Origin of the sequence: Filobacillus milosensis, assembly GCF_004402015.1 — a bacterium.
GTDB lineage: Bacteria > Bacillota > Bacilli > Bacillales > Alkalibacillaceae > Filobacillus > Filobacillus milosensis.
In genome coordinates this window covers 230,685-288,355 of record NZ_SOPW01000001.1, presented here as the reverse complement: position 1 = coordinate 288,355, position 57,671 = coordinate 230,685, and the positions used below count along the sequence as shown (strand labels likewise).

At 35.3% G+C, this 57,671-nt stretch carries 57 protein-coding genes and 1 other annotated feature (2 of these 58 cut by a window edge); of the genes, 33 read left to right on the top strand and 24 right to left on the bottom strand.

Going from position 1 to position 57,671, the window contains the following annotated elements; translation table 11 throughout:
• From E3U55_RS01450 to E3U55_RS01440, 3 genes are all read right to left on the bottom strand, one after another.
• Positions 1-950, bottom strand: partial view of a GMC family oxidoreductase gene (locus E3U55_RS01450; protein WP_134338545.1) — the 5' portion only. Its footprint begins 793 nt before the window's first position; 950 of the gene's 1,743 nt are visible here — the first part of the coding sequence; it begins with the start codon at positions 948-950; the stop codon falls past the left edge of the window.
• A gap of 11 nt (positions 951-961) precedes the next feature.
• Positions 962-1,723, bottom strand: coding sequence for a gluconate 2-dehydrogenase subunit 3 family protein (locus E3U55_RS01445; protein WP_134338544.1), 762 nt, complete (start codon positions 1,721-1,723; stop codon positions 962-964).
• Between the two features lie 115 nt (positions 1,724-1,838).
• Positions 1,839-2,147: a PepSY domain-containing protein gene (locus E3U55_RS01440; RefSeq protein WP_134338543.1), complete on the bottom strand. Its 309-nt coding sequence runs from the start codon at positions 2,145-2,147 to the stop codon at positions 1,839-1,841.
• A 151-nt stretch (positions 2,148-2,298) separates the two neighbouring features.
• Between E3U55_RS01440 and E3U55_RS01435 the strand changes: the two genes are divergently transcribed.
• Positions 2,299-3,366 (top strand): M42 family metallopeptidase, encoded by a 1,068-nt coding sequence (locus E3U55_RS01435; protein ID WP_134338542.1) that lies wholly within the window; start codon positions 2,299-2,301, stop codon positions 3,364-3,366.
• A 211-nt stretch (positions 3,367-3,577) separates the two neighbouring features.
• Here the strand turns inward: E3U55_RS01435 and E3U55_RS01430 are convergent, their stop codons facing one another.
• Positions 3,578-4,018: a YtoQ family protein gene (locus E3U55_RS01430; protein WP_134338541.1), complete on the bottom strand. Its 441-nt coding sequence runs from the start codon at positions 4,016-4,018 to the stop codon at positions 3,578-3,580.
• 89 nt (positions 4,019-4,107) lie between these two features.
• Here E3U55_RS01430 and E3U55_RS01425 point away from each other — a divergent pair, with 89 nt between their 5' ends.
• The 6 genes from E3U55_RS01425 (at position 4,108) to murC (ending at position 9,840) form a co-directional block, all read left to right on the top strand.
• Entirely contained in the window at positions 4,108-4,623 is a 516-nt protein-coding gene (locus tag E3U55_RS01425) for a hypothetical protein (RefSeq protein ID WP_134338540.1), read from the top strand.
• Positions 4,624-4,650: 27 nt separating this feature from the next.
• Positions 4,651-5,682 carry a PTS transporter subunit IIC gene (locus E3U55_RS01420; RefSeq protein WP_134338590.1) on the top strand — a complete coding sequence of 344 codons (1,032 nt, stop codon included), beginning with the start codon at positions 4,651-4,653 and terminating at the stop codon, positions 5,680-5,682.
• Between the two features lie 101 nt (positions 5,683-5,783).
• Complete coding sequence (locus tag E3U55_RS01415) at positions 5,784-6,593, top strand: DUF1444 domain-containing protein (protein ID WP_134338539.1); 810 nt, start codon at positions 5,784-5,786, stop codon at positions 6,591-6,593.
• A 6-nt stretch (positions 6,594-6,599) separates the two neighbouring features.
• Positions 6,600-7,199 carry a YtpR family tRNA-binding protein gene (gene ytpR, locus E3U55_RS01410; RefSeq protein WP_134338538.1) on the top strand — a complete coding sequence of 200 codons (600 nt, stop codon included), beginning with the start codon at positions 6,600-6,602 and terminating at the stop codon, positions 7,197-7,199.
• Between the two features lie 89 nt (positions 7,200-7,288).
• The gene (locus tag E3U55_RS01405; protein ID WP_134338537.1) at positions 7,289-8,404 is read left to right on the top strand and encodes a nicotinate phosphoribosyltransferase; all 1,116 of its coding nucleotides are present in this window, start codon (positions 7,289-7,291) and stop codon (positions 8,402-8,404) included.
• A 140-nt stretch (positions 8,405-8,544) separates the two neighbouring features.
• The gene (gene murC / locus E3U55_RS01400) at positions 8,545-9,840 is read left to right on the top strand and encodes a UDP-N-acetylmuramate--L-alanine ligase (protein ID WP_134338536.1); all 1,296 of its coding nucleotides are present in this window, start codon (positions 8,545-8,547) and stop codon (positions 9,838-9,840) included.
• 142 nt (positions 9,841-9,982) lie between these two features.
• Here murC and E3U55_RS01395 read toward each other — a convergent pair whose 3' ends face one another.
• Positions 9,983-11,095, bottom strand: coding sequence for an aminopeptidase (locus E3U55_RS01395; RefSeq protein ID WP_134338535.1), 1,113 nt, complete (start codon positions 11,093-11,095; stop codon positions 9,983-9,985).
• A 147-nt stretch (positions 11,096-11,242) separates the two neighbouring features.
• On the opposite strand from E3U55_RS01395, the gene E3U55_RS01390 reads away from it, so the two are divergent.
• The 3 genes from E3U55_RS01390 to ytxJ all read left to right on the top strand — a co-directional run bounded on the left by E3U55_RS01390 (position 11,243) and on the right by ytxJ (position 12,896).
• On the top strand, positions 11,243-11,647 hold the full coding sequence (locus tag E3U55_RS01390; RefSeq protein WP_134338534.1) for a DUF948 domain-containing protein: 405 nt from the start codon (positions 11,243-11,245) through the stop codon (positions 11,645-11,647).
• A 30-nt stretch (positions 11,648-11,677) separates the two neighbouring features.
• Positions 11,678-12,112, top strand: a complete 435-nt coding sequence (locus tag E3U55_RS01385) for a YtxH domain-containing protein (protein ID WP_134338533.1) — start codon at positions 11,678-11,680, stop codon at positions 12,110-12,112.
• Between the two features lie 466 nt (positions 12,113-12,578).
• Positions 12,579-12,896: a bacillithiol system redox-active protein YtxJ gene (ytxJ, locus tag E3U55_RS01380; protein WP_134338532.1), complete on the top strand. Its 318-nt coding sequence runs from the start codon at positions 12,579-12,581 to the stop codon at positions 12,894-12,896.
• A gap of 47 nt (positions 12,897-12,943) precedes the next feature.
• Here the strand turns inward: ytxJ and E3U55_RS01375 are convergent, their stop codons facing one another.
• Positions 12,944-15,094, bottom strand: a complete 2,151-nt coding sequence (locus E3U55_RS01375) for a cell division protein FtsA (RefSeq protein ID WP_134338531.1) — start codon at positions 15,092-15,094, stop codon at positions 12,944-12,946.
• A gap of 131 nt (positions 15,095-15,225) precedes the next feature.
• Between E3U55_RS01375 and E3U55_RS01370 the strand changes: the two genes are divergently transcribed.
• The 4 genes from E3U55_RS01370 to motS all read left to right on the top strand — a co-directional run bounded on the left by E3U55_RS01370 (position 15,226) and on the right by motS (position 19,023).
• Positions 15,226-16,296, top strand: a complete 1,071-nt coding sequence (locus E3U55_RS01370; RefSeq protein ID WP_134338530.1) for a bifunctional 3-deoxy-7-phosphoheptulonate synthase/chorismate mutase — start codon at positions 15,226-15,228, stop codon at positions 16,294-16,296.
• A 91-nt stretch (positions 16,297-16,387) separates the two neighbouring features.
• A complete protein-coding gene (gene ccpA, locus E3U55_RS01365) occupies positions 16,388-17,386 on the top strand; it encodes a catabolite control protein A (protein ID WP_134338529.1) in 999 nt (332 codons plus the stop codon).
• A 52-nt stretch (positions 17,387-17,438) separates the two neighbouring features.
• Positions 17,439-18,263, top strand: a complete 825-nt coding sequence (gene motP / locus E3U55_RS01360; protein ID WP_134338528.1) for a flagellar motor protein MotP — start codon at positions 17,439-17,441, stop codon at positions 18,261-18,263.
• Complete coding sequence (motS, locus tag E3U55_RS01355) at positions 18,253-19,023, top strand: flagellar motor protein MotS (protein ID WP_134338527.1); 771 nt, start codon at positions 18,253-18,255, stop codon at positions 19,021-19,023. Before motP ends, motS begins: the two co-directional genes overlap by 11 nt.
• Before the next feature lie 101 nt (positions 19,024-19,124).
• Here motS and E3U55_RS01350 read toward each other — a convergent pair whose 3' ends face one another.
• From E3U55_RS01350 to E3U55_RS01335, 4 genes are all read right to left on the bottom strand, one after another.
• Positions 19,125-20,291: an acetoin utilization protein AcuC gene (locus E3U55_RS01350; protein ID WP_134338526.1), complete on the bottom strand. Its 1,167-nt coding sequence runs from the start codon at positions 20,289-20,291 to the stop codon at positions 19,125-19,127.
• The gene (locus tag E3U55_RS01345) at positions 20,288-20,935 is read right to left on the bottom strand and encodes an acetoin utilization AcuB family protein (protein ID WP_134338525.1); all 648 of its coding nucleotides are present in this window, start codon (positions 20,933-20,935) and stop codon (positions 20,288-20,290) included. The genes E3U55_RS01350 and E3U55_RS01345 overlap by 4 nt, the downstream gene beginning before the upstream one ends.
• A 15-nt stretch (positions 20,936-20,950) precedes the next feature.
• A complete protein-coding gene (locus tag E3U55_RS01340) occupies positions 20,951-21,589 on the bottom strand; it encodes a GNAT family N-acetyltransferase (protein ID WP_323740389.1) in 639 nt (212 codons plus the stop codon).
• Between the two features lie 181 nt (positions 21,590-21,770).
• Positions 21,771-24,854 carry a transglycosylase domain-containing protein gene (locus E3U55_RS01335; RefSeq protein ID WP_134338524.1) on the bottom strand — a complete coding sequence of 1,028 codons (3,084 nt, stop codon included), beginning with the start codon at positions 24,852-24,854 and terminating at the stop codon, positions 21,771-21,773.
• A gap of 128 nt (positions 24,855-24,982) precedes the next feature.
• Positions 24,983-25,183 (top strand) — a binding site (T-box leader).
• Between the two features lie 41 nt (positions 25,184-25,224).
• Here E3U55_RS01335 and tyrS point away from each other — a divergent pair.
• Positions 25,225-26,493, top strand: a complete 1,269-nt coding sequence (gene tyrS, locus E3U55_RS01330) for a tyrosine--tRNA ligase (protein ID WP_134338523.1) — start codon at positions 25,225-25,227, stop codon at positions 26,491-26,493.
• Between the two features lie 50 nt (positions 26,494-26,543).
• On the opposite strand, the gene E3U55_RS01325 is transcribed toward tyrS, so the two are convergent.
• The 4 genes from E3U55_RS01325 to E3U55_RS01315 all read right to left on the bottom strand — a co-directional run bounded on the left by E3U55_RS01325 (position 26,544) and on the right by E3U55_RS01315 (position 31,252).
• Positions 26,544-29,276 carry a UPF0182 family membrane protein gene (locus tag E3U55_RS01325; RefSeq protein ID WP_134338522.1) on the bottom strand — a complete coding sequence of 911 codons (2,733 nt, stop codon included), beginning with the start codon at positions 29,274-29,276 and terminating at the stop codon, positions 26,544-26,546.
• A 419-nt stretch (positions 29,277-29,695) separates the two neighbouring features.
• Positions 29,696-29,836 carry a hypothetical protein gene (locus E3U55_RS17230; protein ID WP_153801883.1) on the bottom strand — a complete coding sequence of 47 codons (141 nt, stop codon included), beginning with the start codon at positions 29,834-29,836 and terminating at the stop codon, positions 29,696-29,698.
• A gap of 36 nt (positions 29,837-29,872) precedes the next feature.
• On the bottom strand, positions 29,873-30,739 hold the full coding sequence (locus tag E3U55_RS01320) for a permease (protein ID WP_134338521.1): 867 nt from the start codon (positions 30,737-30,739) through the stop codon (positions 29,873-29,875).
• A gap of 57 nt (positions 30,740-30,796) precedes the next feature.
• Positions 30,797-31,252, bottom strand: a complete 456-nt coding sequence (locus E3U55_RS01315; RefSeq protein WP_134338520.1) for a MarR family winged helix-turn-helix transcriptional regulator — start codon at positions 31,250-31,252, stop codon at positions 30,797-30,799.
• A gap of 168 nt (positions 31,253-31,420) precedes the next feature.
• Here E3U55_RS01315 and E3U55_RS17785 point away from each other — a divergent pair, with 168 nt between their 5' ends.
• Complete coding sequence (locus tag E3U55_RS17785) at positions 31,421-31,546, top strand: hypothetical protein (protein ID WP_267195375.1); 126 nt, start codon at positions 31,421-31,423, stop codon at positions 31,544-31,546.
• A 54-nt stretch (positions 31,547-31,600) separates the two neighbouring features.
• On the opposite strand, the gene E3U55_RS01310 is transcribed toward E3U55_RS17785, so the two are convergent.
• The 4 genes from E3U55_RS01310 to E3U55_RS01290 form a co-directional block, all read right to left on the bottom strand.
• A complete protein-coding gene (locus tag E3U55_RS01310) occupies positions 31,601-33,202 on the bottom strand; it encodes an amidohydrolase (RefSeq protein WP_134338519.1) in 1,602 nt (533 codons plus the stop codon).
• Between the two features lie 120 nt (positions 33,203-33,322).
• The gene (rpsD, locus tag E3U55_RS01305; protein WP_134338518.1) at positions 33,323-33,925 is read right to left on the bottom strand and encodes a 30S ribosomal protein S4; all 603 of its coding nucleotides are present in this window, start codon (positions 33,923-33,925) and stop codon (positions 33,323-33,325) included.
• A gap of 229 nt (positions 33,926-34,154) precedes the next feature.
• Positions 34,155-34,757 (bottom strand): hypothetical protein, encoded by a 603-nt coding sequence (locus E3U55_RS01295; protein WP_134338517.1) that lies wholly within the window; start codon positions 34,755-34,757, stop codon positions 34,155-34,157.
• A 110-nt stretch (positions 34,758-34,867) separates the two neighbouring features.
• Positions 34,868-35,347, bottom strand: coding sequence for a GAF domain-containing protein (locus tag E3U55_RS01290; protein ID WP_134338516.1), 480 nt, complete (start codon positions 35,345-35,347; stop codon positions 34,868-34,870).
• 108 nt (positions 35,348-35,455) lie between these two features.
• Between E3U55_RS01290 and refZ the strand changes: the two genes are divergently transcribed.
• The 11 genes from refZ (at position 35,456) to E3U55_RS01235 (ending at position 45,878) form a co-directional block, all read left to right on the top strand.
• Positions 35,456-36,049 (top strand): forespore capture DNA-binding protein RefZ, encoded by a 594-nt coding sequence (gene refZ / locus E3U55_RS01285; protein ID WP_134338515.1) that lies wholly within the window; start codon positions 35,456-35,458, stop codon positions 36,047-36,049.
• Positions 36,050-36,176: 127 nt separating this feature from the next.
• A complete protein-coding gene (locus E3U55_RS01280; RefSeq protein ID WP_134338514.1) occupies positions 36,177-37,877 on the top strand; it encodes a septation ring formation regulator EzrA in 1,701 nt (566 codons plus the stop codon).
• Between the two features lie 25 nt (positions 37,878-37,902).
• Positions 37,903-38,229, top strand: a complete 327-nt coding sequence (locus E3U55_RS01275; RefSeq protein WP_134338513.1) for a hypothetical protein — start codon at positions 37,903-37,905, stop codon at positions 38,227-38,229.
• Between the two features lie 89 nt (positions 38,230-38,318).
• On the top strand, positions 38,319-39,452 hold the full coding sequence (locus E3U55_RS01270) for a cysteine desulfurase family protein (RefSeq protein WP_134338512.1): 1,134 nt from the start codon (positions 38,319-38,321) through the stop codon (positions 39,450-39,452).
• Between the two features lie 5 nt (positions 39,453-39,457).
• Positions 39,458-40,660, top strand: coding sequence for a tRNA uracil 4-sulfurtransferase ThiI (gene thiI / locus E3U55_RS01265; protein WP_134338511.1), 1,203 nt, complete (start codon positions 39,458-39,460; stop codon positions 40,658-40,660).
• A gap of 78 nt (positions 40,661-40,738) precedes the next feature.
• On the top strand, positions 40,739-40,936 hold the full coding sequence (locus E3U55_RS01260) for an alpha/beta-type small acid-soluble spore protein (RefSeq protein ID WP_134338510.1): 198 nt from the start codon (positions 40,739-40,741) through the stop codon (positions 40,934-40,936).
• Positions 40,937-41,120: 184 nt separating this feature from the next.
• Complete coding sequence (locus tag E3U55_RS01255) at positions 41,121-42,707, top strand: amidohydrolase (protein WP_134338509.1); 1,587 nt, start codon at positions 41,121-41,123, stop codon at positions 42,705-42,707.
• Between the two features lie 94 nt (positions 42,708-42,801).
• Positions 42,802-43,455 (top strand): hypothetical protein, encoded by a 654-nt coding sequence (locus E3U55_RS01250; protein ID WP_134338508.1) that lies wholly within the window; start codon positions 42,802-42,804, stop codon positions 43,453-43,455.
• On the top strand, positions 43,452-43,928 hold the full coding sequence (ytfJ, locus tag E3U55_RS01245) for a GerW family sporulation protein (RefSeq protein ID WP_134338507.1): 477 nt from the start codon (positions 43,452-43,454) through the stop codon (positions 43,926-43,928). Before E3U55_RS01250 ends, ytfJ begins: the two co-directional genes overlap by 4 nt.
• A 101-nt stretch (positions 43,929-44,029) precedes the next feature.
• A complete protein-coding gene (locus E3U55_RS01240; RefSeq protein ID WP_134338506.1) occupies positions 44,030-45,013 on the top strand; it encodes a class I SAM-dependent methyltransferase in 984 nt (327 codons plus the stop codon).
• A 55-nt stretch (positions 45,014-45,068) separates the two neighbouring features.
• Positions 45,069-45,878 (top strand): EcsC family protein, encoded by an 810-nt coding sequence (locus tag E3U55_RS01235; protein WP_134338505.1) that lies wholly within the window; start codon positions 45,069-45,071, stop codon positions 45,876-45,878.
• A 35-nt stretch (positions 45,879-45,913) separates the two neighbouring features.
• Here E3U55_RS01235 and E3U55_RS01230 read toward each other — a convergent pair whose 3' ends face one another.
• Positions 45,914-46,363 carry a universal stress protein gene (locus E3U55_RS01230; protein ID WP_134338504.1) on the bottom strand — a complete coding sequence of 150 codons (450 nt, stop codon included), beginning with the start codon at positions 46,361-46,363 and terminating at the stop codon, positions 45,914-45,916.
• A 132-nt stretch (positions 46,364-46,495) separates the two neighbouring features.
• On the opposite strand from E3U55_RS01230, the gene E3U55_RS01225 reads away from it, so the two are divergent.
• Together E3U55_RS01225 and ald are read left to right on the top strand one after the other, a co-directional pair.
• The gene (locus tag E3U55_RS01225) at positions 46,496-47,254 is read left to right on the top strand and encodes an SDR family oxidoreductase (RefSeq protein WP_134338503.1); all 759 of its coding nucleotides are present in this window, start codon (positions 46,496-46,498) and stop codon (positions 47,252-47,254) included.
• A gap of 124 nt (positions 47,255-47,378) precedes the next feature.
• A complete protein-coding gene (gene ald, locus E3U55_RS01220) occupies positions 47,379-48,491 on the top strand; it encodes an alanine dehydrogenase (protein WP_134338502.1) in 1,113 nt (370 codons plus the stop codon).
• A gap of 387 nt (positions 48,492-48,878) precedes the next feature.
• On the opposite strand, the gene E3U55_RS01215 is transcribed toward ald, so the two are convergent.
• Positions 48,879-49,970, bottom strand: coding sequence for a M24 family metallopeptidase (locus tag E3U55_RS01215; RefSeq protein ID WP_134338501.1), 1,092 nt, complete (start codon positions 49,968-49,970; stop codon positions 48,879-48,881).
• Positions 49,971-50,088: 118 nt separating this feature from the next.
• Between E3U55_RS01215 and E3U55_RS01210 the strand changes: the two genes are divergently transcribed.
• Positions 50,089-50,769, top strand: coding sequence for a metal-dependent hydrolase (locus E3U55_RS01210; RefSeq protein ID WP_134338500.1), 681 nt, complete (start codon positions 50,089-50,091; stop codon positions 50,767-50,769).
• Between the two features lie 313 nt (positions 50,770-51,082).
• Positions 51,083-52,387: a DRTGG domain-containing protein gene (locus E3U55_RS01205; protein ID WP_134338499.1), complete on the top strand. Its 1,305-nt coding sequence runs from the start codon at positions 51,083-51,085 to the stop codon at positions 52,385-52,387.
• Here the strand turns inward: E3U55_RS01205 and E3U55_RS01200 are convergent.
• Positions 52,377-52,667: a YtpI family protein gene (locus E3U55_RS01200; protein ID WP_134338498.1), complete on the bottom strand. Its 291-nt coding sequence runs from the start codon at positions 52,665-52,667 to the stop codon at positions 52,377-52,379. The two genes, E3U55_RS01205 and E3U55_RS01200, sit on opposite strands and share 11 nt — an antisense overlap.
• A gap of 96 nt (positions 52,668-52,763) precedes the next feature.
• Here E3U55_RS01200 and E3U55_RS01195 point away from each other — a divergent pair, with 96 nt between their 5' ends.
• Entirely contained in the window at positions 52,764-53,708 is a 945-nt protein-coding gene (locus tag E3U55_RS01195) for a DHH family phosphoesterase (protein WP_134338497.1), read from the top strand.
• A gap of 40 nt (positions 53,709-53,748) precedes the next feature.
• On the opposite strand, the gene E3U55_RS01190 is transcribed toward E3U55_RS01195, so the two are convergent.
• The 3 genes from E3U55_RS01190 to E3U55_RS01180 form a co-directional block, all read right to left on the bottom strand.
• Positions 53,749-53,931, bottom strand: a complete 183-nt coding sequence (locus tag E3U55_RS01190) for a hypothetical protein (RefSeq protein ID WP_134338496.1) — start codon at positions 53,929-53,931, stop codon at positions 53,749-53,751.
• Positions 53,932-54,031: 100 nt separating this feature from the next.
• A complete protein-coding gene (gene ytrI / locus E3U55_RS01185; RefSeq protein ID WP_134338495.1) occupies positions 54,032-54,538 on the bottom strand; it encodes a sporulation membrane protein YtrI in 507 nt (168 codons plus the stop codon).
• 2 nt (positions 54,539-54,540) lie between these two features.
• A complete protein-coding gene (locus E3U55_RS01180) occupies positions 54,541-54,870 on the bottom strand; it encodes a YtrH family sporulation protein (RefSeq protein WP_134338494.1) in 330 nt (109 codons plus the stop codon).
• Between the two features lie 133 nt (positions 54,871-55,003).
• Here E3U55_RS01180 and dnaE point away from each other — a divergent pair, with 133 nt between their 5' ends.
• On the top strand, positions 55,004-57,671 hold the 5' portion of the coding sequence (dnaE, locus tag E3U55_RS01175) for a DNA polymerase III subunit alpha (protein WP_194840782.1). The gene runs 674 nt beyond the window's last position; only the first 2,668 of its 3,342 coding nucleotides appear in the window; its start codon is at positions 55,004-55,006; its stop codon lies off the right edge, out of view.

Sequence of the window (57,671 nt, the reverse complement as noted above, 5' to 3'; positions counted from 1 at the left end):
TTATATGGTCGACCAATGTTAGATTGTAAAAGCAGGCGAGTATTATTGAGAACATAGCTTGTTAATACAACAACATCAGCAGGCTGAATAAATTCTTCTCCTGAAACGACATCGACATACCTGACTCCAGTTGCTTTGCCGCCTTCGCTTATTATTTCAACCACATTCGCTTGCGTTCTTAATTCAAATTTACCTGTTTTCTTAGCAGTAGGAATAACCGTCACATTAGGTGAAGACTTGGCTCCGTACTCACAACCGAATCTTTCACAGAACCCACAATACTGACATTGGTTAATTGTTTCTCCATCAGGGTTCTTAAATTGCTCCGAAAGATTGGCACTTGGCATCTGAATAGGATGATATCCCAAATTTTTTGAAGCATTTTTAAATAAATCTAGAATTGGTGTGCTTTTCATTGGCGGTGTTGGGTAATCATTACTTCTCGGAGCACCTTTTGGATTGTCTTCACCACTAATCCCAGCTGTTTGTTCAAACTTATAAAAATAAGGTTCCAGTTCCTTGTAACTTATGCCCCAATCTTGATAAGTGTAGTCACCTTTTAATTTATCAGGACCATATTTTTTATCTGTCATTGATTTAATTTCAAGGTCATATGGGAGAAAGCGCCATGTTTGACCATTCCAGTGGACTCCTGCGCCACCTACTCCAGAACCGGGTAAGAACGAACCTAATTGCCTCATAGGCAATGCTGATTCATTCAAGTTATTTCTAAAAGAAATTGTCTCTTTTGAAGTATCTTGCATTAGTCCATAGCGAATATCATATCGATACTCATCATGAATCATTTGAAAATCTCTAGTCGAGCGGTCTTCTCCACGTTCTAACCCCACTACGTTATATCCAGCTTTAGTGAGTTCTGCTGCAATGATCCCGCCAGTCCAACCTACACCGACTGTCACGACATCGACTTTATTTAGTTGTTTAGCCATGATGTTCCTCCTTAGTGTAAGTGCTTATATAATGATTGTGGTTCTATTTGAACAAATTCTTCACTTTCAATTTCATTCAAGTAACTCATTTGGCTGCCAGGAAATTCTTTCATGCGCCAGCCATCCATATTTAAATTGCCCCCGTATAATGGGTCGGCGAATGCCCCGGCGAGTGTAGATTCTTTTAATAAACTGAAAAATGTGGAAGGCATAGCGCCGCGCATTTTCACTTTGTCATTCGCAAACTTTTGTAAGATTTCATCTTGCTGTTCAGCATCTAAATTGACAAAGGAATCATCAAACGAACCTTGACTTTCACGCTCTATAGCTTTCATACCTTCTCTAAATATTTCTTTGCGTTTTAGTCGACTTTGGAAACCTTGATAAGCTGTCCCTTCTTTAAATGGACCATGCATATACATTTTTTCATTATTTCCATAATCACCTGCTAATTCATGATCTATAAAATAAGCAACCCCTAGACCAATAGCACCTGGTCCATTTTCATCTTCAGGAAATATCCGCTCAGCTGCAGCACTAATTAATTCAAACTCCTCTTGATTTTGAAAAAATTTAAGTGCTTGATTGTAGTCAGGTTTACTATCTTGATTGTTTGGGTTATCCTGAGTTTGATTTTGATTGGGATCATCTATTTGCCAGCCTATGACTGAGCCAAGAATTCCACCACCCACTAATCCTCCTGCAAAATAACCCGAATTCTTTAGGAATTTTCTTCTGGATTCGTCGGTAAGATGCTTTTCTTCATCTGTCATATATGAAGCCTCCCTAATGTTTAAAATGTAATGATATTGTTCGCTACTATTGGTTAAATTATGTAATAAAAAAGAAACTTACCAAGAATAATCTTGATAAGTTTCGAATAATTCATTATAAATGATTAATTTCTACGATTTCTCCATTCGCAGCATCGACATAGAATTCATATTGAATCGTTTGTCCATCAATGTTTCTGGAGACACCGCCTCGGTAAACCTTAATTAGTTCATCATCTTTTTTCAATTCTTTCAATTCCATCAGAATCCAAGAACCGCTAATTGGCCCATTTTCTTTAAAAGACTCTTTAACTTTCTTTAAAGCTACTTCAGGGAAAAGCCAACGATCTTTAACTTTTTTCCCGATAATGGTTCCAACAGTTAATCCAATTGCTGTTGGAGCAATTAATTTATACCATTTCATCAATTATCACTCCATCCTACCAAGCTGTATCATTATTACTATTATACAAATAAAAAAACTAGAATAAAAATAATTATAAATATAGATTGGAATAATTCACTCTTTTTCGATAAAATAATAGAAGAACATATAAAAATCGGAGTGATACATAATGAATCAAGAGACTTTAGACATGTTTAAAACTTTGACAGAATTACCCGGTGCTCCCGGCAACGAACATCAAGTCAGACAATATATGAAGCAAGAGTTAGAGAAGTACTCAGATGAAATTGTACAAGACCGTTTAGGTGGCGTGTTCGGTGTAAGAAAAGGAAATGGACCTAAAGTTATGGTAGCTGGCCATATGGATGAGGTCGGATTCATGGTTACACAAGTGACAAAAAACGGCATGCTTCGTTTTCAGCCATTAGGTGGATGGTGGAACCAAGTTCTATTAGCTCAACGTGTTCAAGTTATTACAGAAAATGGACCGGTTGATGGTGTCATTGGTTCAATCCCACCACATAACTTAACTCCTGAACAACGTAAGAAACCGATGGATATTAAAAATATGTTAATTGATATTGGGGCAGATGATAAAGAAGATGTAGAGAGCATTGGTGTTAAACCAGGCCAGCCTATTCTACCGGTTTGTCCATTCACACCAATGGCAAATGAAAAGAAAATTATGGCTAAAGCTTGGGATAATCGATACGGCTGTGGTTTATCGATTGAATTATTAAAAGAGCTTCAAGGTGAGACATTAAATCATGAGCTTTATTCAGGCGCAACGGTCCAAGAGGAAGTAGGACTTCGCGGAGCTCAAGCTGCAGCGAATATGATTCAGCCTGATCTATTCTTTGCATTAGATGCTTCACCTGCGAATGATATGACAGGACAGGATAAAGAATTCGGTCATTTAGGCAAAGGTGCACTTGTTCGAATTTTTGACCGTTCAATGGTGACTCATAGAGGTATGAGAGATTTTGTTTTAGATACAGCTGAATCTAATGACATTAACTATCAGTATTTCATTTCTCAAGGTGGTACAGATGCTGGACGTGTTCATATGTCCAATGAAGGGGTACCATCAGCTGTAATTGGTGTATGTTCTCGTTACATCCACACAAGCTCTTCAATTGTACATGTTGATGACTACGCAGCGGCAAAAGAGCTATTAGTGAAATTAATTAAGCAAGTTGATCAATCAACAGTAGATTCAATTAGAAAGAATGTTTAATTGAAAAGTTTTAATTGTGATCAAATAAATATTAGTAAGCTATTTTTAGTGTAGCAATTGAAAAATGGCGAGACTCCTGCGGAAAAACGGACGTGTTGAGACCCTGCAGAGCGAAAGCTCGAAGCGGCTCAACCGTTCGTCCGCGGAAAGCGAGTCATTTTTCCATTACAAATTAAAAAGAGAGAAGGCCCTTGCCCTCTCTCTTAAGCTATTATTTATAATAATACTTTAATACTTCAAGTGCTTGATCAATGTTTTCAACAGTAACAGATGCTTTATTAGATAATTCCTTTAATGGGTGAATGAGTGAATCAGGTCTAATTAAAATTAAAGGCTTATTCAATCCGATTGCAATACCCGCATCCATAGCAGTATTCCACTGCTTATAAGATTCACCAAATAATGCAATCACTGCATCTGATTTACTCATCATGATATCAGTTCTGAAGTTGTTGATGCTGGCACCAGTATCATCACGATAAACTTGATTAGGTTGTTTATCTAAAATGTTTTCGCCGATATCATCTGATAAAGCGTGTTCTTCTTGTGGTCCATAGAATTGAATGTCCAGATTTTGCTCTTTAGATTTTTGTTTTAACTGTTCACGCCAATCATCATGAATTTGTCCAGCTAAATAGATAGATAGACTCATAGAAAAAATTACCTCCAAAACTATTTTTTATTATCTTCTAATGAAAAAAGTGGTTTGTCAAATATTAAAAATTGTAGGGGAGAGAGAAAGTGAATACAAAAAAAGTATTTTTAGCGTTGGTGTCCTTTATTGTCTTTGGTTTATTATCTGGTTGTTTACAATCGGAGTCATCAATCATGAATCAAGCCGATAATCGTTTAAAAGAAGTATTTCTTTCAAACAAAACTGTAGAAACAAATTTCGAATTAAATCAGTTTAAGATTTATAAGCCAGAAACATTTGAATTAGGCGAAGAGAGAAAAAATAATGTAATCTTTTATAAAGATGAACAACCATTTATTTTATTCATAAATGAATTTGAGGAGCCAAACAGTAAATGGTTTTATAATGATCTAAAAAAGGATAAAAATAACAGTGATTATTTAAGTACGTTTGAAAACGAAAAAGAATTTGCTTATTTTAGTGTGAAAGACCGTGAGGAAGATCACATTGAAGTACAGCTTGGTATTGGTGGAATTAAAATGTCTACACTTACAACAACTGATGATGTAGAAGAAGATGTAGAAGACATGATTATGATGATTAAATCTATTGATGAAAATTAAGAAGTATAGGTTTAGGAGGAACTAGTGTTGAAGGCATTCCTTAAGCGAAAAGGTGTTGAAGTTAGTTTTCAAGCCTATGCCATTACCGCCTTAAGTTATATGGCTTTGGGTTTATTCGCATCATTAATTATTGGTGTTATCATTCAAACAATTGGACAAGAAGTTCCTTATGCACCCCAGTTCTTAGTTGAAGCGGGCAGTTATGCGATGCAGGGCTATGTGTACGGAGGAGCAATTGGTATAGCAGTTGCTTATGGGTTAAATGCTCCGCCATTAGTTATGTTCAGTGCATTATTTGCGGGTTCATATGCTGCTGATCCAGATTTTGTAGGCGCAGGGCCAGCTGGAAGTTTTGTTGCAGCTTTAGTAGCTATTGAAATAGGGAAATTAGTAAGTAAGGAAACGAAAATAGACATTATAGTTACGCCTTTTGTCACGATTATGGTTGGCTTTTTTGTGGCTAACCTAATTGGTGTTCCAATTGCTGAATTTCTAGATGCTTTTGGGAGTATTATCGAATGGGCAATCGAGTTAAGACCTTTTATTATGGGCATTGTTGTTGCAGTATTAATGGGTTTAGCTTTAACAGCACCTATCTCTAGTGTTGCGATTGCTTTAATGCTAGGCTTAGAAGGCTTAGCTGCGGGTGCAGCAACAGTTGGATGCTCTGCTCAGATGATTGGTTTTGCTGTAAGTAGTTTTCGTGAAAATAAGGTAAGCGGCTTAATTTCTCAAGGTATTGGCACTTCTATGTTACAAGTTGCTAATATCATGAAAAATCCCGCAATCTTAATTCCACCCACTGTTGCAGGAGCAGTACTAGCACCCTTTGCAACGGTCTGGTTACAATTAGAAAACAATGCGGCAGGAGCAGGGATGGGAACTAGTGGATTAGTTGGGCCAATCATGACTCTAAGAACAATGGGTTTTACAACTGACATATTCATGATTATATTATTTTTACATATACTTGCACCAGCATTGATTAGTTTAATCTTATCTGAGATTTTAAGAAAGAAGGGTATTATTAAATTCGGTGATATGAAATTGGATGCTTAATGAACGAAGCATGTCTGTTCCCAAACAGTCATGCTTTTTTCTTTTTTGATAAAATGGTAAAATAATGGCTAGTGTGGCTTCGGTAAAAGGAGGCGAAAAATATGAAAATGACAAGTATACAAATGAAAAGAAAATTAGAAGAACGATTTAAACACGATGAATGGCAGACGCACTTTGATCGTGATCAAGATACACTTCGCATAGAGTGGAAGGATAGTAAAGAAGGGGTGACAATCTCACTGCCCGGTATTATTTCTAAATGGGAAAACCGTAAAGAAGAGGCGTTAGATGAGATTGAAAACCACATTCGTGAAGCTCTAACGATTATGAATGAAGAACAAACATTAGAAGGTAAAGAAGCAAATATCTTTCCTGTTATTCGTTCAGGATCTTTTCCTAAAGAATCTAAAAGTGGTCATCGTTTAATTTTTAGTGATCATACGGCTGAAACAAGAGTTTATTTTGCAATAGATTTAGGAAAATCATATCGATTGATTGATGAACAGATGCTGAAACAAGAAAATTGGGAAGAAGAACGTGTTAAAGAAGTAGCGATGTTTAATATTAGACGCTTATCTACTGATATGAAGCAGGAAGAAGTAGCCGAAAATGTGTTTTATTTCTTATCATCAAAGGACGGCTATGACGCTAGTCGTATTTTAAATGAAGCATTATTAGAAGAGATGGCAAGTAAAGTAGAAGGTGAATTGGCTGTTGGTGTTCCGCACCAGGATGTGTTAATTTTCGTTGATGTAAAAAATAAAACAGGTTATGATATCTTAGCGCAAATGATGATGCAATTCTTCGCAGAAGGGCAGATTCCAATTACGTCCTTACCATTTCTATATGAAAATAAAAAGTTAGAGCCGATATTTATTCTAGCTCAAAATAAACCTAAAGATAAGGAGTAGGAGATAATGCAATTTGTTTATAATCCCCAAGGTATTGGTGATGTATTAATTGTTACTTTAAAGCAAGAAGAAGGGAAAGTTAATAGTGAAAAGGTTGGAGATGTGGTTCGATTAACACATGAATCGGGCGAACTGTTAGGTTATAATATCTTCAATGTTTCAAACTATTTGACATTAGAAGGTAATGGGCCATTAAATGTTAATGAAGACTTGGTGAGCCAAGTCAAGAATATATTTGATCAAAACGGTGTGAAGGACGCACTAGATTTAGATTTAACACCAAAATTCGTTGTAGGTTATGTTAAAGAGATGACGCCACATGAAAATGCTTCTAAGTTAAATGTTTGTCAAGTTGATGTTGGGGATGAAGAACTACAAATTGTATGTGGTGCTCCAAATGTAGATGCAGGCCAAAAAGTAGTAGTTGCTAAAGTGGGAGCTACCATGCCTAGTGGAATGGAAATTAAGGACTCTCAACTACGCGGAGTAGATTCTAAAGGTATGATTTGTTCAGCGAAAGAATTAAATTTACCTAACTCGAGTGAGAAAAAAGGAATACTTGTGCTAGAAGATGATTCAGAAGTAGGTTCACCATTTAACTTTTAATTAGCAAGGGAACTTGTCAAATAGTGGGCAAGTCGTTACTATCTAATTAGATGTTCTACTTTAGTAAAATGATGGATGAGGGATATACGATGAAAGAGTTTACTTTGAAACATCAGGGGAAAATCAAGCGCTTAACGAATGAAACGTTTAAATTTGATCAACGTGTTGGTGAGGGTTGGTTTTCAGCTGTTTATTTCCTTAAAACTAAGAAGATTGTAGAGAAGCATCTTGAAGATAATGAAGTTACCATGCAGTTCTTTCAGAAACGGGATGCTGTTTTATGCGGAACAGATGAAGCCATTGCTTTACTTCATACGTTTGCAGATAAGCCCGAAGATTTAGAAATCCATGCCCTGCAAGATGGAGATCGTGTAAGTCCATACGAGTCAGTTTTAACAGTCAAAGGACCCTACCAAAACTTTGGGTATTTGGAAGGTATTGTTGATGGGATTTTATCTCGCAGAACGTCAGTTGCAACCAATGTATATAAGGTTGTGACGGCAGCCAAATCAGCTGGTTCGGATAAGCCTGTCATTTTTATGGGTGATCGAGATGACCATTATACTCAGCAAGCGGGTGATGGTTATGCGGCGTTTATTGGCGGTTCAACAGCACAAGCGACTCACGCAATGAATGAATGGTGGGGGAAACAAGGGATGGGTACGATGCCTCACGCATTAATTCAGATGTTTAAAGGTGATATCGTTAAAGCTACAGAAGCTTATCAAGATACTTTTCCAGAAGATGATTTAGTAGCACTCGTTGACTATAATAACGATGTTATAACTGATTCACTTAAAGTAGCAAGACATTTTGGTGATGAATTAAAAGGTGTAAGAATTGATACATCTAAAAACATGGTTGATCATTACTTCTTCCGCAATCCTCAAATCATGGGATCATTTGACCCAAGAGGTGTTAACCCACAGCTGATTTTTGCATTAAGGGATGCATTGGACCAGGAAGGATTTAATCATGTTAAGATTGTTGCCAGTGGTGGATTCAATGAAGAAAAAATTAAGCGATTTGAATCACTTGGTGTGCCTGTTGATATGTACGGAGTGGGTAATAATCTGCTAAAAATTAATATAGGTTTTACAGGTGATAATGTAATATTAAACGGGGAAGAAGAAGCTAAAGAAGGTCGAAAATTTAATTATAATCCTCGTTTAGAGAAAGTAGATTTTCCAGTTAATAAAGGTTGATTGCTTTAGCAATCAATCTTTTATTTTTTCATACATTAGTATTAATGTATTTATTGAATAATTTTGCTATAATGTATTAAAGCAAAATAAAATAGTTTAGCATATACTATATACATGATGAATAAGCGGGGGTTCGATTGATGCCGACTTACCATTTTATTGGAATCAAAGGTACAGGAATGAGTTCATTAGCCCAAATCTTACATGATTCAGGAGAAACTGTTCAAGGTTCAGATATAGAAAAACATATATTTACTGAAGATGCATTAAGGGATAAAGATATTACTGTTCTTCCTTTTGATGAATCTAATATTACCGAAGGATTAACAATCATTGCTGGCAATGCATTTAATGATGAACATGAAGAAATCGTAAAAGCAAAAGAATTAGGGCTTGAATTCTATCGCTACCATGAATTTTTAGGCGAATGGTTAAAGAAATACACTAGTGTAGCAGTTACTGGTGCACATGGAAAAACTTCAACAACAGGCTTATTAGCTCATACGTTGAAACAGAATATACCAACCTCTTATTTGATTGGTGATGGCACGGGCAATGGCCACCCTGAGAGCGAATATTTTATTTTTGAAGCTTGTGAATATCGCAGGCACTTTTTGGCTTATGAGCCAGATTATGCGATTATGACTAACATCGATTTTGATCATCCAGATTATTTTAGAAGTGTTGAAGATGTTTTTGACGCATTTCAATCGATGGCCCTAAAAGTTAAAAAAGGAATTATTGCTTGTGGAGATGATGAGTACTTGCAGCAAATCCAAGCCAAAGTACCTGTCGTATATTATGGTTTTTCAGAAGGTAACGACTTTCAGGCGAAAGACATCGGTGAATCTGCTGAGGGCACAACGTTCGATGTTTATGTAAGAAGTACTTATTATGAAACATTTACAATACCTACTTACGGCAACCATAGTGTACTGAATGCACTAAGTGTGATTGCTCTAATGCAATACGAAAGTTTCACAGCGAAACAAATTAGCCATTTAAAAACATTTCCTGGAGTTAAACGTCGATTTACTGAAACTGAATGGAAGAATGGCCAGATATTAATAGATGATTATGCACACCACCCTAAAGAAATTGAAGCAACAATTGATTCTGCTAAGAAAAAGTATCCTGATAAAGATATTGTTGCTGTCTTTCAACCACATACATTTACACGTACGAAGCAATTTTTGGATGAATTTGCACAAAGTTTGTCCAGTGCTGACCATATATATTTATGTGATATATTCGCTTCCGCTCGTGAAAAATCAGGAGTTTTCAAAATTCAGGATTTACAGGAAAAAATCGATGGTTCTGAGCTCTTACTAGAAGGTGAGACAGATATTTTGAAACAGCACCAGAATAGTGTCATCTTATTTATGGGAGCTGGAGATATCCAGAAATATGAAGAAGAATTTAAGCAGTTAGCTTAATATAAACTCACTCACAATTAATTTTGTGAGTGAGTTTATTATTTTGGTGACATTAGACAATTTGATACTAGTGACGAGTGACATCAATAAAAACAAACCAGTTATGGTATAAATATAACTGGTTTGTTCATTTAATTTGCTATTATTTTAGATTTTCTGGGTTCAAACCTTCTAATTCAGGGATGACGAAGCGTCCGTTTTTACGAACTAATTCACCATTAAAGTACATTTCCCCGCCACCATAATCTTCACGTTGGATACAAACCATATCCCAGTGAACTGATGAATCATTACCATTATAGGCATCATCATATGCTTGACCAGGAGTGAAGTGGAAGCTGCCATCAATCTTTTCGTCAAACAAGATATCTTTCATTGGGTGTAAAATGTATGGGTTAATTCCAATAGCAAATTCACCAATGTATCGTGCACCTTCATCACTATCTAACACTTCATTAATACGATCAGTATCATTAGCTTTAGCATCAACAATCTTGCCGTTTTCGAATGTTAATTGTACATTTTCATATACGAACCCTTGATAAGGTGATGGAGTATTATACGATAATGTACCATTAACAGAATCTCGTACAGGTGCTGTATAAACTTCACCATCAGGTATATTCATTTGACCAGCACATTTAATTTTTGGAATATCTTTAATGGAGAACTTAAGGTCCGTTCCTGGTCCTTTAATGTGAACCTCATCAGTTTCGTCCATTTTCTTAACTAATGCATCCATCGCTTTATTCATTTTGTCATAATCTAATGTACAAACATTAAAATAAAAATCCTCAAAGGCTTCTGTACTCATGCTTGCCAGTTGAGCCATTGAGTCGTTAGGGTAACGTAGGACACACCACTTTGTTTTAGGAACGCGGATATTACGATGGACTTTTCCGACAGTTTGTCCATATAATTTATTGTTTTCACTTGGTACATCAGATAATTCGTTGATATTATCACCTGAACGAATCGCTAAGTAAGCATCCATATCTTCCATAACTGTAGCTTCATATTTTTCCCAAGCCTTAAGTTGATCTTCATTGGCACCCTTTAATAATGATCGCATGACTTTAGGATCTTTTAATTCTACAAAAGGATGTCCTCCAGCTTCGTATGCTTTTTCAATAATTGCAGATACTAACTCTTGTTGTAATCCTGTATTTTCTATTAAAAGCTTCTCGTTCTTTTGTAGACGAACTGAGTAATTTACTAATAAATCGGCTAGTTTGTTTATTCTTGGATCTCGCATAATTTCCCCTACCTTTGAATAAGTTTATTAAAACTATTTTAACACAAATTTTAAGTGAAATTATAAAAATAAACTCAGACTTGTTTGACAATAAAGAAATTCGGGTATAGATTAAATATAAACAGATATAGGAAGGTTGTGTAAGTAATGAATCTATTACATATCTCCGCTTTAGTTGCAGCAATTGCATTTCTAATTTTAGCGATTTATATTTCCTATACGCTAGTATCAGTTAGAAAAACGTTCCATCATGTAGCCAACACTGTAGAAGGTATTGAAAACCAAATGCAGGGCATTACATATGAAACGACGGAGTTATTGAAGAAAACTAATCATTTAGCAGCAGACATTTCTGTTAAAACTGATAAACTTAACACATTATTCGATGGTGTTAAGGGAATTGGTTATACTGTGCAGGAGTTTAATGATTCTTTACAGAAGTTATCAGATGAGTTAAAAGACCAGGCAAATGATCATGCTGAAAAAACCTCACAAACCATAAAGTGGGGCGAAGCAGCTATTCATTTATGGAAAAGATATAAAGAAAAATAATTCTTATAATTTTAGAGGAGGAATTTGAGTATGACTAATGAAAAGGAAACACAAAATCAGGAAAATATTAATAGCAAAGACTTTTTAATCGGGAGTTTAATTGGTGGAATTATGGGTGCTTCCGTAGCTCTATTATTTGCACCAAAATCTGGTCGTGAAATGAGAGAAGATATTAACACAGGTGCTCAGCAAGTTCGCGAACGTGCTACCGAATGGAAAGATGTAGCATACGACAAGGGTACAGAGTGGTCTACACAAATTCAAGAAAGAAGCCGAGACATTTCAGACCGAGTAAAAGATAAAACAGTTGAGTTACAAGACCGCGTAAATCAAATTAAAGATGAGAAGTTTAATAAAAATGATAAAGAAGCTCAAGAAGTTGCAGAAGCAATTGAGGAAGCAGCTGAGGAGCTAGACCGTTTAGAAGCAGATAGAACATTTGAACATTCGGTAAATAATAAGTAAAATTATATCTATATTAAAAGTTGTTGGTAATCAAGCCAACAACTTTTTACTTTTCTTATTAGCACTTTAATTGTTGAGTGTTGATATAATATAGAAAAAGTTCGTATTTTTCGGCGAAAAGCGAAAGGCGGCGACTCCTGGTCGACTAACTGCGGCCACGTCCTGCGCCTGCGGTTACTCGGCGCAAACTAATGCAAATACGTAATTCAAGTAGCATTTGTTGCCAACGTCGACACTTGACCGTTCGGGTCTTCGCAGGAACAGCACGAGCCGAAAATCACGGTAGGTGCACCTGCGTCTACTAGTGATGCTTCGTAGAAAGCTTCCTCGGTGCAAAGGTGCAATGAGGATTATTCAGTGAAGTACCTTCGTTGAGGCCTTGCCCGCGGAAAGCGTCCGCCTGTAGCGGTTCGTAGAATCAACAATCAACTTTTAACATAGTTTTATTAAAAAAGGAGTTTTTGTCATGGAATTACTTACTACAAAAGAAGCTTTTGAACAAGCTGTAAAAAATAATGCATCATTGGTTTTACTAAAACATAGCTTAACTTGTCCAATTAGTAGTAAAGCAAAGCGTCAGTTTGTAAAGTTCCATGAAAATCATGAGGTTCCATCATATATCATTCATATTCAGGAAAATCGAGACTTGTCTGATTACGTTGCAGAATACTTTGGAATTAAACATGAATCACCACAGGTATTCTTGATAAAAAATGGTGAAGTAATTTTTGATGCGTCTCATTGGAATGTCACTGCAAAGAAATTAGAGAAAGTTGTACAGTAATGCTATTGTAAAAGCCTGTATCTATTAGTGATACAGGCTTTGTCATGTTACGTATTAATAGTTGTGCTCCAATTAATTTGAAGTTGATCCCCATCATATATCTCTTCAATAAATCCAACTTCTTCTCCATTACGAATTAATTTGAAGTGATGGCCTTCCATCTCGTTTAAATCAATTTCTATAAAGCGAAAGATATCTTGAAAAATGAATGGTTCTTCTCGTTTTTCTTCAGAGATAATTTGATCCCCCGGATAAACATAGGATTGGTCTTGAGCTTTCTCTCCATTAATATAAAGATTATTTAACTCTTTAGTCAGTGTTAATGGTCGATTGTTGTAAAACACCTTAATATCTTGTTTCTTCTTTATTTCTAAGGTATTACACAAATCTTTTATAGGCAAATAATCACTGACCTCGATGGATAAGTGGTCACCATCATTTATTGTATCTGATAATTTAAGCTGTTGATTATTTCTACATACAGTAATCATTTGTTTTTTTATGGTTTGTTCATGATTATTGAATGTTATATGAAATGGTTTAAATTTATTAGTGTAATGTTCAAACCCGCACTGTAATAACACATCTTCTAAGGTGTTAGAACTATCCCAATATATACGATCGCCGTCATGTAATTCAACATCAATTGAGACATTCTTTTGATTTACTTGGATTTGGGGTTTTAGCTCAAATTTTTCATCGTTTATGAATACTGTGAGATTTGTCAAATCTCCAACTACATCGCGCACAGTATAAGAAGGAGACTCACCATCTTTGCCTTGTTCTACGTGAATAACATCATTGTGTTTGATTTCATCTTGAACTGAAGCTTCTTGTCCATTAATCGTTATTATAGGAGCTTCACCTAATGTACCAGGTAAAGTGACTTTTCTATTATTGAGTTCAACCATGATTGCCATCCCAGGACGTCCATATAATTTGTTCATCTGAACACCAGCTGCTAATAGGCAATCTCCAATTGATAGTTGTTTTAAGTCAAACAAACGAATAGTACGGTTATTAACTTCTACACTGATATAGTGTATTGGGTTTTGCTTGGCAGCGATGGCAATTCCAATTGGAGTGACATACTCAGGGCTATCAGGTAATTGATCCTTGTCATCCAATACTTGTATCGCATCAATGCCACGAATCGCTACTCGGTTCTTTGGTAACTGTAAGAAGTCAGAAATTTTCTCGGGTAAAGCAGGGGTTAAACTTCCGCCCCCAACTAACATAACAGCTTTAGGTGACTGTTGATTAAGTGATAAAATTTGTTCGCAAATTGCTTTAGCTAGACTGTTTATAGAAGATTCAATTGATTGTACAACTTCTTTTTTATTTAGTTCTGTTTTAAAACCTAAAATATCTTCAAACTCAATAACATCTTGTGTATTAATTGCTCGCTTAACTTCTTCAGCACTATGAAAATCCAGTAAGTATTCTTCACTAATAGCTTCAGTAATCTCATCACCAGCTTTAGGTACCATTCCATAAGCAGTAACGGTACCATCGCTAGTCAAGGCAATGTCGCTTGTACCGGCACCGATATCCACTAGAGCGACATTTAACCGTCTCATAGATGCTGGAATCAAAACTTGAATAGCAGCAATAGGTTCTAAAGTTAATGCTTCCATATCTAAATCTGCACGTTTTAAAGCAGATAATAAGGAATCAACTACAACCTTAGGTAAAAATGTCGCAATAATATCTACACGCGCTTCCTCGCCTTGTTGATCTAATAACGAACCAATCTCTTCTTCATCCAAATAATAATGGAGGACTGAATAACCAACACAATAGTAATTGGTACTCTCTTGTTGTTGTTCATCCTCAGCTAAAGTGTATTGGGCTTGTTGAACGGCTGCTAATTCTAGATGAAGTATATCTTCTTGTGTCATAAGTGGTTGTTCAGTAATATTTGTTACATATGTACTTTTTTTAGTTTTAAGGGCTCGTCCAGCTGCAGCTACGCATACTTTAGTAAGTGGGCCATGTTTTACTTCCAACTTTTCTTTTACTTTTTGAATGACTTGAGATACTTCTAATATATTATGTATTTGCCCGTCTAACATTGAGCGTTCACGGTGCTCCTCAGTAACCATTTCTATTACTTTGAATCGGTGATCTTCTTTTTCTAAAATAAGTCCTACAACACTTCTGGTACCTATATCTAAAGCAAATAATTTTTCGTTCATGCTTCTGACCCCTTTATATATGGATTGAATGACAAGTGGTCCATCGTCCTTTATAATACTAAAAGAATACATGGTTAAGCATAATGTACCATAAAAATGAAATGTAATAAACTAGGGCTGGAGGAATCAACGTGGATCCTAATAAACTGGAACAATTAAGAGAAGAAGTTGATCAAGTCAATTTAAGAATATTAGACTTAATTAATAAACGTGGGGAATTAATAAAGCAAATAGGTGATATCAAGACTCATCAAGGCATTAATGTGTTTGATCCGCTTAGAGAGCGTGAAATGTTAGACTTAATCATAAAAAATCATGAGGGTCCTTTTGAGTATTCAACGATTGAGCATCTTTTTAAGGAAGTTTTTAAAGCTGCAAAAGAGTTAATAGAAGAGGATCAATTAAATGCATTACTAGTTTCAAGACAGAAAAAGCCGACAGATACAATTGTAAAAGTAGATGAGATTGAAGTGGGGAACGGAAAACCTGAGTTTATCTTTGGACCTTGTTCAGTTGAATCCTTTGAACAGGTCGACGCAGTGGCTGAATCAATTAAGCAACAAGGTTTGAGCATGTTAAGGGGCGGTGCATTTAAACCAAGAACGTCTCCTTATGATTTTCAAGGCTTAGGTATTGAAGGTTTGAAAATATTAAAAGAGGTAGGAAAGAAACACGGCTTAAAAGTCGTTAGTGAAATTGTTAACCCTAATGATATTGAAACTGCACATGATTACGTTGATGTGATTCAAATCGGCGCAAGAAATATGCATAATTTTGAATTATTAAAAGAAGCGGGCCGATCGACCAAACCAATTTTATTAAAACGTGGTTTGGCAGCAACCATTAATGAATTCATGAATGCAGCTGAATATATTATTTCACAAGGTAATGGACAAATTATTTTATGTGAAAGAGGCATTCGAACTTATGAAACAGCGACGAGAAATACGTTAGATATCACTGCTGTTCCGATATTAAAGAAAGAGACGCACCTACCTGTTTTTGTTGATGTTACACATTCTACGGGTAGAAGAGACTTATTACTACCGGCGGCTAAAGCTGGACTTGCAATTGGGGCAGACGGCATTATGGCAGAAGTACACCCAGATCCTGCAACTGCATTATCTGACTCACAACAACAAATGGACATACCAACATTCGAAACATTTATAAATGAATTATTAGAAAAACAGAAATACTAATTGTGTTTCTGTTTTCTTAATTGATAGAATGGTTAGAATGTCGTATGCTAACAATATTAAAAAGAATATCGGTTTGAAATGAGGGGTTAAAATGAGCGTAACAATTTATGATGTGGCCAAAAAAGCTAATGTTTCAATGGCAACAGTGTCACGAGTGATTAATGGCAACACAAATGTAAAACCAACGACAAGAAAAAAAGTACTAGCTGCTATTGAAGAATTAGGCTTTCGACCTAACGCTGTTGCTCGTGGTTTAGCTAGCCGGAAAACGACTTCAGTTGGTGTAATAATTCCTGATATATCTAATATGTTTTTTGCAGAACTAGCTAGAGGGATTGAAGATATCGCCTCAATGTACAAGTATCATATTATTTTAAGTAGTTCTGATCAGAATTTGAACAAAGAACTAGACCTATTCGATAATATGTTAGAAAAACAGGTGGATGGCGTCATCTTTATGGGAGGGTCCATTTCTGAAAATCATGTAAAGGCATTTGAAAGCTCAAATATCCCAGTGGTATTAGCAGCCACGGTAGATGATTCTCAAAAAATTCCTTCTGTTAATATTGATTATTATACGGCAGTATATGATGCGGTTTCACAGTTAATTGAACAGAACCATCAAACTATCGGTTATGTTCCTAACAATTCTGGTTCCAGTATTGAAGCATCAAAAGTTCAAGGGTATCAGGATGCTCTAAAAGAAAACAACTTAGAAATTAATGAGTCATTTATTTTTGAAGGTGACGATACTTACCAGTCAGGCATTAATGCTGCCAATTACTTTTTAGGGCTTGAGCAAAAACCTACTGTAATTATGGCAGCATCTGATGAAATGGCTTTAGGTGTGATTCATGGTGCACAAGACCAAGGTTTTAATATCCCAGAAGATTTATCAGTTGTAGGTTTTGATAATACACGATTAGCTGTCATGGTTCGTCCAGAATTAACTACGGTCGTTCAACCGATGTATGACATTGGAGCGGTTTCGATGAGACTGTTAACCAAACTATTGAAAAACGAAGCTGTTGATGAACATCAGGTAATACTTCCTCACAGAATTATTAAAAGAAGCTCAACAAAAGAATAAACTAACCGATAATATAGGTAAAGACAAACAGTCAAAATAGGGTGAGAGGCAAATGAAGAAAAAAGACATTTTAACTCCGGTTGGGATTGCGCTTGGAGCAACCATGATTTTAATGGGGATTTATTTTAATAGTGGTCCTGATGGCTTTTCAACGTTTTTACAGATGTCATCATTTATTATTGTTATTGGTGGTTTATTAGGCGCATTATTTATTAATTTTGACTTAAAGGAAATGAAGTTAACCTGGAAAGTGTTTAAGGAAGCTTTTAACAAGACTGATCATAATCTAAAAGACCTTATTCAGTTGTTCATTACTTTATCTGAAAGGGCCAGGCGTGAAGGGTTATTGGCATTAGAGTCAGAAATTGAAGATTTAGATGATGAGTTTATAAAAAAAGGTGTTTATTTAGCTATTGATGGAATCGAACCAGAGGTCATTAATGATATTATGAATGCAGAAATTACGGCCATGGAAGAACGTCACGGTAAAGGTCAAGCAATTATCGAAAAGGCAGGAGAATACGCTCCTTCTTGGGGAATGATTGGTACGTTAATCGGGCTCGTGTTAATGCTTAATAATTTAACCAATCCACAAACCATTGGTCCAAGTATGGCAGTTGCATTATTAACTACATTCTATGGTATGGTGTTAGCTAATTTAGTATTTATACCAATAGCTGGAAAATTAAATAATATGACTGAGCAAGAAGTTTTTATGAAACAAGTAATCATTGAAGGAGTTATTGGGGTCCAATCAGGTCAAAATCCAAAAATTCTTGAAGAGAAGTTGAGCGCATTTCTTTCAAATGAAGAATTAAAAGAAAGTAAGGAAGAAGAGGAAGAAAGCGTTGTTGGAGAGACCGTAAATGAATCTTAATAATAAAAGAAAAAAGAAAAATAAGAAGCAGGCACCATTATGGATGGTTACATATTCGGATATGGTAACTCTAATTCTGGTATTCTTTATTTTGTTATTCTCAATGTCTCAAATTGATGCAGAAAAATTAAAAACGGTGACGGAATCATATCAACAAAGAGTAATTTTTGATTTTTATCCATCACCTGTTGAATTAGAACAAGCGAGTAATATTGAAGACAACGAAGATGAAGCAGAACAGCCTAATGACGGCGGTTTACAACAAGATTTTGATATGAACGAAAATAGGCCATCAGAGGGCACAGATGATTTACAAAATTTACTTAATGAAGTAGATGAATTTTTAGAAAATGAAGGATTATCTGAGGTTATAACAGCAAACAGAACAGAGCGTGGCGTTGTTTTAGTTTTACAGGAAAAAGTTGTTTTTGAATCTGCAAGAGCTGAACTACTGGATGATGCCATTCCCTTTCTAGATAAAGTTGGAACCTTATTAGAGCAAATACCTAATTTTGTTAAAGTTGAAGGGCATACGGATTCATTGCCAATTAACACTTCTCAATTCCCCTCCAATTGGGAACTAAGTGGGGCAAGGGCAAGTAGTGTTGTAAGGTACTTTACGAATGAAAAGGGATTAGATCCTATTCGTTTTAACATCGCTGGATATGCTGATACAAGACCTGTTGCTTCAAATGATACACCTGAAAATATGAGTAAAAATCGTCGTGTTGAAATTGTGATTCTAGAAGAATCAGAATGACAATTAACTTTAAGACTCGTGAAGCTAATCACGAGTCTTATTTAATTCTTTAAGTATTAATAAAAACACACGAGAACGGTTATCTCATGTGCAAATAAAAGTTAAGTATATTTCTGCTGGTTAGTGATAAATTGTAAGGCTTTATTTAACGTTAATTTATTTTTTTCGGTAATTTCGTTTTTTCTAGGTATGTCTTTATAGATTCCTGGTTCATCATGCCAATGTGTAGGTAATTCAACAGGACTTTGGTCTTTCCAGTTATTAATCCACTCTTGGGGTAATGGGCCTGATTTTAATTTTTGATCTGAAGCGATATTCCAAATTTGTGCCCAGGCACGTGGTACAACTCTCCAAATATCATACCCTCCACCGCCAAGTGCGATCCAGCGGTCTTCACAATATATATGAGCCATTTCATTAGCTAGTTTAGGTATCTCTTCATAAATTTTCATTGTACTACATAAATGTGTAAGAGGGTCATACACATGAGCGTCAGCACCGTTTTGTGTGACAATAATATCGGGCTGGAAATACTCACAAACCTCTTTTAATGCGCTCTTATAAACTTCTAAGAAAGATTCATCTTCTGTAAAAGCATCTAAAGGCACGTTAAAAGAAAAACCGTAACCTTCTGATCGACCCCTCTCGTTAACATTCCCTGTGCCAGGAAAGAGGTATCGTCCAGTTTCATGGATTGACAGTGTGCATACATTAGGATCATCATAGAAAATCCATTGAACACCATCCCCATGATGCGCATCCGTATCGACATATAATACTTTATAATTAGTATGTTCTCTGATATAGTTAATCGCTATTGCAGCATCATTATATATACAGAATCCTGAAGCCTTTCTTGCGAAACCGTGATGTAGACCCCCACCTAAATTTACGGCATGATCAACCTCACCATTAATAACAGATTCTACAGCGGTTAATGTACCACCAACTAATGTAGATGCTGCTTCGTGCATATTGTGAAATATGGGAGTATCTTCTGTACCAATGCCATATTCTTCTGTTTCGGAATCAGATAATTGAAGCTCACTTGCACGTTTAACTACTTCAACATATTGTGAATGATGTACGGCTTTGATTTCACTCTCTGTGGCCATTCTTGGTTTAATGATTTGTTCTTCAGATAATGCTCCTGATTTTAGTAACAAATCGTAAGTTAACTCAACACGTTTTTGGTTAAAGGGATGATCTTCACGAAACTTATAGTCTTGAAACTTTTCTGAGTAAACAAATGCTGAACGTAAATTCATTGTGATAGCCCCGGTATGTTTGGCCACAGTACTTCATACCCTTTATCCTTCAATTCGTCAATTAAAGGCATAGGGTTCATCGTTTGGATTCTTAATACTATAATTTTTTGAGAGTGATCATCTTTAAAAGGATAGATGAATACAGAAGATATGTTTATTTTTCTTTCGCCAAATATTTTTGTGATTGCAGGTAACATACCTGCTTTATTAGGCACTTTTACTTCAATTTGTGAACTTTGCTCATGGATTCCTGTCAATTGAATTAAGGTATATAATAAATCTTTCTCAGTGACGACACCAACTAATCTATTGTCTTTAGTTACTGGGACACATGCGATTTCATGTTCATAAAAAATAGAAGCAATTTCCTCAATAAAATCCAAAGGGTGAACGGTTATAACAGGGCTTGTCATAATTGATTCAATATTATGATCTAAAATGGCTTGATTCTTTTGCTTTTCTAGTGTAGACGGTGCTGCATCACGAATATCCCTGTCAGAAATTATTCCGACCACTGAGTATTGATCATTTACAATTGGAATATGTTTAATGTGATGTTCGTTTAAAAGTTCTAATGCTTCTTTAATGGAATGATCAGGTTTTAATGTCACTACATCTTTATTCATTATTTCTTCTACTAGCAATTGTTTACACTCCCTCTACATAAAAAAATCTGTTCTGCCCATGAACCTCAGTTTGTCAAAGGTATCTATTGATGATTGGGGAACATTTTTACCTATTCTGACTAGCAAGCAATTGGCAGGATGAGAAATAATCTCTGGATCATCAGTTGACATTGGCTTTAATCCACCGTATCCCATCATGGTTTCCATCAGTTTACGATATTGCCAAACATTAAGTTTGGTAGATTTCATATCCCAATGCCAATAGTACTCGGTTGTGATGACTATATAATTTTCCATTTGTTCATCCATCATGGATAATTTAAGAATGTTTGATCCAATCCCTAGCCCTCGATACTCATGTGAGACTTCGATAGCCCCTAATTCAAGTAAATCTTCCATTTTTATAGTTGACCATCTCTCTAAAGGGTCTGGATGTAAATACGTCGCATAACCGACTATTTTATCTTCATCATGAGCTATAATAATTCTACCTTCTGGAAAGTCAGCAATTGATTTAATTGCTTCAAATTGTTTCTTAGGAGGTCTAAATGCTTTTAAACCATCATCAAAGTAATAATGAGTTAGTTGTTCAGATGTTAGAGGTCCTTCTATTATTACTTGTTTTTGATTTTTATTAATCATTTGCTTGTGATACGTTTTAGGATGTTTCAACTCAACACCACCTAATGATTAAGTCAAATTATATTCCAAGTATAACATGATTTTCCTTTTCAAAATATGATAAACCTTAAAATGGGAGGGTTTCCTCAAATGAAAATTAATACAAAAAAAGAGCTTACACTCAAATTAGTGTAAGCTCTCAGTTCTGACTTAGATTTTTCAATCTAGAAGTTTATGAAGTGGATCCATCGGTTGTACCGTCGTTACTACCATCGTTACTCGATCCGCCATCATTACTACCACTTGAATCGTCAGTGTTATCTCCATCATTACTTCCATCGTTGCTACCGTCATTGCTTCCGCTGTCATTTCCACTACCATCGTCGTTATTGCCGTTATTACTATCATCATTGTTATCGTTATTATTATCATCATTGTTACCATTGTTTTCATCGTCATTATTTCCGTTATTGTCATCGTTGCCATCATTGTTATCATCTTGGTCCTCTTCATCATCAGGTTGTGTAATTTGACCGTAAATGACAGGAGTTGATAATGATGATTCGTTTCCATAAAAATCAACAGCAGACACAGCATATATACGGTTAGAATACGGAACTGCATAATTAGAGTCTACCGTAGAATCAATTAATGTAAAATCGTCTTCTTGTGAATTAGCCATGTAAATGCGGTAACCAATAACATCACCACCGACAGATGACCAATTAAACGTACTGCCTTCAAACCCTACACTGTCAGGGGCAGGGGGAGTACCGTTATCCTCAGGGTTTTCAGGTTGAGGTGCAACTAAGTTCGCCCACATCTCATTATTAGGTAATAGCTTTCCTAAATCTTCTATATTGTCCCAACCTTGTTCTTCAATAAAACCAGGCCTTAAGAAATAGCCTTCATTAACAAATTCAACAGGAGTTTGTTCTATAGCTTTATAGAAATTTTCTCCGAGTTGGACAAATTGTCCTTCGATAATGCTATCATCTCTTTCGTTAGGTACATAATCGACATTAAAGATATCTGTATTAACTAATCCAAGTTGCTCACAAGCTTCACTTGGTAGTAGCCCTGAAATTTGACAATAACTTCTTTGAACAATGCCACCTGGACTTTCATGTCTTTGATCTGGTGCCATTAATTCAGGGTCAATTTCAGTGGCTGCATTTGCTAATTGTGCCCAATAACCTAAGTTACGACTACTATATCCCATTACACAATCTCTACATGTTTTTAAATTCATGTAATTACGTTCACTATCAGATACACCATTTTTACCATCTACATCATAGCTTTCATAACCAATCCAAGTTCCTAAAGTTACGTTAGGGTTCGTACCAACAAACCATGCATCCATCCAGTAGTTTGTTGTTCCAGTCTTACCAGCCCAATCTACTTGTGGGTTAGTTAATTGGCGTTGTAGATAAGTAGCGGTACCTTGTGTTAACACGTCTCTAAGTATATCTAGCGTTAAATATGCAGTTTGAGGTGAGAAAACCTCAGTTGCTTTAGATTCATGCTCATAAATCACGTTGCCTTCTTTATCTTCAATCTTATCTACCATGTATGCATCTACGAATTTTCCATTATTAGCAAAAGTCGCATAAGCGTTAGTGTTTTCTTCAACAGTCACATATTTTGTACCTAGTATGTTTGCTGCAGGGGCATCTCTAGCAGTTAGGTTGCTGAACCCCATTTTTCTTAAATATCCTACAGAATCAATGTTTTGTTCTTGCATTTTTAAAGCTAATCTAGCTGCAGGTAAGTTAAGTGATTTATATAATGCTTTTCTAGCAGGTACAATGCCACTTTCTGAACTCTCAATATAGTTAGTGGGACTCCATACATTACCAGCAACATCAACGTATTCAAATTTCACGTCAGCCAGTGGTGATCCTGGTTGAATGACTCCTTCTTCCATGGCAGGAGCATATCCGAACAATGGTTTCATCGTACTACCATTAGGGCGAATATGTTGAGAAAATTTATTGACTTGGCTTCGTTGGAAATCTCTTCCTCCTACGAAAGCTATAATTTTACCTGTACTATTCTCTATCAATGAAGCACCCGTTTCAACTGGCATTTCAACTTGCTTCATCTCACCTGTGTCAGGATCAGGACGTTGAACATATTTAGTTGGTTTAAAATGCTGATAGTCCTTAGTGATTGTCTGGAATTTATCATAGATTTTTTTATTAATCGTAGTATGAATATCATAACCATTTTGACGCAATTCTCGTTCAGCTAAAATATCATACTGCTCATATAAGCTTTCGTCTTCATTGAGTTGATCCATCGTATATCCATCTTCGTTTGCTAAATGTTTAAGTAAAATATCTTTTGCGCGTTGTTCAATTTCAAACGTTAAGAATGGATAATTCGAGAATGTCGATTCTTTCTTGTCAGTAAAGCTACTAACTAAGTCGAAATTCACTGCTTGATCAAATTCTTCTTGAGTAATCATATTTTCTTCTAGCATTCTAGTTAATACTACATACTGACGTTCAAATCCAGGTTCTAAGCCTTCTTTCGACTTTAATTCACCACCATTTTTAAATGGTGTATAAGCTGAAGGGCTTTGTGGTAAGCCGGCAATATAAGCAGCTTGTGCTAAATTTAATTCATCTGCGTCTTTATCAAAAATACCTTGAGCGGCGGCTTGCACCCCTGCAATATTTCGTCCAGACGAATCTCGACCGAATGGTACAATATTTAAATAAGCTTCAAAGATTTCATCTTTATTAAAGAAGTTTTCTAAACGTAATGCTATTAAAATTTCTTTCGCTTTACGCTCAAATGATACTTCATTTGTTAAGATTTGAGATTTGATTAATTGCTGCGTTAGGGTACTACCACCTGACTGCATGTCAGCGTTGGTAAACTCTTGGAAAAGTGCACGCATAATTGCTTTTGGCACAATACCACTATGCGTTTCAAAATATTCGTCTTCTGTTGCTTTAATGGCATCTCTAACGAGTTGTGATACATTTTCTAATTTAATTTCTTCACGGTGTAAGTCACTACGAAGCTGACCCATATGTATGTTATTAGCAAAATAAATATGCGAAGTCTCTTCATAGTTATAGATCTGCTTTCTCATTTCTTCTTTTCCACTAACAGGTACATCTTCAACTAATGATGCAAAATAACCAAAGCCTAATCCTCCTAAGAAAAACATTAGGACTAAACCTATGATTATAAAGAATAGGGCGATATGCCATACCACATCCAATGTGACTCTAGTTGATGTTACAAACTTTCCCTGTTGGAAAAATGATAGCCATTTATTTGAACTGTTTTTACTCATAGTAGAACCCCCTAAAATGTCACATCTATTATAGCATAATCTAGTAATTCATCCTATCAAATACCTATATGAATTTAGTTGCATTTTTTTATAATATGTGGTAAAAATATTTCATAATCATATTAATAATTAACGCAAAGAAGAGTTGAAGTAGGAGTATACCCGCTGCTAAAGAGAGCTGATGGTTGGTGCGAATCAGTGCAAGGTATGTAACGAATTACGGCTTGGAGCACTCTCTTAACCTGAGGGCGGTTGAACCGATAAAACTTTTGAGTGGTAGTTAAGTTTAACTACAACTAGGGTGGTAACGCGAATCCCTCGTCCCTATATGGTGGACGGGGGTTTTTTTTATTTATAAAGGAGGATTATGATGAATATTATTGATGATTTAAAAGCAAGAGGATTAGTTAATCAAATTACAAATGAAGAAGGCTTAGAAAATCATTTAGTTGAAAATAAAGTATCGTTATATTGCGGATTCGACCCAACTGGTGATAGCTTGCATATTGGTCATTTACTTCCAATCATCATGCTTAAAAGGTTCCAAGAAGCGGGTCATAGACCCATTGCACTTGTTGGTGGTGGAACAGGGATGATTGGTGACCCAAGTGGTCGTAACGAAGAAAGACAATTGAACGAGGCTTCAGTAGTTGAACATTACAGTGAAAGTATTAAAAAACAGATTTCTAAATTAATTGATTTTAATGACCAAGAAAAGGGAGCAATAGCAGTAAATAACCTCGATTGGCTAAAAGAAATGTCAGTCATAGAGTTGTTACGTGATGTGGGTAAGCATTTTAGTGTCAATTATATGCTTGCTAAAGATTCTGTTGAATCACGAATTGAGCATGGTATTTCTTTTACTGAGTTCTCATACATGTTATTACAATCACTTGACTTCCAAAGATTAAATCAAAATGAAAATTGCACATTACAAATTGGCGGAAGTGATCAATGGGGAAATATTACAGCTGGTTTGGAATTAATCCGACGTACAAGTGAAGAAGGGGAGGAGACTAAAGCGTTCGGCTTAACTTTCCCGCTAATTACCAAATCAGATGGCTCTAAATTTGGCAAGACGGCTGGTGGTGCAGTTTGGTTAGATCCAGAGAAGACTACACCTTATGAATTTTACCAGTTCTGGTTAAATGTTGATGATCGTGATGTTATTAAATTCATCAAATATTTCACATTCTTGTCTCTTGATGAAATTAATGATCTTGAGAAAGAGGTTGAAGAACGTCCAGAACAACGTGTTGCTCAACGTCGGTTAGCAGAGGAAATGACAAAGCTTGTGCATGATGAACAAGCATTAGAACAAGCGATTAAAATTTCAAATGCTTTATTTAAAGGCGAAATCAAAGAGTTAGATAAAAATGAAATTGAAGCAGGTTTTAAAGATGTACCATCATTTGTAATGGAAGATAAGGAAAAGGGCTTAATCGATCTTTTGGTTGAAGCTAAGATCTCTTCTTCAAAACGACAGGCGAGAGAAGATATTAAAAATGGGGCGATTTATATTAATGGTGATCGTCAGCAGGAAATGCAATATGTGGTTGATGAAAGTGATAAAATCGATGGTGCTTTTACAGTTATTCGTCGTGGAAAGAAAAAATATTTCTTAATTCGTCACCAGTAAAATAAATAAACAGGCCGGCCAAATTAAATTGGTCGACCTGTTTTTTAAAATTATTCTACTTCATTTAATTTGTTTTCAATTTCAGTCATGATTTGGCCCGCTTGTTCCCAATTTCCGTTAGATAGAGCATTTTGATATTGATCGAATAAATCTGAAACTTCACGTAGAGTTGCTTCGGCATTAAGAATAGGGTCCTCATTTTTATCCGTTTCATTAGTGTCAGGTACATTCCCTGGAGTATCTTCTTCAGCCATGGTCAGGATTCGATCTAACGCTTTATCAAAAGTTGGCTCCATGACAATATAGTCTTGATAAGCCACTACGACCTGTTTAACTTCTGGAAGTGAAGTGGCATTAGATGATTCGATATATATAGGTTCCACATATAAGACGGTATCTTCAATAGGGTAAGTTAATAAATTACCTCTAATAACTTCTGAACCACCTTGGGACCATAAATTTAACTGTTGAGAAATATAGCTATCCTGGTTAATTCGATTTTCAATTTGTTGAGGTCCATAGACGTTCTTTTGTTTAGGGAAACGATAAACAAATAACTCACCATAGTTTTCCCCGTCATTTCTAACCCCCATCCAAGCAATCATATTTTGTCGGCTCTTAGGTGTGAAAGGGATAGAAAGAATAAATTCTTCCGTATCTTCTTCAGGAAGGCTCATTGTAATATAATAAGGCTCCATTGTAATATCATTCGAATAATATTTCTCAGTAGGGAATTGCCATACATCTTCACGGTTATAAAACACTTCTAAATCAGACATGTGATAAGTTCCCCATTTGTCAGATTGAACTTTGAACAATTTTACAGGATATCTAAAGTGAGATCTTATATCCTCTGGGACTTCTTCAGAAAATAACTTAGGGAACATATTAAAATACGTTTGATATAAAGGGTCTTGTGCATTAGCTACATAGAAATTAACTTCACCCGTGTATGCATCAATTGCGACTTTAACTGAGTTCCGTATATAACTGTTATCATCTTCGTATGGTTCAGCATAAGGATAATTTTCAGCTGTTAAATAGGCATCCATTAACCATGTTAAGCTTCCATCCTTTCGAACGACTAGGTATGGATCCGAATCATATTCAAAGAAAGGAGCAATGCGATTTACTCGATCAACAATATTTCGAGTTTCTAGAAATTGACTTTCATTAGTTAATTGATTAGAAATAAACATTCTAAATGACCCTTCTTTAATCGAAAATAGAAGTTTATTCAACCCTTGTAGAGGTATTCCACTGTTTGCATCGAAACGGGTATATGCATTAGTTTCACCCTCTGGATAATCAAATTCCTCAACTTTTGTTTTTACAATGACATTACCACTTTGTTCTTCTCCGAAATAAATCTGAGGTCTAGTAACTTCAAATTCACCTTTAGGTGGTAAGTCTTTTAATAGATACTCTGGCTGGCCTTGGCTGTCTATTTCATTGACATGACTCATGGCTACTCCATAACCATGCGTATAACGGAGATTATCATTGACCCAAGTTCTTGCCTGGTCCGGTAAATTAGAGGTGTCAAGTTCACGAGCACCTGTAAAAACTTGATTATACTGACCATCTACTATATAGCGGTCAATATCAATGTCATTAAATTTATAGTAATTACGAATGGTTTGCTTTTGATTATAGACATCTTTTAAAGGTCTAGCGTCATTGATTCTTACGTTATCAATAGTGAGTTGATTTCGTTCTATTAACTCTTCATCTAAAGAGTCATTGCCTGGATGGTCTAACTCAGTAATGTTTTCTAAATTATAGGCTTTTCTAGTGTATTCTAAGTTCTTTTCTAAAAATGGTTTTTCTTGGTTGAATTCATTAGGTGATACGACAAATTGTTGCACTGCTACTGAGGCCAATTGCCCTAAGATAACTAAAGAAAAATAAAATGCAATTGAAACAATAATTCCTTTCATTTGGCCCCTGACTAGAGAGATGATCATCCATATCGTTGCTAATAACGCAATACCTGAAAGGATATAAGCTTTTGGAATATTAACAGCATTATCCGTATAACTTAGGCCATGAACCACACTCTCCTGGAAAGCATTGACTTGATTCGTTAGTAGAGTTCCGTATGGTTCTAAAAGGTGCTGCGCAGCTAAAATCAAGCCGATAAAACCAAGAGTAAATCCTAAATGCAGTTGAGCCATTCGACTTTTTCGATACATCTCAAACACTGAATAAGCACCTATTTCTGCAAGTAAAATAACAATGCTTAAACTGAGTAGTACACCTAGAACAAATTCTAAGAAAGGTAGCATATACAAATAAAATGAAATGTCTAAGTTAAAGTGGGGGTCTGTAGTCCCAAAAGGTTCAAAGTTTAGAACCTTTAATGCAGGTTCCCAGCCCAATCCTTGTATCAACATCGTGCCAAATATACCAAAGATCACTGAGATTACTAGCATTATATTTCTGCTTGTCTTTTTATTTAATATGGCATTTGGTAGCATATTTTGATTTAAATAACTTAGATAGGATCGACGAATCCAATGCAATGTTAAAAATCCTATAATCGAAAAAAGGAAAAAACCGATCACACCTAAAGCAACTTTAGTGGTGATAATCGTTGTGTAGACACTTTCAAAATTCAGAGTCTCCATCCATATGTAATTCGTTACAATATGAAAAGCAATTGTTCCTAAGATAATGATAGGTAGAACAATATAAAAGAGAAATTTTACTCTTTTAATTAACTTCTTAATGTTGTCAGATTGCTTTTTGTTTAATTGTTCAAAAAAGTCTTGATTATCCATTTTGACCTCCAAATTAATTTTCTATAAGTTTAGTACGATTGGCTTAGTGATTTAGTTTCGTTTAAATCTATAATAAGTTTAAAGTATATCCAAATTATATTCCAGAAAATTTAATGAAGTATTACTATCTCAAAGAAATAAAAACCAGCTGACACGTTAATCGTATCAACTGGTTATTGAAGCTATAGTTTGATGGTGACAATATAATAGAATCAATCAAACATTAAGAGTAACGGACTGTAATGCACCAATCTTTTCCAAATGAAAAACATAAGTTTTGTTGATGATTAAAGTTTTCGGTAGATTGAATATTATTAAGTTTCCAAGCTTCTCGATTTATTTGGTTTATTTTTCGTTTATGATTTTCTAAATAATAAAGATGATCTAAATTAGGGTACATGTTATCCCCTCCAAAAAAGTTAACAACAAGATTCTTCGGCCCCATCACAACAACTCTCATTTTCATTTGTTTTTTCATTTTGCTCATCAAATGTTTCTATGATTACTGAACAACAATCTTTATTTGAGCTTGTAGAAAAAATGTCGGAAATCTTAAACATTTAATTCACCTCCTTTCAATGATTAATTGAAAAAATTTAGATGAGATAAAATAGTGTGCCAGAAAGAGTAGCCATAGAGAGAACAGATATAACAAAAGCAATGACAAGCCTTTTATGAAAAATTGAATGAAGCAAAGTAACCTCTGGTAGACTAGCACCTGTAGAACTAATCATGATTGCCATGACTGGTCCTAAAGCCATACCTTTGATTAGCATAATATTTGCGATAGGAATCATGGTTGATAAACGAATATACAAAGGTATTCCAATGACAGCTGCTATTGGAATCAACCACCATTCGTTTCCGCCAAACATTTTAGCTATCCATTCAGTTGGAACTGCTCCATGTATAATAGCTCCGATTAAAGCACCAATGATCAAGAAAGGGTAGACCGTTTTCATTAGACTGATGGTCTCTTGCCATGCCGCTTTAACATTGAATTTTCTTTGTGGCTCAGTTTGATTTTTTACAATAATGTTTTTAACAGATGATTCAAACCCTAATGCTTCTAATGTAAATCCGATAATAATAGATAAAATTGATGTAATCATGGTGTATAGAATAACAACTTTCCACCCGAGTAGAACTCCCATAAGCGTTAGTATAGTGGGATCTAAGACGGGTGATGCAAATAAGAAAATCATTACAAAACTGAATTTCATTTTTCTTTGTAACATGGTGGCTACAACAGGAATAGTTGAACATGAACAAAACGGTGTAATAAATGCTAAAAAAACAGCGACGAATGATCCAATCAATTTATTCGATTGAAATAGATATTTTTCAATCCTTTCATAAGGTATAAAACCTTGAAGCAAACTGATGATAAAGGTGATACTGAAAAATAAAATTGTAAGCTCAGCGGCAATTAATAAAAAACTTTTTAGAATTTCTGGTAACATAATTTTCACTCCCTTTAATAGTTGCGATTTGCAACTATTAATTGATAAGTAATCCTCCTATTGGGGAGGACAACAGTAGCTTTCAGAATTAACCATGGCTTTATTTAATAAATCTATGGATTGAGTAACTTTACTTCGTTCCTCATCACTCAGCTGACTAAGAATTTGTTCTAATTGTTGATTCATCACGTCATCAATGTTTCTTTCTAAATCTTTACCTTTTTCAGTAAGAGCTAGTATTTGAACGCGTTGATCATTTGGGTGAGGCGTTTTCTTTACATAGCCTTTATCAATTAGTGCTTTTACTTGTCGACTAAACGTAGTTATATCAATCCCTAAAGCGTTAGCTATATCACGCATTGAAGGGTTATGCTGTCTGGATGTTTCAAAAATAATATGGCTTTGTGCAACACTAATATCTTGGTTACAGCATTGATTACAACATTGTTCATTTAAAAATCCAAAGCGCCGAACAACTAACTGAAATAGTGTTCTTAAGTTTTGATTACTCATTGTTAATCACCTCTTAATTTATTTATACACCAAACAATTGCATTTTGCAACCATTTTATTTGTAAAATGCAATTAATTATTATATAGGTACTTTTTAACTAGTTTTTTTAAATGGAAATAAAGGGTACTTATCCTTTGAAATAACATTTATTAAGGAAGCTAATAATTATGACATCGAATAATCAAAACCAATGTAAAAGTGGCGAAGAAAGAACTGAAGAGATGAATAAGGAATATGGCAGCCAAGGTAAACACGCAAAAGGTAACAAGAAGAATAGTGACGATAACAAATAAGACGAAACATAAGAAAGCCACCGATTAAGTCGGTGGCTTTTATTTTGTTTAACTTTATTTCTTAAATACCTGTTTACCTTTAGACCATGTTTCCATAACTGTTATGTCTTTTAAATCTTTATGTTGAGCTTCTAAAGGGTGTTTGTTTAGTAAGATAAAATCAGCTTGATATCCACTCTCGATTTTTCCTTTAACCTTTTCCTTAAACTCTAATTCAGCAGGTGCACTCGTAAAACCATGGAATGCGTCATCCACTGAAATTCGTTCCTGAGGCATCCAACCGCCATCAGGTTGTTCACCCAAGTCCATCCGAGTTACTGCAGCATATACAGATTCCATAGGATTTAAAGATCCAATTGGTAAGTCAGAACTTAATGTTATTGGGATTTGATCCCTCATTAAACTATTAAACGCGTCACAATATGGTAGTAAGTCTTTCGGTGTCCATTGTTCTTTACTATTCCATTCACTTATTAAAAAGGAAGGCTGTGTTTCGATATAAGGTTTAATCGTTTTTAACCGTTGGATTAAGTCAGGCGCTAACGTTTGAGCATGAATAATACGATGTTTTAGGGCAGAAGTTCTGGCGTTTTCTTGTTCTAAAGCAACGATTGCTTCTTCTACGGCTCGGTCACCGATAGCATGCATCGCAACTTGCATATCATTTTCAGCAGCTATGGATACCAATTCATCGAGCTCAGACTGGCTATATATTAAGGTGCCATCTGAATCCGGTTGATCAGGATAAGGGTTGCGCATAGCAGCAGTGTGTAATCGTTGAGTGCCGTCTAAGAAGATTTTAATAGCGCCAACTTTAACCCGCTGAGTACCGTCACCAGTTCTTAGGTTTGATCTATTAATGTATCGAAGTAAATCTTCTTTATCAAATATATAATGATGTAGCATCACATCGATTGGAAGTTTGCTTTCATCTTCAAGCTCAGTGTATGCCTGCCATAATTTTTCATAGGACCCCATAAAGTTAATATCGTCCGTGTGGACAGACGTAATGCCGTATTTTAATAGATAAGGGAAGGCGTTAAGTAAAGCCTGTTTAGCATCTTTAACGGGCCTGCCCCAAAAGTGGTGTTTAATGTAATGGACGGCAGTGTCTTTAAAGCGACCATTCCATTGTCCGTCTGAATTTTTTTCTTTAAATATGTCTGGTTCTTTTTCAAAGTCTTTCTCTTGTTTAAGTAAATTCATAGCAGAATGAGAAATAACACATTCATGACCATCCTGGTGCATGAAATACATATAATCATTCACGTTAATTTCTCCTAAATCATCTGCTGTTAGCAGGTGGTCAATGTCATCAAATTTAGAGTCATCAAATCCTTTTCCAAATACCCATTGACCTTCTTCCATTTCTTTATAATAATATTCAACAGCTTCTTTCATTTCTGCCCAGCTGGAAACTTGAGTTAAATCAAGTTCTTTTTTGAGTAACCCATATCTTAAAAGGTGCATATGACTATCATTAAAACTTGCGCTCATCACATGTTCTTTTGCATCATATAAATCCTGATCATTTCCTTGATAACGTCCGGGTATTATACTTTTAATTTTTTCGTTCTCTAATTCGATATGAAAGATGTCATTTAAATCATTTTGATTAATTTTCGCCTGATATAACCTTACATTATCAATAATCATTCAATCACCTATCCTTTTGAAAATGTATACCTTTCATAGAATTCCCTGATTAGTGTACATTCCAAACAAAAAAACCTCGAATTGTTTATAAACAATTCGAGGTTTTTGTAAGTTAAAATATTAACGTGAGTAGAACTCAACGATAAGCGCTTCGTTAATTTCTGAAGGTAATTCAGAACGTTCAGGGTAGCGGTTATACGTTGCTTCTTTTTTATTTTCGTCGAAAGTCACATACTCTGGAACAAAGTTGTTAACTTCGATTGCTTCTGCAACGATGTCAAGATTTTGTGATTTTTCGCGAACACCAATTACTTGACCTGGTTTTACACGGTAAGATGGGATGTCTACTTGACCGCCATCTACAGTGATATGACCATGACCTACTAATTGACGTGCTTGACGACGAGTGCGAGCAAGACCTGCGCGGTATACAAGGTTGTCTAGACGAGATTCAAGTAAGATCATGAAGTTCTCACCATGAACACCTTTCATTTTTGCTGCATCGTCAAAGATGCGACGGAATTGGCGTTCAGTTAAACCATACATGAAACGAAGCTTTTGCTTCTCTTGTAACTGAAGTCCATATTCTGATTGTTTTTTACGCTGGTTCGGACCATGTTGACCCGGAGCGTAAGGGCGTTTTTCTAACTCTTTACCTGTACCAGTTAGAGAAATGCCGTAACGACGTGATTTTTTCCATAGAGAGCCTGTGTAACGTGCCACGAGCGTCTCCTCCTTTATATAATAAATTTTGCATAAAATAAAAAGGATGTGTTCCACACCATGCTCATTTTGCATTCATGTACCTTCGCTCCAGCAGCAGAGAGTTACGCGATACACCTCATCAAGAGGTACAAAATGATGACATAGCAAGTTCACCTAAGCTGCCTTTTATTTTACACAAAGGATATTATATGAAAAATAACGAGAAGAGTCAAGTGTTTATAGAAGATTATAAGATATGATTTCTAATATTACGTAGTGAAATTTCATGTTCTCCAATGATCTGATGAACGGAAGCCTGGCTCTGTTTTAGTTCATTAACTTCATCTTTTGTTTCAAGAACTGCCTGCTTAATAACACTTTGTTCTTCTTTAAGATGAGTTAAATCATTATAAATTGGTTGGAGATCTTCTTTTGTTGCGAAGTTTTTAAGCTCATTTCTAAGTTCTTGTAAATCATCTTTAGTAGCGAAGTTTTTAAGTTCACTTCTGAGTTCTAGCATATCGTCTTTGGTAGCAAAGTTTTTAAGTTCACTCCTAAGTTCTAGCATATCGTTTTTAGTAGCGAAATTTTCGAGATCCTCTTTAGTAGCAAAATTTTTAAGATCGTCTTTTGTGGCAAAGTTCTTAAGATCCTCTTTAGTAGCAAACCTCTTAAAATCGTCTTTAGTAGCGAAATTTTTAAGGTCATCTTTAGTTGTAAATTGAGACATTGCTTCTTGTGTAACTCTTAGCTCGTCCCTCATTAATAATTGGTTCGTTTCAAGAGAAGTGACTCTGCTGTTCAAGCTTTGGAGCTCAGATAATATTAAATCCAGTTTTTCTTCAGACATAATATATTCCCCTCTCATTACAATGATATTTATTATACCATGATTTCATTGAATTTTGACATAAAAAAACACCAATTTTCATGATGGAAAATTGGTGCTCACCTAAGTGTTTATAGATGTTTTTTTAGTGTTTCAACAAATGTTTCTAAATACTTTTGATCAGTTTCATCGAATCTATTTTTGATTGGACTATCGATATCTAATACACCAAAAGTTTGGTTGTAGATTATAATAGGAACAACAATTTCTGATTGACTTTGTGCATCGCAGGCAATGTGACCTGGAAACTGGTGGACATCGTCAACTAACATAGTTTTTCTTTCAGCAGTAGCTGTCCCGCAAACACCTTTTCCATCTGTAATCCTTACACATGCAGGCATCCCTTGAAATGGACCGAGTACAAGCTCTCCATTCTTCATCAGATAAAAACCAACCCAGTTGACCTGGTCTAAAAATTGGTTTAGCAGGGCGCTTGCATTGGCTAAATTTGCAGTTTGATCTGTTTCTCCTTCTAATAATGCATCTAGTTGTTTAATTAATAAATCGTAATTTTCTTCTCTTGTACCGTTATACGTCATGGCTTCAAACAATTTTCATACTCTCCTTTAATTTTAACTAAACATTTTTAATAAATATCCGATAATTATTTAAAGGTATTTTAAAAAAACAATCGAATATAAGATGAAAGAGGTGATTTTATGTCAGAACATAGCACAAAGCAGCGAATTATGGAAGCTGCTGCGCAATTATTTTATTACAATGGTTTTAATGGAACATCTATACGTTCAATCACCGATAAAGCTAATACTAATGTTTCAATGATCAATTATCATTTTAAAAATAAACAAGGTCTATTGGAATATATGACTGTTGATTATTTTGAGAACTATATAAAATTATTAGAACAATTAACTGCATCACAAGATTCATTAAGAGAAAAAGAGGAATTCTTTAATGTAATTGAAGAAATTATACATTATAAATATAATCATTTTCAATTCAGTTGTTTTATTCAAAGAGAGTTATCATTAGACAACATGTTTATACGTGAGTTATTTTCTACATATGTCGCAAAAGAAAAATATTTGCTACAAAAGATTACAACATCTATTTCTAGGGAATGGATATTAAATAATATAGAAAAAGAAGTTTTCTACATACAGTTAAAAAGTTTAATTAATGCACCTTTTGTTTATGCAAATGACTGGCAGGACCACTATCACTGGGATCAAAGTGGACAAACGTTCGTTAAGAACTATATGAAAACATTCAAAAAGTGGTTTTCAGTATAAAAAAAGTGTCTAAAGTTGCAATTTTTCCTGTGAAAACACAAAAAATTTAGCAAATTATTGACAAAAATATGCTATTATAGAGTAAAGTTATTTGAGTCAATAGTTGTGTGGAGTTAGGGGGCTTTTGATGGAACTAATATTAGTCATTTCAATAATAGCAGTCGTACTTTTTATAGCATTTGGAGTTATTATGAGGAAAAGAGTATATCAACGTGTCGATGCCCTTGAAGAGCAAAAAGTCCTATTGATGAATCGTCAAGTTGCAGACGAACTAGCTAAGGTTCGAGGTCTTAATTTAACTGGTGAGACCGAGGAATTATTTGAATCTTGGAGAGAAGAATGGGACAACATAAATGACCAGGTATTCTCTCACGTAGAGGAAGACCTTCTAGATGCAGAAGAAGCAGCAGAGCGTTATCGCTTTGGAAAAGCATTTAGAATTTTAAATCATGTTAGTCGAGAGTTGAACCAGGTTGAAAATACAATTGATGAGATTTTCTCAGAAGTAGATCGCCTCTTACATTCTGAAAAAGATAGTCGTAAAGAGATTGAAAAAATTAAGCCAAAAATTACTGAGGTAAGAAAGAATGTGCTTCAAAACGGATATCAATTAGGTAAAGCTGAAGTTGTTTTTGAAGTTGAACTCGATGATATTGAAAATGAATTATCAGAATATGAGAACTTAACGTCTTCCGGTAATTACACGGAAGCTCATAATTTAGTACAAAAAATAAGTGAGCAACTAAATGAACTCGACCGTAAAGTTAAAAGTTTTCCAGAACTGTATCGCTTGTGTAAACAAGTTATCCCTGAAGACTTAGACCATCTGCAAAATGGTTTGCGGGAAATGAGAGATGAAGGTTACCGAATTCATTTATTTGGGTTTGATAAAGAAATACATACGCATCAAGAAACATTAATTGCCTTAGTTGAACAGCTCAACAAAGGTCAAGATGATGGTGTAGAAGAAAAAATAGATCAGATTCGTGCGCGTAAGTTAGAGATTTATGATGAATTAGAAAAAGAAGCTCTTGATAAAAATTTTGTGGTTCAACGATTAGATTCTTTATCGGAAAAAGTTGAAGAAGCAAAAGAACGATTTTCGAAAACAAAAGAAAATATTTTAGCGGTCAAAGAAAATTATCATTTGAATGATGCAAAATATGAAGAACAGTATCGTTTAGAAAAAATGATTGATCGTTTAGAAAAAGAAGCAGAACAAATTAAGTTAATGGTTGAACAAGAAGAGAAGTTATTCACTACAATTCGCGTCGACTTGGAACAGTGGTTTGTAGAGTATGAAGAATGGGAGAAACCACAATCTCAATTTGACGAACACCTGCATAACCTGCGAAAAGATGAATTAGTAGCAAGAGATCAAATTTTTGAATTGAAACAACAAATTATAAATGTTAGACAAAATTTACTGAAAAGCAACTTGCCTGGAATTCCAAATTACATCAATGAATTAGTTGAAGAAGGGCGAATCGCGGTAACAGAGGCCGTGTCTTCTTTAGAAGAACAACCGCTGGACATGGATCGCATTAACCACTCGATTGAAAAGGCAGAAAAAGCTGTCAATAGAGCAGTTGAGCAAACTCAGTTACTCGTGGATCAAGCTCATTTGGCTGAAAAAGTTATACAGTATGCGAATCGCTATCGTACAAGTTATCCAATACTTGCTGCGAAAATATCAGAGGCCGAAATTGCTTTTCACAATTATGAATATGAGTTGGCCTTGGAAAAAGCATCAAAAACATTAGAAGAAGTAGAACCTGGTGCTTTAAAACGTTTAGAAGATGTGATTGAAGAAACAACGGTATCATAGTTCATCGTGTTGGGGGAGATGAAACTTGGAGCGTCTTATTGTAGGTCTTAGTGCGTTATTATTTGTAATTACTTGGACTTTTTTATTCATTTTGGTATTGCAACCAGAAGAAAAAGTTTATATGGCCAAGCAGCATAGTATTTCCAAGGAAATGTTAATCAGCGAAAAAGAGTCTGAACGCTTTTTTGCTATAGCTAAATTGGAAGAAAATAAGTCTTCTGTCGAATTTAAAGATTCCATCAAAAAGCAAGACATTAATGATTTAATTGAATTTAATAATGGCGATGGTGTTTCCATTGATGTGTTATTGGAATTATTTGATTTAAGTGAAGAAGCCGCTCCGCAATCATAGGAGTGGTTTTTTATTTGTTAGATTGAAAAAATGTTTCATTGTATGGTAAGATAACGTGATGCAAATACTCGTTTTGAAGGAGTATCATGATGATTTATTTAGACAATAGCGCAACAACTAAACCTTCACCAGAAGTATTAAAAACTTTTCAGTCTGTTTCTTTAAATTATTTTGCAAACCCGTCTTCCATCCACACAATGGGTGGTGATGTTGAGAAATTATTTAAAAAGGCGAGGAAGCAAATTGCTGAACTTTTAAATGTATCAGATCAAGAAGTGATTTTTACATCTGGCGGAACCGAAAGCAATAATTTAGCGATTAAAGGTATTGCACATGCCCATAAAAATAGAGGGAATCATATAATTACAACTCAAATTGAACACCCTTCAGTACTTCAAGTTTGTGAGCAACTAGAAAATGAAGGGTTTGAAGTAACCTATTTACCTGTTAATCAACAAGGCATTATTTCGGTTGATGATCTTATGAAAGCTCATAAGGAAGAAACGATTCTTGTGACGATGATGCATATCAATAATGAGATTGGAAGTATTCAACCAATTGAAGAAGTAGCTAACTATTTAAGCCAATTTCCTAAAGTTACTTTTCATACAGATCATGTACAAGGTTTTGGGAAGATTCCATTAAAATATAACGCGGACGGCTTAGATTTGGTAACCATTTCTGGCCATAAAATTCACGGGTTAAAAGGAACAGGTTGCTTAATTAAAAAAAGACATATTAATTTAGAGCCCTTATTTCAAGGTGGTTCTCAAGAAATTTCTATTAGGCCGGGCACTGAAAATGTTGCCGGAATAGTTTCTTTAGCTAAAGCTATACGTTTAGCACAAGAGAAGCAAAAGAATTATAGTCATGTAATGTTGTTACGCCAAAGGCTATTTGATGAACTCAAAAACCATAAGCAAATTACCATTAACTCACCACAAAATGGAGCTGCTCACATTTTTAATATTTCTATACCTGGTTTTAAACCGGAAGTTCTTATTCATGCACTTGGCGAAAAAGACATTTATGTTTCAACGACGTCAGCTTGTTCTTCAAAACAAAATGAACCGAGCCATGTCGTCTTGGCGTGCAGTAATGAGCTTAATGCGAACTCATCTTTACGGGTGAGTATGCATATTGAACAAAACGAAGAAGATATCGATGTCTTCATTAAAGAATTAAACAAAATTATTAAGCAATATGATAATGTAATGGGGTAATAACTATGAAATATGATCATATATTGGTGCGCTATGGTGAATTAGCACTAAAAGGTAAAAATAAAAAAACATTTATCCAAATATTAAAGCGCAATGTGGAGAAGAAATTATCTGCCTATACAAATATTAAAGTGCAAGCTAAAAGAGATCACATGTACATTCTTTTGAATGGAGAAGAACATGAACCTATTTTAAAAGAATGTAAAGATATTTTTGGAATTCAATCATTTAGTTTAGCGATGAAGGTTGAAAATGATGAAGAAAAAATAAAAGACGCTGCTTTACAAGCTTTAATGCTTGAGAATGGCAATACCTTTAAAATGACTACAAAACGTCCAAACAAAAACTTTCCAGTGCGTTCTCAAGAAATGAATCAGATTCTTGGGGGACATTTACTTCGAAACACAGATGATTGGTCAGTTAATGTTCATAATCCTGATGTTGAATTAAGAGTTGAGATTCGTCATGATGCCACATACATTACCGCTAAGAAAATACAAGGAAAAGGTGGATTACCGGTCGGCTCAACTGGGAAAACATTACTGTTGTTATCCGGCGGGATTGATAGTCCCGTTGCTGGTTATTTAACAATGAATCGTGGTGTGGAAATCGAAGCCATTCACTTCCATTCACCTCCTTTTACAAGCGATCGAGCTAAACAAAAAGTAGAAGATTTAGCACGTGTTTTAACTAAATATGGTGGAGATGTGAAGTTACACTTAGTACCATTTACAGAAATTCAACAAAAAATCTTCCAAGAAGCACCTGAGAATTATGGTATGACGATTATGCGTCGCTTGATGTTAAGAATTAGTGAAATGGTTGCTAAACAGAATGATATTTTATCTATTACAACAGGTGAAAGTTTAGGGCAAGTAGCCAGTCAAACGATGGAAAGCATGCACACAATCAACGAAGTGACGAATTATCCAATAATTCGACCATTAGTTGCAATGGATAAAATTGATATTATTGATATTTCTAAAGAAATTGAAGCATATGAGATTTCAATCCGACCTTATGAGGATTGCTGTACTATATTCGTACCTAAATCTCCAAAAACTCGACCTAAACGTGAGAAGGTTAACGAGTTTGAAAAACCTATTGATTTCTCTAAAGATATTGAAAAAGCCTTATCAAGTATTGAAACAGTCACGTTTAGTGCAAAACAATCTGATGAAGAAGACGACTTTGACGACTTATTATAAAGCTAAAAACCTTCCATGTTTTGCATAGTATTATAACTTTCTCGTTGCTAACAATAGTTAACGAGGAGGTGATTAGCCGTGGCAAACCAAAACAACTCAAACCAATTAGTAGTTCCTGGTGTTGAAGCTGCTTTAAACCAGATGAAAACTGAAATTGCTCAAGAGTTTGGTGTACAACTTGGCCCTGATTCTACATCCCGTTCTAATGGTTCTGTAGGAGGAGAAATCACTAAACGTCTAGTACAACAAGCACAATCACAAATGCATGGGCAATAAAAAAAAAATTATGTAGTGATAAGGGCAGTGTAAAAGCTGCCCTTTTTTTGGTGCTTTCAAAGTTCTTTTTACCGTGTTAAAGTTTTTAACGAATTTTAAGAGTTTAAAGTTGAATGTGGATATAAAATGATAGTAGTATAAGGTCAACTACAAGAGTTTTAACGTGAATGAGGGGGAATTTGAATTGGGTAAGTTGTGGTACGGTGGAATGGTTTATACAATGACTAAAGAAAATGAAACAGTTGAAGCGATATTTACCGAGAACGGAACAATTCTTGATATAGGAAAATTAGACGAACTAAAGAATAAATATAGCGAACAAATTGACGAGGAGATTACTTTTAAAGGGACTTTATTGCCTGGCTTTATAGATAGTCATTTACATATTATTGGACATGGTGAAAAGTTGTTGCGCTTAGATTTATCTGAAGTTTTTTCTAGAAAAGAAGTTATTCAAAAGGTTAAAAAGGCGGCAAACAACATTAAGGACCATCAATGGTTAATTGGTGAAGGCTTTAATGAAAATAATTGGGATAATCCTGTGTTAATTCACCGTCATGAATTAGATGAAATTTCAGGGGGAAAGCCTGTTGTTTTAACTCGAGTTTGTCGACATGCGCTAGTTGCAAACACAAGGGCCATTGAACTTGCAGGTTTAAATGAACAAACAGAGGATGTACCTGGTGGAGTAATTGAAAGAAACCATGAAGGTGAATTGACAGGTGTTTTTCATGATCAAGCACAAGAACTTATTAAAAACTATATGCCGACTCCTGACCTTAGTTTTTTAAAGAAAGCAGTTGAAACGTCTGTTAAAGATTTACTGTCACAAGGTATAGTTTCTGGTCATAGTGAAGATTTAAGCTACTATGGGAGCTTTGAACAAACTTATGATGCATTTAAGCAAATCATTCCAGGTAGACAAAAATTTCGTGCACATCTATTAGTACACCATTTAGTAGTAGATGATTTGCATAGTGCAGGGCATGACCCCGGAAAACAAGATGATTGGTTAGAGTTTGGCGCTATGAAATTGTTTGTTGATGGGGCGTTAGGAGGACGTACAGCTCTCTTATCAGAACCTTATGAAGATGACCCCACGACTAATGGAGTTTCCATTCATACAGATGAGGGCCTTGAAGCTCTAGTCAAGAAAGCGCGCCAATATAATATGCCAATCGCAGCCCATGCAATTGGTGATCAGGCTGCGGAGGATATCGTGCGATTGATTGAAAAGTATCCGCCGCCTAAAGGAATGAAAGACCGTATAATTCATGCACAAATCATGAGACCAGATTTAATTAAAAGGATAAAAGAACTGCCTTTAATCCTGGATATCCAGCCTTTATTCGTTGCGTCAGATTTCCCATGGGTGATTGATCGTGTAGGGGAAAAGCGAGCGAAAGAGTCTTATCCTTGGAATACTTATCTTAAAGAAGACATCTTATGTGGAGGTGGTTCTGATGCGCCAATTGAAGTCGTTGATCCAATGGTAAGTATTGATGCAGCAGTCAATCGAATTTCCTCGTATGATGGTCAAACACATAACGAAAGTGAAAGCTTGTCTGTATTTGATGCGATCCAACTTTATACAGTTAATCCGGCAAAAATAATTGGAAAAGAGCATATACAGGGACAGATCAAACCAGGTTATTATGCTGACTTTGTTATCTTAAATAAAAATCCTTTTGAGATTAATAAAAATGAGCTAAAAGAAATAAAAGTTAAGCAAACTATTGTGAATGAAGAAATTGTTTTCGAACAGAAATAAATGTAACTCCGTGTGAACTAATCGCACGGAGTTTTTATGTGGATATGAATATTTTTCCAATGTTTATACATCCTATGTCTAAGAGGTGTTGGGATTGGTTTGGTTTATAGGAATTCTTATTGGTGTTGTTGTTGCGCTGTTGCTTTTATTTCTAATCTTGATTTTGTCAAAAGTAACGGTGGAGATATTTTTTACTTATGCTGATCATCGAAAAGATCTTTTTATCAAAATTAAGATGCTGAAGTTTATAAAAATTAAACGTACAATTCCTGTTATGGAAATTAATACAGATACTTTGTCTTTAGCTGTTGTTGAACAAGATCAATTTATGAACAAAGAGAAAGAGAATAACAAATCGTTTAATATCGATGATTTCAAGAAGCAGTGGACTGTGGTTGATGAAGTTATACATACTACTAGAGATGTCATCCCACATTTTAAAAAAGCTATGTATTCTGTAAAACTTAAATATTTCAAATGGGACACTCTAGTAGGTTTAAAGTCTGCTCATCATACAGCCATCATAACTGGTTGTTTATATTCAGTTAAAGGTATTTGCAGTTCAGTATTAACGGAAGTATTGCATAATGAAACAATTCCAACCTATACCATCCAACCTCATTACTCAAGGTTAACTTATCAAACAGAGTTTAAATGTATATTCTCATTTCAAATCGGTAAAATTATGCGTGAATTATACAGTATTGTAAAAAAGTATGGACAAATTAAAAAGGTGGGTACAAAATGAGTGAACATCCAATACATGACATGATGGTTACTGCAATGGAAAATTTAAAAGATATGATTGATGTTAATACCATTATTGGTGAACCAATCGAAACACCTGACAAGTCTACGGTCATTCTTCCAGTTTCTAAAGTTGGATTTGGGTTTGCTGCTGGTGGGAGTGAGTTTAAAGGTGGTGGGCAGGGTAAAGAGAATCAGGATGACCAACAATCTGGAAGCTCTTCTCACCCGTTTGGTGGAGGGACTGGTGGCGGTGTGTCCATCAACCCTATTGGATTTTTAGTTGTGCGAGCTAACGAAGTTAAAATGGTTCATTTAGATGAAGGTACACATATCATTGAAAAGTTAATTGACTTTGCTCCGCAAGCTGTCGAAAAAATGCAAGGTATGTTTCAACAACGTTCCAAGGATTCAAGAGGTAATAACCAAAATAATAACTCGCGTCAATCCAATCAGACCAATACCCCTGAATAAATTGTTTTGTCTGTCAAAGTCCCTTTAAATTTGCTAAAATATATTTAGATTAATATTGCTAATGACGTACTTTTACGCTTTAGAAATCGGAGGGACTTTGGTTGGAAAAACAAATCGAAGAATTATTTACATGGATAGATGAGACAACGGATATCATAGCTAAACAAGAAGAGGTTCCATATTTAGATGCATTAATTGCGGCAAGTGAGTTACTGTTTTACAGAGACTTACCTGAAGACTTAGAAGAGGATTATGAGCAGAAGCTTAATAATCAGTTAAATAAGACTCAATATAATGACTACCCATTAGAAGTAAGAAGGAAATCCTTGCAGTTAGCCATTTTAAAAGGTATGAAAGGAACGACACAACAACATCACTATATTACGCCAGACACAGTAGGGATGTTTATTGGATATTTAGTTCAACGCTTTATTGGGGAGAAAAAAGGATTTTCTCTTTTTGACCCGGCCTGCGGAACAGCTAATTTACTTTTAGCTGTTATAAATCAACAAGAAAAGGATTCTTCGATTAAAGCATATGGAAGTGAAGTAGATCCAACCCTTATTCGTTTAGCTTATAGTAATACCAATTTACAAGAAAAAAAAATTGAATACTTTCATCAAGATAGCTTAAAACCAATATTATTAGATTCGGTTGATGTGGTTGTATCTGATTTGCCAGTAGGTTATTATCCAGATGATCATACAGCATTTGGCTACGAATTAAAGGCTGAAGAAGGATATTCCTATGCTCACCATCTATTTATTGAACAAAGTCTTAAATATACTAATGATGGCGGTTATTTGTTCTTCGTTGTACCAAGCTTTTTATTTGAAAGTGATCAAAAGGATCAACTTCAGTCATTCTTGAAAGAGCACGCACATATTGTGGGTCTCTTGCAGCTGCCTGAAACGATGTTTAAAAATGAAAAAATGCAAAAAAGTATTTTTATCCTTCAGAAAAAGGGGAAAGACACAAAAGACCCTAAGAAGGTATTATTAGCAGAGCTCCCGTCGTTTAAAGATGCAGAAGCAATGGAAAGTGTCTTACAACAAATGAATAGTTGGTTTAACAACGATCGTTAATCACACCAGTCCTCACTTGAGGGCTGGTTTATCAATATCTTTGAGGAGGATATCAATGGGAGAGGAACGTGTTAAACGATCAATCAATAAGTGGGAAGAAGAATTACAACAATATAATACAAATGATTTTGAAAGAATGTATGAAATGTGGGTTCAAAATTCATTTTCTAAAATACCACCGAATTATCAACAGAAATTTTTCAGTATGATGGATCAGTGGTTTTTGTATACTTACGCATTTCTTCAAGGAACTAGCTCTCAGATTACAGCTAAAGAAAGAATCCTACAAACAGCAAGATCTTTTGATGAAGATATTGAGACAATTACAGACCTTCAAAACTTATCCATTGAACAACTAACTTATTTGGCTAATCAGCAGTTATCCAGAAGCCGTATATATTCTTTAACTCAAGGTGGTATAACAGGAACTGGAGGTTGGTTGTTATTAAGCGCTGATTTCCCTTTAATGCTAACGATGAACCTAAGAAGTGTACAATTAATTGGAAGTAGTTTTGGTTACGATATGAATAATCCAATAGAAATGGTCGTTGCTTTGAAAGTGTTACATGGCGGCATTTTACCAAAAAGGTTCCAATATGATGCTTGGCACCAGTTGAAAGAAGAGACTTCATCATTAACCACTATTATGGAAAGTGAAGATTTATTAACTGACGAGACCTGGATCGAGCAACCACTTAATCAAGTATTCAAAACATTAGCGATTGTTATGTTCAGAAAAAAGCTGGTGCAGGGTGTGCCATTAATTAGCGTGGGGATTGGGGCTTTATCAAATTACAAATTATCGAAAGAAGTCACTAATTTTGCTAAGAGGTATTATCAGTACAGACATTTAATTGAAAAATAAAGAGGAGATTAATATCTCCTCGAGTAGTATTCAACTTATTTATTTTCTTCAGGTCTAACAACAAGTACATCGACTTTAGCATATCTCGTAATATGTTCAGATACGCTACCGATAAAAAATCGCTCTACGGCGTTCATTCCAGTTGCACCACAGATAATGAGGTCGGCTCCGTGCCTTGGAGCAACTTCCTTTGCGATTTTTACTTTTGGTGAACCGTGTTCAATATCAATGACAACGTTAGAAACACCTGCTTTTGAAGCACGTTCTTCATAGCTTTTTAATAACTCAAGAGCATCATTTTGAACTCGATCTGATACACTTCTGTCATAAGCTTCTATGGTGGAATATACTCGAGTATCTACTACGTGTGAAATAATTAATTTAGCATGATTTCGCTTTGCAATATCAATAGCTTTTTGAAACGCGAAGTCAGATGCTTTAGAACCATCAACAGCAATGACAATATCATGATATTCAAATGCCATAAATTAGACCTCCTTTTAATTATTATATCACTCTTGTTATTATAATTATAATCTGATAAAACCGAGGCAATTCAATTAATAATTAATCAATGGTAAGATAGGTATTAGATGAACTAGGAATGGAGGATTGCGATGCGCCATGTCTTGATTACTGCTGGGACTAAAGGCCTTGGCCGTAAAATGACGGAATATTTTTTAGAGCGCGGCTATAGTGTCACGGCCACTTACCGCTCAGACCGAGAACAAGCATTATCTTTGCAGGCATCATATAAAGAACTTGGTAAATACTTAGACATTGAAGAGTTAGATGTATTAAATCATTCACAAATAGACCAAGTTGTTCAGAGGGTTATCCGAAAGTTTGGAAGATTAGATTGCCTGATATGTAATGCAGGACCTTATATTTTTGAAAGAAAAAAATTACTTGATTATAGTGAAGACGAATGGAATGAGATGATCCGTGGTAACTTAGATGCAGCTTTTCATTTGTCCAAATCATGTGTGCCAGCTATGCGAGAGCAACAATTTGGAAGAATTATATTCCTTGGTTTTCAAGGAGTTAACCATAGTTCGGGATGGATTTACCGTTCTGCATTTGCCGCCGCTAAAGTTGGCGTCGCTTCATTAATGAAAACAATCGCTTTAGAAGAAGCGGGATCAAAAATCACAGCTAACATGGTAGCTCCAGGTAAAGTAACTGATGAAATGAAAGAGAAAACTATCTCAGAGAGTCGTCAGTTGACTGACAATGAAACCCCAATCGGACGACCTGGAACTGGTGAAGATATTGCTCGAACTGTCGGTTATTTATGTCATGATGATTCAGATATGATTACTGGTTCAGTCGTTGAAATAACGGGCGGTATGGATGTTATCCATCGTTATTTGTAATTGATGATAAATTTTTCGTTCATTTTACCTTGCTAAAACTATACAATTTTTGAGTAAATAGTGATATAGTAGTAGCGGTTATAGCAGTTTTACATATATTAATTCTTACTAGGAGGTCATGCTGATGAGAATCGGGGTACCTAAGGAAATTAAAAATAATGAAAATCGAGTAGCACTTACTCCTGCTGGTGTAATAGCATTAGTAAATGCAGGTCATGATGTATTTGTAGAAACAAATGCTGGTGAAGGGTCGAACTTCACGGACAAGCAGTATCAAGATGCAGGTGCTACAATTGTACAAACAGCTCAAGATGCTTGGAAACAAGAAATGGTTATGAAAGTAAAAGAGCCGCTTAAAGAAGAATATGAGTATTTTTATAAGGGTCTCATTTTATTTACTTATTTACATCTTGCTGCAGAGCCTGAATTAACTAAAGCTCTTATTGATAATAAAGTAGTAGGTATTGCTTATGAAACAGTTCAACTGGATAATAGATCATTACCTCTATTAACACCAATGAGTGAAGTTGCTGGTCGTATGGCAAGCCAAATTGGTGCTCAATTCTTAGAAAAATCACGTGGAGGAAAAGGAATATTATTAAGTGGTATTCCAGGTGTTCAACGTGGTAGAGTTACTGTAATTGGTGGAGGGGTCGTTGGTACAAATGCAGCTAAAATTGCCATTGGTTTAGGTGCTGATGTAACGATTATTGATTTAAGCCCAGAACGTTTACGTGAATTGGACGATATTTTCGGCAATCAAATCAACACGGTTATGTCTAATGAATTAAATATTGCTGAGGCAGTGGCTAAATCAGACTTACTTGTGGGTGCTGTTTTAATTCCAGGGGCTAAAGCACCAAAATTAGTTACAGAAGAGATGGTTAAAAACATGACACCTGGTTCGGTTATTGTGGACGTTGCGATTGACCAAGGTGGTATTGTAGAGACTGTTGATCATATCACAACGCATGATAACCCAACTTATGAAAAGCATGGTGTGCTTCATTATGCTGTTGCGAACATGCCTGGCGCTGTTCCGAGAACATCAACCATCGGATTAACTAATGTAACAGTTCCTTATGCTTTGCAGCTGGCAAATAAAGGTTACAAACAAGCGGTTAAAGACAACCATCATTTACTAAAAGGTATCAATACACTGGATGGCTATGTTACTTATCAAGCTGTTGCTGATGCACATGGATTAGAGTTTAAAGACTTAAGTGAATTATTGTAAGTTTTAAATTCCTTCAATTGTGGAAAAGTATAAACAAACGAATTGAAGGAGTTTTTATAAATGAGATTAATTAGGAAATTAATCAAATACGGTCCAATTATCTTTCCATTTATACAAAAAATGAGAAATAAAAGCCGTAGAAAAAAGCCAACTATCTAACGAAAAACCCCTCCGTCGCGTGAAGCGGGAGGGGTTTTGTTGCACTCACTGGAATTATTGTTGCACTCACTGGAATTATTGTTGCACTCACTGGAATTATTGTTGCACTCACTGGAATTATTGTTGCACTCACTGGAATTATTGTTGCACTCACTGGAATTATTGTTGCACTCACGGAAATAATCGAGCGCTCACGGGAAAATGAGCGCTCACAGAAATAAGTACAATTTAAAGTTCAATCAGTTCTTTCATAAACTCAGTCAATGTCGTAGGTCCTTCACTCGTGATGAATATATCGTCTTCAATTCGCACACCGCCAACCTCGGGTACATAAATGCCAGGTTCGATTGTAAATGCCATACCTTCTTGTAGTTTTGAATCATTATTAGAAGCTAATGATGGATACTCATGAACGTTTATACCCAGCCCATGTCCAATTCGGTGTGGAAAATATTCTCCATAGCCTGCTTCTTCAATGACTTGTCTTGCAGTTTTATCAATGTCACCAAGTCGAGTTCCAACTTGACTCGCTTCAATAGCTTTTTTCTCAGCGTTTAAAACGGTTTGGTAAATTTCCTTTTGCTTATCTGAAGCTTTGCCAAGTACGACAGTTCTCGTAATGTCAGAACAGTATCCTTTATGAACTACCCCTAGGTCCATTAAAACGAAATCACCACTTTTAATAGGTGTTAAGTCTGGAGTACCATGAGGCGCTGCTGATTTTTTTCCGGCTAAGACAGTTGTACCAAATGACATGTGACGGATGCCTTCTTTTTTCAATGCGTATTCAATTTCAGCAATGATTTCTAGTTCTGTTTTTCCTTCTTGAATGTGTTTTAATGCTGTTTCAATACCAAAATCGGCAAATTGTGCTGCTTCCTTTATAATTCCCATTTCGGAATGATCTTTAATAAGTCTTAGTTCATTTAATAAACTTTGTCCATCTAAAATAGTTGTTTTTGGAAAACTTTCTTTTAAAATTTCATATCTAACGACGTTCATGTCTTCTTTTTCTATTGCCATTGTTTGAGGTTGTCCAAGGTCATTAATCGTAGATGATAATTTATCCCATGGATTTTCATGGTCAAAATATGTAATTGTTTGGCCTTGCCAACCAGCGTTTTTAACATCTTCTTCCTCTAAAGCAGGAACAATTAATACTTCATTACCTTTTTGATCAAAATAAGCCCCGATAAGTCTTTCATGTGCTTCGGCATAAAGGTTTGTAAAATAAAATACGTTCTCTTTAGACGTCATAAAAACGCTATCCATATTGTTAGTTTCAAGTGTAGAAATTAGTTGATTAATTCTTCCGTTCATTAGATCACCTCGAAAAAATATTTTTATGTTCTATGTGTTATCATATCGAAACAAGGGAAATAAATGAACTGTAGAGAATTAATTTATTATAGAAAATTTAATGTTGGAGGTTGTTAGTGTGAAAGTATCGTATCATGGTCATTCAGTTGTACAAGTTGAACATGAAGGCACAAACATTATTATTGACCCGTTCATTAGTGGTAATGAATTGTGTGATTTAAATGCAGATGAAGTAAAAGCAGATGTTATTTTATTAACTCATGGACATAATGATCACGTGGGTGATACGTTTGATATCGCTAAGAAAAATGATGCGTTAGTAGTTGCGCCTTTTGAATTAGCAACTTACTTAGGTAACAATGGTTTAAATGCTCACCCTATGCATATTGGTGGGGCGCATGAATTTGATTTTGGACGTGTTAAATTAACACAAGCCTTTCACGGTTCAAGCTATAATGAAGAAGATGGAACCATTGTTTATACTGGGATGCCGGCTGGGATTTTATTAACGATTGATGGTAAAACCATCTATCATATGGGTGATACAGGTTTATTCTCTGATATGAAGCTAATTGGAGATTTAAATGATATTGATTTAGCCTTTGTTCCAATTGGTGATAATTTCACAATGGGGCCAGATGATGCTAAATTGGCTTCAGAATGGATTAAGGCGAAGAAGGTTGTACCGATTCACTATGATACTTTCCCAGTTATTAAACAGGATCCTCAGGCATTTAGTGACAGCTTAAAAGCCGGGATTGGGTTAGTGATGAAACCTGGAGAAGACATAATCTTATAAATCAAAGTAGTGCCAGCGGTTATCCAAGCTGGCACTTTATTAATATAACGGGTACCGGTATAATGGAATTATTATCTAGGTTAGGTTAAAGTTTAGTGTTGATTTTTCAGCATAGATTGAGTTGTTGGATTGTGATGAGCGAAGGTGGCGACTCCTGCGGGGATAGCGCGAGCCGAAAATCACGCAAAACGAACGCGAGTGAGTTTTGGGAAGTTGAGGCCGTTCCCGCGGAAAGCGTCCACCGAAAGCGAATCACAATATCAACAACGAACTTTAACAGAGCTATTATCTTAAAAGAAATGGTGAGAAATTCATGGCTACTAAACATGAACAAATACTAAATCATATTGAAGAGTTACCCATCGGTTCAAAGATTTCAGTCCGAACGATTGCTAAAGATATGAATGTCAGTGAAGGTACGGCTTACAGAGCAATTAAAGAGGCTGAAAATATTGGTTATGTCAGTACAATTGAACGAGTGGGAACGATTCGTATTGAAAAGAAGAAAAAAGAAAATATTGAAAAGCTCACATTTGCAGAAGTTGTTAACATAGTAGATGGGCAGGTTCTGGGTGGTCGCCGAGGCTTACATAAAACCTTAAACAAGTTTGTTATTGGCGCTATGAAATTAGAGGCAATGATGCGTTATACAGATAAGGGATCATTGCTCATAGTTGGTAACAGAGTTAAAGCGCAGGAAAAAGCCCTTAATGCAGGTGCTGCGATTCTGATTACTGGGGGTTTTGATACAACTGATCATGTTAAGCAATTAGCTGATGAATACGAACTTCCTGTTATATCTTGTACGTATGATACATTCACAGTTGCAGCAATGATTAACCGAGCCATTTACGATCAATTAATTAAAAAAGAAATCATCATAGTTGATGATATCTATACACCTTTTGAAGATACATATGTGCTTAGAGAAGGGGATACTATTCAAAAATGGTATCAATACAATGATGAAACAAAGCATAGTCGTTACCCTGTGATTGATCAAGATAGACGAATTATCGGCATCGTTTCATCTAAAGACATTATAGGTAAACCAGATCAGCAGAAGATTGAAAAGGTCATGACCAAAAATCCTATTACGGTCCAATCGACCACATCATTAGCAAGTGCAGCTCATACAATGGTGTGGCAGGGGATTGAATTATTACCCGTAGTGGACGATCAGAATATCTTTCAAGGTGTTATAACCAGACAAGATGTAATTAAAGGCTTGCAAAGTAATCAAAGGCAGCCACAAATCGGTGAAACCATTGATGATATTGTTCAAAAGCAACTTCATTACGACGCTGACATGTCATTTTTTACAACAGAAGTGACGCCTCAAATGACTAACCAACTAGGATCTTTATCTTATGGAGTATTTGCTTCCTTCGTCACAGAAGTATGTAATCAAGTTTTAAAACAACAAAAAACAGGCGACATGGTGATTGAAAATTTATCGATCTACTACATGAAGCCTGTTCAAATCGGAAGTTATCTAACTATCGTTCCGCAAGTATTAGAGCTTGGACGTAAATTTGCTAAAGTGGATGTGCAAATTTTATCAAATGATGAATTAGCTGGAAAAGCGATGGTCATGACTCAATTTATTAATCGCTAAGTCTAATCATTTCACCACGATAATGTTTGAATAGCTTGTAACCATAAACTATTTGAGCAATACCTAGTACAAGGAATGCGATGCAAATAAATAGGGCCAGCTGAGTTTGGTAATAGTAATATTGGTTCATTCCAAATATTGAGAGGAAGCCCCCTAAGGCCATTCGCGCTTTAGCATTAGTGAAATGCATGTAAAGTGTGTCTTTAGATCTTAAAATTTGTACTTTGAAAAATATATATAAGACAAACGTTACGACAATTAAAGTTATAAATAAAGGCATATATACCCTCCTTATTAACGAGATCAGTCTTAATTTATTGTATCGAGTGTTGTCTTAAATTTCTAGTAGTAAATGTTATGAAAGGTTGACGAATTGATGAAAACTGAAATTATAGAGTTAATTAAGTCTTATGAAAAAATTATCATACACCGACATGTACGCCCTGACCCTGATGCTTATGGTTCTCAGGCTGGGTTAGCAGAAATGATTAAAACGTCTTTTCCAAATAAGACAGTCTTATTAGCAGGTGAAGAGGAACCATCATTAAATTATTTGACCAGGTTGGATGAGATTAGTGATGATCAGTTTAAAGAAGCATTAGTCATCGTTTGTGATACAGCAAATGAAGAGCGTATATGTGACCAGCGTTATAAAACGGGTGATAAAGTCGTAAAAATAGACCACCACCCTAATCGTGAACCTTATGGTGATATCATGTGGGTTGATACAGATTCATCATCAACAAGTGAAATGATCTTTGAATTATTTACAGAAGGAAAAAATGAAGGGTTTCAGTTAAATGATGAAAGTGCACGCTTACTCTATGCAGGAATAGTAGGAGATACTGGTCGCTTCCTTTTCCCAAGTACAACTGGAAAGACGTTTGAAGCGGCTAGCGACTTATCGAAGTATAACTTTGACCGTACTGAACTTTATGAAAATATGTACCAGGTGCCGTTGAAAATTGCAAAGTTTAAAGGACAACTTTTAACTGACTTAGAGCCACGTAAAAGTGGAGTAGCAGTATTTAAAATTGACAAACAAATGTTAGAAGAATATGATATTTCATCAGAAGAAACACATTCTTTTGTAGGCATAGCTGGAGATATTGAGGACATACTTGCATGGGTGTTTTTCGTTGAAGAAGATGATGTTATAAGAGTTCGTTTACGATCTAAAGGGCCAATCATTAATGGAGTAGCCGCGGATTACAATGGTGGCGGACATCCTATGGCTTCAGGTGCTAAGGTTCAATCATGGGAAGAAGCCGAAAAATTAGTTGAAGACCTCGATAAAGTTTGCCATGAATATAATAATTAAGCCTTAAATATTAAAAAGTTAGCCCAATAAATGGGCTAACTTAATTGTTTGGAATAAACCAACAACCTTGATCAGTATCGTCGATTGTAATGTCTAATTCATGAGATTCAATTCTACGATTCATTAGTCGGATGAGTTCTTCTGTTTCAGCATATACGGAATAGCCATCAATTAAGTGATTTAATTTCTCATCTGCCATTTCCCGTTTATTTAAGACAAACATATTACTCACCTCAAAATTTTTATTCTCTCACTATAATTTTAACCTAAAAATGAATTTTTATAGCATTTCTGACATAACTTTCAAAAAAACGACATAACTATTAACTTGATTGGATTTTAATATTTACAGAAACATATAGCGTCGTGTAAATGGTTAATTCTACAATTTCAACGTTATATGTGATGTTATTGACCTTAAATATTTTATTCTCAAGGGTTCGTTTTAGTAACTCTCGTTGGCCATGAACAGATTCAATATTTTGACCCATAACTGTTCCGATCTCGTCTTCAATTAAGTCTGTGAGATGTAGCGTAGTAAAGCGGTCAAGTTTTAATTGTTTAGCGTTTAATAATTTTACTTCAACATCTTGAATCGTTAATTTTTTTTGGTTTTCTTCAGACAATTGATCTGTATCTTTTTTCAAAAGTTCATACTCTTTATTTACCTCTTTTAACTCTTTTTCTAGTGTTAAATTCTCTTCGATCCATCGTTCAGTGTGTTCTCCGTATAAATAAAGGAAAAATAAATATCCAATGACTACACCTACTAATACGCCAATGAAGAAAGCCTGCCATGAAGGCTTTTTGTAATACGGTGGAATATGCATCTTTATATCTCCCCTTGCGTTACCCATGTAATGATGAGAATACCTGCTTTGACTCCTCCCATGGCAGAAATAATCAACATGATTTGTTTAAACAAATCAAGTGTAGATCCATCAAGGATTCCTCTTTCAAAGGTTGAGATAGCATCGAATGTTCCACCAATGGCTGCAACAATAGCCCAAATTCTAAGCTGCTTTGCTGTTACCATCATCTCTGAAATAGGAGGCTGTCCGGTTAAGTAAGCACTCATACTTCCAAATAAGGAACCGCCAATGATGACTCCAAAAGATATAAAGAAACAGGTTATTAATGCAGCAAAAAATCGTTCTTCCATATTAACCAACCTTCTCACATTGCTTGTCTTTATATAACAATATGAGAAGATAAATTATTATATGTAATACATTTCAAGTTTGACATAGGTTCGCTATAATTATATTAGGATTGAATAAGAAGGTGTGATGAGCGTGTCATTTGTTCATTTGCAAGTCAAAAGTAGTTTTTCATTTTTAAGAAGTACAATAAAAATTAATTCTTATGTTCAAAAGGCAAAAGAATTAGGGTTTTCAGCCTGCTCAATAGCTGATCACGAAGTGTTGCATGGGGCTTATGAATTTTACCAAGCTTGTCGTAAAGTACGCTTAAAACCTTTAATAGGTATGTCTATCGATCTTTACATTGGAAATGACCAACGTCCTGTGACTTTATATATATATGCTAAAAACGCCAAAGGCTATCAATCTTTGGTTCACCTATCAAATTTAAGAAAATTACATAGTGTACAAATTACTCTAAAACATATTGAAGAATGTGAAGGAATCATACCGATTGTATCTTTTTATAATACGTATGTTGAAGAGTTAATTTATCTAGATGATCAATCGAAGATAAGTGAAATTGTTAGTTTACTTAATCAATCTCTTAACACGTGGTATGTGAGTGTTGAACCAATTACTTCTAGAAAAGAACTCGTGACGAATTGGATTGAGAGTCGTGAAAACATATATTCAAAAGCGATACTTATGAATGACGTCCGTTACCTCAGAGAAAAAGACCGTATAGGATATGAATCCTTATATGCGATAGATCAATCAAGTTCATTAGTGTCGATAAGACGCGAAGTGCCTAAAGGTATTCACCTCTTAACGGAAGATGAACTGAATGAGAAATTGGATCATAAATGGGAACAATCTAAGCAGTTAACAAATGTTATTGCTGAGCAATGTGATATCGAATTGCCTGATCAATGGTTTGGATTGCCGAGCTTTCCAGATACAAAAGGACTGTCTTCTGCCGAACATTTACGAGAAATATGTGTAGTTCAAATTTCACGTTTGTATAAAACTGAGCAGGATGCTGCAATGAAACGTCTTAATCATGAACTGAATGTGATAGAATCAATGAATTTTTCGGATTACTTTCTAATTGTAAAAGATATTGTAGATTATGCGAAACGTGAAAATATCTTAATAGGGCCTGGTAGAGGGTCTGCGGCTGGTTCAATTGTAGCTTATTTATTAGGTATTATTGAGGTTGACCCCCTAAAGTACGATTTGTTATTTGAGCGATTTTTAAACCCTGAGCGAATGGGTATGCCAGATATTGACATTGATTTTTCGGATTACAGAAGAGATGAAGTAATTAATTATGTTGCTCGTCGATATGGTTCTGAGCACGTCGCTCAAATTATGACATTTGGAACTTTTCAAGCACGATCAACGGTTAGGGAGTTAAGTAAAGTCTTTCAAATCGAGAAAGATCAATTAACGTTTATTTTGAAGCAGCTGTCACATCAAGCCTCTTCACTAAAAGATTTAATAAACAATAATAATGAATTAAAGGAATATATAAAGCAGTCATCTAGTTTAAGAGAAATGTTTCAAGCAGCACTAATAATCGAAGGGTTACCCCGTCATTATTCTACTCATGCTGCTGGCATCGTAATTAGTGATCAACCGATGTCTGATTATGTACCAGTTGTTCAGGGGCAAGATTTGGTTATGCTGACACAGTATCCAATGCAACAGCTTGAAGCGGTAGGTCTATTAAAGATGGACCTTCTCGGGTTAAGAAATTTAACGTTACTTGAACGAATGATTAAACAAGTGGAAGAAAATGAAGGTAAATCGATTAACCTAAATAAATTACCATTCAATGATTTAAAAACTTTTGAATTGCTTAGAAAAGGTTTTACGACAGGGGTTTTCCAGCTAGAGTCTGATGGTATGAAAAAAGCGTTAAAAGCCATAAAACCTAATCAACTTGAAGATATTGTAGCTGTAAATGCTTTATTCAGGCCAGGTCCGATGCAGTTTATAGAGACTTTTGCTAAACGTAAACATGGAAAGGAACCTATTACTTATATTCATCAAGATCTAGAGAACATTCTAAAAAGCACTTATGGTGTATTAGTCTATCAGGAACAAATCATGCAGGCGGTTAATCAGTTTGCAGGTTTTTCGCTTGGACAAGCTGACTTATTACGTCGCGCAATAAGTAAAAAAGATGCTCAAGCGATCCAACAAATGAAAGAGGACTTTATTAATGGAAGTCAAGAACAAGGTTATGAACAGGCAACAGCTATTGAATTATTTAATTGGATTGAGCGGTTTGCTAATTACGGATTTAATAAAAGTCATGCGGTTGCTTATTCCATTATTTCTTATCAAACAGCATACTTTAAAGCGAATTATCCAGAATATTTTTATGCTGAGCTTCTTTCCTCTGTGATGCACGATCATGACAAGCTGGAAAAGTATATCAATGAAGCCAGACAACAAGGTATTAAATTATTGCCACCATCAATTAATCGAAGTTTTGGAAAGTTTACAGTAGAAGCTCCTAAGCAAATTCGTTTTGGTTTTTTAGCTATTAAGAATGTTGGAAAGCAAGCCTATGATGAAATAATATTTGCGAGAAAAGATAAACCATATAAAGATTTATTTGATTTTTGCAAGCGTGTTAATTTAAAAACGATTAACCAGTCAGTTATTGAAACATTAATTCTTGCTGGAGCATTTGATGAAACTAGACGTCATCGTGCCCAACTTTTATCTGCTGTCATGCCGGCAATTGAGCAAGGTGACTTATTTTCAGATATGGATGATCAGCTTAATTGGTCTAATGAGCTGTTTG

Bases quoted from the DNA above. Each gene is read 5' to 3' on its own strand.
- E3U55_RS01445 (WP_134338544.1), bottom strand. From the start codon at position 1,723: ATGACAGATGAAGAAAAGCATCTTACCGACGAATCCAGAAGAAAATTC.
- E3U55_RS01440 (WP_134338543.1), bottom strand. From the start codon at position 2,147: ATGAAATGGTATAAATTAATTGCTCCAACAGCAATTGGATTAACTGTT.
- E3U55_RS01435 (WP_134338542.1), top strand. From the start codon at position 2,299: ATGAATCAAGAGACTTTAGACATGTTTAAAACTTTGACAGAATTACCC.
- E3U55_RS01430 (WP_134338541.1), bottom strand. From the start codon at position 4,018: ATGAGTCTATCTATCTATTTAGCTGGACAAATTCATGATGATTGGCGT.
- E3U55_RS01415 (WP_134338539.1), top strand. From the start codon at position 5,784: ATGAAAATGACAAGTATACAAATGAAAAGAAAATTAGAAGAACGATTT.
- ytpR (WP_134338538.1), top strand. From the start codon at position 6,600: ATGCAATTTGTTTATAATCCCCAAGGTATTGGTGATGTATTAATTGTT.
- E3U55_RS01405 (WP_134338537.1), top strand. From the start codon at position 7,289: ATGAAAGAGTTTACTTTGAAACATCAGGGGAAAATCAAGCGCTTAACG.
- murC (WP_134338536.1), top strand. From the start codon at position 8,545: ATGCCGACTTACCATTTTATTGGAATCAAAGGTACAGGAATGAGTTCA.
- E3U55_RS01395 (WP_134338535.1), bottom strand. From the start codon at position 11,095: ATGCGAGATCCAAGAATAAACAAACTAGCCGATTTATTAGTAAATTAC.
- E3U55_RS01390 (WP_134338534.1), top strand. From the start codon at position 11,243: ATGAATCTATTACATATCTCCGCTTTAGTTGCAGCAATTGCATTTCTA.
- E3U55_RS01385 (WP_134338533.1), top strand. From the start codon at position 11,678: ATGACTAATGAAAAGGAAACACAAAATCAGGAAAATATTAATAGCAAA.
- ytxJ (WP_134338532.1), top strand. From the start codon at position 12,579: ATGGAATTACTTACTACAAAAGAAGCTTTTGAACAAGCTGTAAAAAAT.
- E3U55_RS01375 (WP_134338531.1), bottom strand. From the start codon at position 15,094: ATGAACGAAAAATTATTTGCTTTAGATATAGGTACCAGAAGTGTTGTA.
- ccpA (WP_134338529.1), top strand. From the start codon at position 16,388: ATGAGCGTAACAATTTATGATGTGGCCAAAAAAGCTAATGTTTCAATG.
- motP (WP_134338528.1), top strand. From the start codon at position 17,439: ATGAAGAAAAAAGACATTTTAACTCCGGTTGGGATTGCGCTTGGAGCA.
- motS (WP_134338527.1), top strand. From the start codon at position 18,253: ATGAATCTTAATAATAAAAGAAAAAAGAAAAATAAGAAGCAGGCACCA.
- E3U55_RS01350 (WP_134338526.1), bottom strand. From the start codon at position 20,291: ATGAATTTACGTTCAGCATTTGTTTACTCAGAAAAGTTTCAAGACTAT.
- E3U55_RS01335 (WP_134338524.1), bottom strand. From the start codon at position 24,854: ATGAGTAAAAACAGTTCAAATAAATGGCTATCATTTTTCCAACAGGGA.
- tyrS (WP_134338523.1), top strand. From the start codon at position 25,225: ATGAATATTATTGATGATTTAAAAGCAAGAGGATTAGTTAATCAAATT.
- E3U55_RS01325 (WP_134338522.1), bottom strand. From the start codon at position 29,276: ATGGATAATCAAGACTTTTTTGAACAATTAAACAAAAAGCAATCTGAC.
- E3U55_RS17230 (WP_153801883.1), bottom strand. From the start codon at position 29,836: ATGTTTAAGATTTCCGACATTTTTTCTACAAGCTCAAATAAAGATTGT.
- E3U55_RS01320 (WP_134338521.1), bottom strand. From the start codon at position 30,739: ATGTTACCAGAAATTCTAAAAAGTTTTTTATTAATTGCCGCTGAGCTT.
- E3U55_RS01315 (WP_134338520.1), bottom strand. From the start codon at position 31,252: ATGAGTAATCAAAACTTAAGAACACTATTTCAGTTAGTTGTTCGGCGC.
- E3U55_RS17785 (WP_267195375.1), top strand. From the start codon at position 31,421: ATGACATCGAATAATCAAAACCAATGTAAAAGTGGCGAAGAAAGAACT.
- E3U55_RS01310 (WP_134338519.1), bottom strand. From the start codon at position 33,202: ATGATTATTGATAATGTAAGGTTATATCAGGCGAAAATTAATCAAAAT.
- E3U55_RS01295 (WP_134338517.1), bottom strand. From the start codon at position 34,757: ATGTCTGAAGAAAAACTGGATTTAATATTATCTGAGCTCCAAAGCTTG.
- refZ (WP_134338515.1), top strand. From the start codon at position 35,456: ATGTCAGAACATAGCACAAAGCAGCGAATTATGGAAGCTGCTGCGCAA.
- E3U55_RS01280 (WP_134338514.1), top strand. From the start codon at position 36,177: ATGGAACTAATATTAGTCATTTCAATAATAGCAGTCGTACTTTTTATA.
- E3U55_RS01270 (WP_134338512.1), top strand. From the start codon at position 38,319: ATGATTTATTTAGACAATAGCGCAACAACTAAACCTTCACCAGAAGTA.
- thiI (WP_134338511.1), top strand. From the start codon at position 39,458: ATGAAATATGATCATATATTGGTGCGCTATGGTGAATTAGCACTAAAA.
- ytfJ (WP_134338507.1), top strand. From the start codon at position 43,452: ATGAGTGAACATCCAATACATGACATGATGGTTACTGCAATGGAAAAT.
- E3U55_RS01235 (WP_134338505.1), top strand. From the start codon at position 45,069: ATGGGAGAGGAACGTGTTAAACGATCAATCAATAAGTGGGAAGAAGAA.
- E3U55_RS01230 (WP_134338504.1), bottom strand. From the start codon at position 46,363: ATGGCATTTGAATATCATGATATTGTCATTGCTGTTGATGGTTCTAAA.
- E3U55_RS01225 (WP_134338503.1), top strand. From the start codon at position 46,496: ATGCGCCATGTCTTGATTACTGCTGGGACTAAAGGCCTTGGCCGTAAA.
- ald (WP_134338502.1), top strand. From the start codon at position 47,379: ATGAGAATCGGGGTACCTAAGGAAATTAAAAATAATGAAAATCGAGTA.
- E3U55_RS01215 (WP_134338501.1), bottom strand. From the start codon at position 49,970: ATGAACGGAAGAATTAATCAACTAATTTCTACACTTGAAACTAACAAT.
- E3U55_RS01205 (WP_134338499.1), top strand. From the start codon at position 51,083: ATGGCTACTAAACATGAACAAATACTAAATCATATTGAAGAGTTACCC.
- E3U55_RS01200 (WP_134338498.1), bottom strand. From the start codon at position 52,667: ATGCCTTTATTTATAACTTTAATTGTCGTAACGTTTGTCTTATATATA.
- E3U55_RS01195 (WP_134338497.1), top strand. From the start codon at position 52,764: ATGAAAACTGAAATTATAGAGTTAATTAAGTCTTATGAAAAAATTATC.
- E3U55_RS01190 (WP_134338496.1), bottom strand. From the start codon at position 53,931: ATGTTTGTCTTAAATAAACGGGAAATGGCAGATGAGAAATTAAATCAC.
- ytrI (WP_134338495.1), bottom strand. From the start codon at position 54,538: ATGCATATTCCACCGTATTACAAAAAGCCTTCATGGCAGGCTTTCTTC.
- E3U55_RS01180 (WP_134338494.1), bottom strand. From the start codon at position 54,870: ATGGAAGAACGATTTTTTGCTGCATTAATAACCTGTTTCTTTATATCT.